The sequence below is a fragment of the Thioalkalivibrio sp. ALJ24 genome, assembly GCF_000377785.1.
GTDB lineage: Bacteria > Pseudomonadota > Gammaproteobacteria > Ectothiorhodospirales > Ectothiorhodospiraceae > Thioalkalivibrio.
The window spans coordinates 55,890-112,614 of record NZ_KB898728.1 but is presented as its reverse complement, the minus strand read 5'-3'; the positions used below and the strand labels follow the sequence as shown (position 1 = coordinate 112,614).

At 67.5% G+C, this 56,725-nt stretch carries 52 protein-coding genes and 1 tRNA gene (2 of these 53 only partly in view); 26 read left to right on the top strand and 27 right to left on the bottom strand.

Annotated elements, in window-relative coordinates:
- The 11 genes from D571_RS0107935 to D571_RS0107880 form a co-directional block, all read left to right on the top strand.
- Positions 1–6, top strand: partial view of a nitric oxide reductase activation protein NorD gene (locus D571_RS0107935; protein ID WP_018936148.1) — the final stretch only. Its footprint begins 2,313 nt before the window's first position; only the last 6 of its 2,319 coding nucleotides appear in the window; its start codon lies off the left edge, out of view; its stop codon occupies positions 4–6.
- Positions 7–68: 62 nt separating this feature from the next.
- A complete protein-coding gene (locus D571_RS0107930; protein WP_026287701.1) occupies positions 69–1,070 on the top strand; it encodes a LysR family transcriptional regulator in 1,002 nt (333 codons plus the stop codon).
- Between the two features lie 105 nt (positions 1,071–1,175).
- Positions 1,176–1,751 carry an SgcJ/EcaC family oxidoreductase gene (locus D571_RS0107925; RefSeq protein WP_018936146.1) on the top strand — a complete coding sequence of 192 codons (576 nt, stop codon included), beginning with the start codon at positions 1,176–1,178 and terminating at the stop codon, positions 1,749–1,751.
- A gap of 69 nt (positions 1,752–1,820) precedes the next feature.
- The gene (locus tag D571_RS0107920) at positions 1,821–2,768 is read left to right on the top strand and encodes a sodium-dependent bicarbonate transport family permease (protein WP_018936145.1); all 948 of its coding nucleotides are present in this window, start codon (positions 1,821–1,823) and stop codon (positions 2,766–2,768) included.
- Positions 2,769–2,771: 3 nt separating this feature from the next.
- On the top strand, positions 2,772–3,062 hold the full coding sequence (locus D571_RS0107915; protein ID WP_018936144.1) for a hypothetical protein: 291 nt from the start codon (positions 2,772–2,774) through the stop codon (positions 3,060–3,062).
- Between the two features lie 13 nt (positions 3,063–3,075).
- On the top strand, positions 3,076–4,077 hold the full coding sequence (locus tag D571_RS0107910) for a phosphotransferase (protein ID WP_018936143.1): 1,002 nt from the start codon (positions 3,076–3,078) through the stop codon (positions 4,075–4,077).
- An 83-nt stretch (positions 4,078–4,160) separates the two neighbouring features.
- Entirely contained in the window at positions 4,161–4,748 is a 588-nt protein-coding gene (locus tag D571_RS0107905; RefSeq protein WP_018936142.1) for a hypothetical protein, read from the top strand.
- Between the two features lie 365 nt (positions 4,749–5,113).
- A complete protein-coding gene (locus D571_RS13645) occupies positions 5,114–6,538 on the top strand; it encodes a diguanylate cyclase domain-containing protein (RefSeq protein WP_232196950.1) in 1,425 nt (474 codons plus the stop codon).
- Positions 6,535–7,875 carry a glycosyltransferase gene (locus D571_RS0107890; protein WP_018936139.1) on the top strand — a complete coding sequence of 447 codons (1,341 nt, stop codon included), beginning with the start codon at positions 6,535–6,537 and terminating at the stop codon, positions 7,873–7,875. Before D571_RS13645 ends, D571_RS0107890 begins: the two co-directional genes overlap by 4 nt.
- Positions 7,875–9,950 carry a TolC family protein gene (locus tag D571_RS0107885; RefSeq protein ID WP_026287699.1) on the top strand — a complete coding sequence of 692 codons (2,076 nt, stop codon included), beginning with the start codon at positions 7,875–7,877 and terminating at the stop codon, positions 9,948–9,950. The genes D571_RS0107890 and D571_RS0107885 overlap by 1 nt, the downstream gene beginning before the upstream one ends.
- Positions 9,934–10,980 (top strand): HlyD family secretion protein, encoded by a 1,047-nt coding sequence (locus tag D571_RS0107880; protein WP_026287698.1) that lies wholly within the window; start codon positions 9,934–9,936, stop codon positions 10,978–10,980. The genes D571_RS0107885 and D571_RS0107880 overlap by 17 nt, the downstream gene beginning before the upstream one ends.
- A 180-nt stretch (positions 10,981–11,160) precedes the next feature.
- On the opposite strand, the gene ettA is transcribed toward D571_RS0107880, so the two are convergent.
- Positions 11,161–12,828: an energy-dependent translational throttle protein EttA gene (gene ettA / locus D571_RS0107875; RefSeq protein WP_018936136.1), complete on the bottom strand. Its 1,668-nt coding sequence runs from the start codon at positions 12,826–12,828 to the stop codon at positions 11,161–11,163.
- 110 nt (positions 12,829–12,938) lie between these two features.
- On the opposite strand from ettA, the gene crcB (D571_RS0107870) reads away from it, so the two are divergent.
- Positions 12,939–13,361, top strand: coding sequence for a fluoride efflux transporter CrcB (gene crcB, locus D571_RS0107870; RefSeq protein ID WP_018936135.1), 423 nt, complete (start codon positions 12,939–12,941; stop codon positions 13,359–13,361).
- Positions 13,358–13,780, top strand: coding sequence for a fluoride efflux transporter CrcB (gene crcB, locus D571_RS0107865; RefSeq protein WP_018936134.1), 423 nt, complete (start codon positions 13,358–13,360; stop codon positions 13,778–13,780). The genes crcB (D571_RS0107870) and crcB (D571_RS0107865) overlap by 4 nt, the downstream gene beginning before the upstream one ends.
- Positions 13,781–13,841: 61 nt before the next feature.
- Here the strand turns inward: crcB (D571_RS0107865) and D571_RS0107860 are convergent, their stop codons facing one another.
- Positions 13,842–14,786 carry an isoaspartyl peptidase/L-asparaginase family protein gene (locus D571_RS0107860; protein WP_018936133.1) on the bottom strand — a complete coding sequence of 315 codons (945 nt, stop codon included), beginning with the start codon at positions 14,784–14,786 and terminating at the stop codon, positions 13,842–13,844.
- A gap of 2 nt (positions 14,787–14,788) precedes the next feature.
- A complete protein-coding gene (locus tag D571_RS0107855; RefSeq protein WP_026287697.1) occupies positions 14,789–16,141 on the bottom strand; it encodes a sialidase family protein in 1,353 nt (450 codons plus the stop codon).
- 143 nt (positions 16,142–16,284) lie between these two features.
- On the opposite strand from D571_RS0107855, the gene D571_RS0107850 reads away from it, so the two are divergent.
- Entirely contained in the window at positions 16,285–17,772 is a 1,488-nt protein-coding gene (locus D571_RS0107850) for an amidase (RefSeq protein WP_018936132.1), read from the top strand.
- Here D571_RS0107850 and D571_RS0107845 read toward each other — a convergent pair.
- A complete protein-coding gene (locus tag D571_RS0107845; protein ID WP_018936131.1) occupies positions 17,721–20,492 on the bottom strand; it encodes a cation-transporting P-type ATPase in 2,772 nt (923 codons plus the stop codon). The two genes, D571_RS0107850 and D571_RS0107845, sit on opposite strands and share 52 nt — an antisense overlap.
- 300 nt (positions 20,493–20,792) lie before the next feature.
- Here D571_RS0107845 and D571_RS0107840 point away from each other — a divergent pair, with 300 nt between their 5' ends.
- A complete protein-coding gene (locus D571_RS0107840; RefSeq protein ID WP_018936130.1) occupies positions 20,793–21,692 on the top strand; it encodes an alpha/beta hydrolase in 900 nt (299 codons plus the stop codon).
- Between the two features lie 24 nt (positions 21,693–21,716).
- On the opposite strand, the gene D571_RS0107835 is transcribed toward D571_RS0107840, so the two are convergent.
- From D571_RS0107835 to D571_RS0107740, 18 genes are all read right to left on the bottom strand, one after another.
- Positions 21,717–23,432, bottom strand: coding sequence for a complex I subunit 5 family protein (locus D571_RS0107835; RefSeq protein ID WP_018936129.1), 1,716 nt, complete (start codon positions 23,430–23,432; stop codon positions 21,717–21,719).
- Positions 23,429–24,967 carry a complex I subunit 5 family protein gene (locus D571_RS0107830; protein WP_018936128.1) on the bottom strand — a complete coding sequence of 513 codons (1,539 nt, stop codon included), beginning with the start codon at positions 24,965–24,967 and terminating at the stop codon, positions 23,429–23,431. The genes D571_RS0107835 and D571_RS0107830 overlap by 4 nt, the downstream gene beginning before the upstream one ends.
- On the bottom strand, positions 24,964–26,460 hold the full coding sequence (locus tag D571_RS0107825) for a complex I subunit 5 family protein (RefSeq protein ID WP_018936127.1): 1,497 nt from the start codon (positions 26,458–26,460) through the stop codon (positions 24,964–24,966). The genes D571_RS0107830 and D571_RS0107825 overlap by 4 nt, the downstream gene beginning before the upstream one ends.
- Complete coding sequence (locus tag D571_RS0107820; protein WP_018936126.1) at positions 26,457–26,804, bottom strand: NADH-quinone oxidoreductase subunit K; 348 nt, start codon at positions 26,802–26,804, stop codon at positions 26,457–26,459. The genes D571_RS0107825 and D571_RS0107820 overlap by 4 nt, the downstream gene beginning before the upstream one ends.
- Positions 26,801–27,856: a hydrogenase subunit MbhD domain-containing protein gene (locus tag D571_RS0107815; RefSeq protein ID WP_018936125.1), complete on the bottom strand. Its 1,056-nt coding sequence runs from the start codon at positions 27,854–27,856 to the stop codon at positions 26,801–26,803. The genes D571_RS0107820 and D571_RS0107815 overlap by 4 nt, the downstream gene beginning before the upstream one ends.
- Positions 27,853–28,149: a monovalent cation/H(+) antiporter subunit G gene (locus D571_RS0107810; protein ID WP_018936124.1), complete on the bottom strand. Its 297-nt coding sequence runs from the start codon at positions 28,147–28,149 to the stop codon at positions 27,853–27,855. The genes D571_RS0107815 and D571_RS0107810 overlap by 4 nt, the downstream gene beginning before the upstream one ends.
- Positions 28,139–28,483, bottom strand: coding sequence for a monovalent cation/H+ antiporter complex subunit F (locus D571_RS0107805; RefSeq protein WP_018936123.1), 345 nt, complete (start codon positions 28,481–28,483; stop codon positions 28,139–28,141). Before D571_RS0107805 ends, D571_RS0107810 begins: the two co-directional genes overlap by 11 nt.
- Positions 28,480–28,947, bottom strand: a complete 468-nt coding sequence (locus tag D571_RS0107800; RefSeq protein ID WP_018936122.1) for a Na+/H+ antiporter subunit E — start codon at positions 28,945–28,947, stop codon at positions 28,480–28,482. The genes D571_RS0107805 and D571_RS0107800 overlap by 4 nt, the downstream gene beginning before the upstream one ends.
- 124 nt (positions 28,948–29,071) lie before the next feature.
- Positions 29,072–29,656 (bottom strand): invasion associated locus B family protein, encoded by a 585-nt coding sequence (locus D571_RS0107795; protein WP_018936121.1) that lies wholly within the window; start codon positions 29,654–29,656, stop codon positions 29,072–29,074.
- Positions 29,657–29,771: 115 nt separating this feature from the next.
- Positions 29,772–30,887: a response regulator gene (locus tag D571_RS0107790; protein WP_018936120.1), complete on the bottom strand. Its 1,116-nt coding sequence runs from the start codon at positions 30,885–30,887 to the stop codon at positions 29,772–29,774.
- The gene (locus D571_RS0107785; RefSeq protein ID WP_018936119.1) at positions 30,865–32,709 is read right to left on the bottom strand and encodes a PAS domain-containing sensor histidine kinase; all 1,845 of its coding nucleotides are present in this window, start codon (positions 32,707–32,709) and stop codon (positions 30,865–30,867) included. The genes D571_RS0107790 and D571_RS0107785 overlap by 23 nt, the downstream gene beginning before the upstream one ends.
- The gene (locus D571_RS0107780) at positions 32,706–33,209 is read right to left on the bottom strand and encodes a molybdopterin-dependent oxidoreductase (RefSeq protein WP_026287696.1); all 504 of its coding nucleotides are present in this window, start codon (positions 33,207–33,209) and stop codon (positions 32,706–32,708) included. The genes D571_RS0107785 and D571_RS0107780 overlap by 4 nt, the downstream gene beginning before the upstream one ends.
- Before the next feature lie 221 nt (positions 33,210–33,430).
- Complete coding sequence (locus D571_RS14080; RefSeq protein WP_198003797.1) at positions 33,431–36,853, bottom strand: autotransporter domain-containing protein; 3,423 nt, start codon at positions 36,851–36,853, stop codon at positions 33,431–33,433.
- A 258-nt stretch (positions 36,854–37,111) separates the two neighbouring features.
- On the bottom strand, positions 37,112–38,656 hold the full coding sequence (locus D571_RS0107760; protein WP_018936114.1) for a glycosyltransferase family 39 protein: 1,545 nt from the start codon (positions 38,654–38,656) through the stop codon (positions 37,112–37,114).
- Positions 38,653–39,414 carry an SDR family oxidoreductase gene (locus tag D571_RS0107755; protein WP_018936113.1) on the bottom strand — a complete coding sequence of 254 codons (762 nt, stop codon included), beginning with the start codon at positions 39,412–39,414 and terminating at the stop codon, positions 38,653–38,655. Before D571_RS0107755 ends, D571_RS0107760 begins: the two co-directional genes overlap by 4 nt.
- Positions 39,411–40,706, bottom strand: a complete 1,296-nt coding sequence (locus tag D571_RS0107750) for an FAD-binding oxidoreductase (protein ID WP_018936112.1) — start codon at positions 40,704–40,706, stop codon at positions 39,411–39,413. Before D571_RS0107750 ends, D571_RS0107755 begins: the two co-directional genes overlap by 4 nt.
- Positions 40,703–41,692, bottom strand: a complete 990-nt coding sequence (locus D571_RS0107745; protein WP_026287695.1) for a lysylphosphatidylglycerol synthase transmembrane domain-containing protein — start codon at positions 41,690–41,692, stop codon at positions 40,703–40,705. The genes D571_RS0107750 and D571_RS0107745 overlap by 4 nt, the downstream gene beginning before the upstream one ends.
- Positions 41,689–42,600 carry a decaprenyl-phosphate phosphoribosyltransferase gene (locus D571_RS0107740; protein WP_018936110.1) on the bottom strand — a complete coding sequence of 304 codons (912 nt, stop codon included), beginning with the start codon at positions 42,598–42,600 and terminating at the stop codon, positions 41,689–41,691. The genes D571_RS0107745 and D571_RS0107740 overlap by 4 nt, the downstream gene beginning before the upstream one ends.
- A gap of 169 nt (positions 42,601–42,769) precedes the next feature.
- Here D571_RS0107740 and D571_RS0107735 point away from each other — a divergent pair, with 169 nt between their 5' ends.
- The 3 genes from D571_RS0107735 (at position 42,770) to D571_RS0107725 (ending at position 44,632) form a co-directional block, all read left to right on the top strand.
- Entirely contained in the window at positions 42,770–43,276 is a 507-nt protein-coding gene (locus D571_RS0107735) for a hypothetical protein (protein WP_018936109.1), read from the top strand.
- A 1-nt stretch (position 43,277) separates the two neighbouring features.
- Entirely contained in the window at positions 43,278–44,171 is an 894-nt protein-coding gene (locus D571_RS0107730) for a DMT family transporter (RefSeq protein WP_018936108.1), read from the top strand.
- Between the two features lie 107 nt (positions 44,172–44,278).
- A complete protein-coding gene (locus D571_RS0107725) occupies positions 44,279–44,632 on the top strand; it encodes a DUF4870 domain-containing protein (RefSeq protein ID WP_018936107.1) in 354 nt (117 codons plus the stop codon).
- A 30-nt stretch (positions 44,633–44,662) separates the two neighbouring features.
- Here D571_RS0107725 and fdxA read toward each other — a convergent pair whose 3' ends face one another.
- From fdxA to D571_RS0107710, 3 genes are all read right to left on the bottom strand, one after another.
- Positions 44,663–44,986: a ferredoxin FdxA gene (gene fdxA / locus D571_RS0107720; RefSeq protein WP_018936106.1), complete on the bottom strand. Its 324-nt coding sequence runs from the start codon at positions 44,984–44,986 to the stop codon at positions 44,663–44,665.
- Between the two features lie 134 nt (positions 44,987–45,120).
- Complete coding sequence (mutS, locus tag D571_RS0107715; RefSeq protein WP_018936105.1) at positions 45,121–47,781, bottom strand: DNA mismatch repair protein MutS; 2,661 nt, start codon at positions 47,779–47,781, stop codon at positions 45,121–45,123.
- A gap of 79 nt (positions 47,782–47,860) precedes the next feature.
- Positions 47,861–48,598: a hypothetical protein gene (locus D571_RS0107710; RefSeq protein ID WP_018936104.1), complete on the bottom strand. Its 738-nt coding sequence runs from the start codon at positions 48,596–48,598 to the stop codon at positions 47,861–47,863.
- A 127-nt stretch (positions 48,599–48,725) separates the two neighbouring features.
- On the opposite strand from D571_RS0107710, the gene D571_RS0107705 reads away from it, so the two are divergent.
- The 8 genes from D571_RS0107705 to D571_RS0107670 all read left to right on the top strand — a co-directional run bounded on the left by D571_RS0107705 (position 48,726) and on the right by D571_RS0107670 (position 55,765).
- Positions 48,726–49,052, top strand: a complete 327-nt coding sequence (locus tag D571_RS0107705) for a PilZ domain-containing protein (RefSeq protein WP_018936103.1) — start codon at positions 48,726–48,728, stop codon at positions 49,050–49,052.
- The gene (locus D571_RS0107700; RefSeq protein ID WP_018936102.1) at positions 49,049–49,558 is read left to right on the top strand and encodes a CinA family protein; all 510 of its coding nucleotides are present in this window, start codon (positions 49,049–49,051) and stop codon (positions 49,556–49,558) included. Before D571_RS0107705 ends, D571_RS0107700 begins: the two co-directional genes overlap by 4 nt.
- Before the next feature lie 100 nt (positions 49,559–49,658).
- Positions 49,659–50,708: a recombinase RecA gene (gene recA, locus D571_RS0107695; protein WP_018936101.1), complete on the top strand. Its 1,050-nt coding sequence runs from the start codon at positions 49,659–49,661 to the stop codon at positions 50,706–50,708.
- Positions 50,689–51,189: a regulatory protein RecX gene (locus D571_RS0107690; RefSeq protein ID WP_018936100.1), complete on the top strand. Its 501-nt coding sequence runs from the start codon at positions 50,689–50,691 to the stop codon at positions 51,187–51,189. Before recA ends, D571_RS0107690 begins: the two co-directional genes overlap by 20 nt.
- 138 nt (positions 51,190–51,327) lie before the next feature.
- The gene (alaS, locus tag D571_RS0107685) at positions 51,328–53,943 is read left to right on the top strand and encodes an alanine--tRNA ligase (RefSeq protein ID WP_018936099.1); all 2,616 of its coding nucleotides are present in this window, start codon (positions 51,328–51,330) and stop codon (positions 53,941–53,943) included.
- Between the two features lie 91 nt (positions 53,944–54,034).
- Positions 54,035–55,285 (top strand): aspartate kinase, encoded by a 1,251-nt coding sequence (locus tag D571_RS0107680; protein WP_018936098.1) that lies wholly within the window; start codon positions 54,035–54,037, stop codon positions 55,283–55,285.
- 62 nt (positions 55,286–55,347) lie between these two features.
- Positions 55,348–55,551 carry a carbon storage regulator CsrA gene (gene csrA / locus D571_RS0107675; protein ID WP_018936097.1) on the top strand — a complete coding sequence of 68 codons (204 nt, stop codon included), beginning with the start codon at positions 55,348–55,350 and terminating at the stop codon, positions 55,549–55,551.
- A gap of 123 nt (positions 55,552–55,674) precedes the next feature.
- Positions 55,675–55,765: transfer RNA gene (locus tag D571_RS0107670), tRNA-Ser, on the top strand.
- A 131-nt stretch (positions 55,766–55,896) separates the two neighbouring features.
- On the opposite strand, the gene D571_RS0107665 is transcribed toward D571_RS0107670, so the two are convergent.
- Complete coding sequence (locus D571_RS0107665) at positions 55,897–56,613, bottom strand: flagellar brake protein (RefSeq protein ID WP_018936096.1); 717 nt, start codon at positions 56,611–56,613, stop codon at positions 55,897–55,899.
- Between the two features lie 69 nt (positions 56,614–56,682).
- Positions 56,683–56,725, bottom strand: partial view of a flagella synthesis protein FlgN gene (locus D571_RS0107660; protein WP_018936095.1) — the 3' portion only. It continues 437 nt past the right edge of the window; only the last 43 of its 480 coding nucleotides appear in the window; its start codon lies off the right edge, out of view — the gene reads right to left on this strand; it ends in the stop codon at positions 56,683–56,685.

Genomic DNA, 56,725 nt, shown 5'->3' with positions numbered 1-56,725 from the left:
CGCTAGCGCGCGGGAGAACGAAGGTGAGCCAGAACCAGCCGCCGCGCGATTCGGCCCTGCCGCAGGTGATGCTCAAGTCGGAGCTGCCGGCGCATCTGATCCGGCATGCGACCCTGCGCCAGCTCCAGGTTTTCGAGGCGATCGTGCGTCTGGGCAGCTTTACCCGCGCCGCGGAGGAGCTGCACCTGACCCAGCCGACGGTGTCCATCCAGATCAAGAAGCTGTCCTCCGCGCTGGGGCTGCCGCTGTTCGAATATGTCGGGCGCCGGGCGTCGCCCACCGAGGTCGGACTCCTGCTGTATGACACCTGCCGCGAGATGCTCGGGGCGCTGACCAACCTGGAGATGAAGCTGGCCGAGATGCACGGCCTCAAGCGCGGCCGGCTGCGGCTGGCGGTAATCACCACCGCGCAGTACTTCGCCCCCAGCATCCTCGGCCAGTTCGCGCGGCGCTATCCCGACGTGGAGCTGTCGCTGGAGGTCTCCAACTTCGACCGGGTACTGGACCGCCTGGCCAGTAACGACGACGACCTGTACATCATCGGCCATGTGCCCGAGCATCTGACCGACGTTGCGGTGTACCCCTTTGCGCCCAACCCGCTGGTGGTGATGGCCAGTCGCGATCATCCGCTGGCGGGGCGCCGGAATATCCCGCTGCAGGAACTGGAACAGGAGAACTTCCTGATGCGCGAGCCGGGGTCGGGCATCCGCGAGGCGACCCTCAAGGTGTTCCAGGAACACGGGATCAACCCGCGGGTGCGCATGGAACTGGGCTCCAACGAGGCGATCAAGCAGGCGGTGATCGGCGGGCTCGGCATCTCGGTGCTGTCCCTGCATACCCTGAGTGCGGAGGGTGCGGAGGGACCGGTGGCGTTGCTGGACGTGGAGCATTTCCCGATCCATCGCCAGTGGCACATCGTGCATCCCCGGCAGAAGGTCCTGTCGGTGGTGGCCCAGACCTTTCTCGACTTTGCCATCGAGGACGAGGCGCGCCTGCGCAACCAGATCGAGGACATGCTGGCCGCGTTCAAGGCGCAGGCCGACGCCGGTCATGGACCGTCTTCCGGATGAACGGCGCCGGCTGACAGTCCCGGCTGACAGGCTATGGGGGGCGGTTTACAATCGCTCGCAAACAGCAACCACAGGGCCGCCCGTGGCGCCCGCGGAGAAGATCGCGTGAACAATCCTACTGACGCCCGACCGCGCATCAGCGGCACCCGGTTCATCGACGCCGATAGCGAGCCGCGCGCCCGCTTCAGCCTGAGCGCCTCGTATCGGGATCAGCGCCACCCGGTGACCGGTACCGGCGGCGACCCGGACTTCGGTGCCATCGATACCCCGGCCAACGAGAGCTGCGTGGTCTGCGCGCCGGCGACCCGGCGGCTGGCGGAAGAGCTTTTCGACCGCTGGAACGCGGCCCTTCAGACCGGCGACGCCGAGCGGGTTACCGAGTGCTATGCCGACGATGCGGTGCTGCTGCCGACGGTGTCCAACGTGCCGCGCACCACGCGTGACGAGATCCGTGACTACTTCCGTCACTTCCTCGAAAAGCAACCGGTGGGCTCCATCAACCAGCGTAACGTGAAGTTCGGCTGCAACAAGCTGACCGACGCCGGCACCTACACCTTCCGCGTGCGCGACGGCGGCGAGGTCAAGGAAGTGCCGGCGCGCTATACCTTTGTCTACGAAAACCGGGATGGCGAGTGGAAGATCGTGCATCACCACTCCTCGATGATGCCCGGCGGCGACTGAACAAGACCGACAGTCCCGTGCCCCGCGAGAGCCGGTGCGGGGCGACGTTTCTGACTGGAGGCAAGGACCATGGTTTCCGAACCGGTCGTTCTGTTCTTCCTGCTCGGCGCGATCGCCGGGCTGGCCAAATCCGATCTGAAGATCCCGATGGCAGTGTACGAGGCACTGTCCATCTTCCTCCTGCTGGCCATCGGCCTGCACGGCGGCGTCAAGCTGGCCGAATCCGAGCTGGTGCCCCTGCTGCTGCCCGGACTGGCCGTGCTGGTGGTGGCGGCGTTCATCCCGCTGATCGCCTTCCCGGTGCTGCGCTGGGTCGGCCGCATGACGCGCGCCGATTCGGCCTCCATCGCCGGTCACTATGGTTCCGTCAGCGTGGTGACCTTCTCGGTCGCGGTGGCCTACCTGGCCCAGCGCGGGCTGGACTACGAGGGACACATGATCGTGTTCCTGGTGCTGCTGGAGATCCCCGCGATCGTGATCGGTATCCTGCTGGCCAAGGCGGGTACCGGTGGCGGTACCCGCTGGGGTAAGACCCTGCACGAGGTTTTCTTCGGCAAGAGCGTGTTCCTGCTGATCGGCGGTCTGTTGATCGGCTACCTGGCCGGTCCCGAGAACATCGAGCCGCTCGAGCCGATGTTCTGGGATCTGTTCAAGGGGGTTCTGGCCCTGTTCCTGCTGGAGATGGGTCTGGTGGCTTCCAGCCGCATCGCCGAGGTCCGCAGCTACGGGCTGTTCCTGGTCGCCTTCGCGATCGTGATGCCGGTCGTGGCCGCACTGCTGGGCATTGTGCTGGGCTGGGGGCTTGGCATGTCGCTGGGCGGCACGCTGCTGCTGGCCACCCTGTACGCGAGTGCCTCGTACATCGCGGCGCCCGCGGCCATGCGCATCGCGGTGCCGGAGGCCAACCCGGCACTGTCGATCGGGGCCTCGCTGGGGGTGACGTTCCCGTTCAACATCTTCGTCGGCGTACCCCTTTACTTCTGGTTGGCCGAACAACTCTACGCAGTCGGAGGATAGGGCATGGAAGGCGAACCGATGCGCCTGATGGTGATCGTCACCGAGGCGATCCTGGAAGACATGCTGGTCGACGAGATCCGTCGGCTGGGCGCCAACGGCTACACCGTGATCGATGCCCGCGGCTGGGGCGAGCACGGCAAGCGGCGCGGCAACTGGCGTCAGGGCGGCAACATCCGCATCGAGGTCCTGGGCAACGAAGAGCTCTGCACCCGCATTGCCGCGCACATGCGCGATACCTACCAGAAGGATTACGGGCTGCTGATCTACACCACCGACGCGCTGCTGCATAACTGAGGCGGCTGCGGCCATGGGTGCGCGGGATGACGAAGAGCTGGCCGCTCGAGTGCGCGACGCGACCGGCGCCCGCGCGGCGTACCCGGAGGAGCGGGTGCAGGGGCTATGGAGCGGCTACGGCGAGATCCGGCGTTATCGCCTGGAGGATGCACCGTTCCCCTCGGTGATGGTGAAGGACGTTCGCTACCCGGCGGCCGTCAGCCATCCGCGCGGCTGGGGTGGCGGGGTTTCCGACCGGCGCAAGCGGCGATCCTACGAGGTGGAGCGGGCCTGGTACGCGGATTTCTCCCCGCGGCTCGATCCGTCGCGCTGTCGTGTCCCGCGCTGTTTCGCCGCGGACGGTGACGATCACGGCGGCTGGATGATCCTGGAGGACCTGGATGCGGCCGGTTTCCCGGACCGCCGCGAGCGCCTGGACTTTGCTGGCACGGTCCTCTGCCTGCGCTGGCTGGCCGAGCTGCATGCCGCGTTCCTTGGCACCGCACCCGACGGGCTGTGGCCGGTCGGCAGTTACTGGCACCTGGCGACCCGCCAGGAAGAATGGGCGGCCATCGAGGACCCGGCCATCCGCCGGACGGCCGCGGAGCTCGATCGCCGCCTGAACGCGGCCCGCTTTCACACCCTGATCCATGGCGACGCCAAGGTCGCGAACTTCTGTTTTGCCGCTGACGGGGGCGCCGTGGCGGCGGTGGATTTCCAGTACGTCGGCGGCGGCTGCGGGATGAAGGATGTCGCCTATTTCATCGGCTCCTGCCTCGACGAACACGAACAGGAACATCGCGAGGCCGACCTGCTGGACGCCTATTTCGATGCCCTGCGCGGTGCGCTGCGCGATCACCACCCGGGAGTGGACGCGGGCGCGCTGGAGGCCGAATGGCGGGATCTTTTCCCGCTGGCGCAGGCCGACTTCTACCGCTTTCTGGTCGGCTGGAGCCCGGGGCACTGGAAGATCCATGACTACAGCCGCCGGGTCGCGCTGGAGGTCGTACGGCGGCTGGATCCGGGGTCGGCCTGAGCCGTTCGCGGATGACCGCCGCGCGATGACAGCCCGCGCTCGAGTCTTCATCATGGGGCCGCCCGAACGGAGACTGCCCCACGATGATCCCGCTGTGGTTCAAGCTGAGCTGGCTCGCCTTTCTCGCCGTGCTGGTGCCCGTCTACCTGCAGGAATACGGGCCGCTGAATTTCCTCTGGCTGTCCTCCATCGCGCTGGTGGCCGGCTGCCTGGCCGCCTGGCTGGAAAACCGCCGTCTCGCCTCCATGCTGCTGGTCGCCGTGCTGCTGCCGGAGCTCGTCTGGGTCCTCGACCTGGTGGTCAGCCTGCTGCTGCTCGGCAACCCGGTCATCGGCGCCGTGCACTACATGTACAACCCCGATATCCCGCTGCACGTGCGCCTGCTCTCGCTCTACCACCTGCCGTTGCCGTTCGCGCTGCTGTGGATGGTCTGGCGCCTGGGTTACGACGCGCAGGCATGGGTGTGGTGGCTGCCGATTGGCTGGGGCGTTCTGCTGGCCAGCTACGCGGTCGCGGAGGAAGGGAGAAATCTGAACTGGGTGCTGGGCCCGCACGGCCAGCCGCAGGAATGGGTCGCACCCGAGCTGTGGCTGGCGTTCGTGGTGCTGTTCTGCACGGTGATGTGGTGGCTCACCCACCGCCTGGTGCGGTGGCTGCACCGCCGGCGCTGAAACGAAAAAGGCCCGGCAATGCCGGGCCTTCGGGGGGAGGGCAGGCTCAGACCGCCAGGCGCCTGTATTCAACTCGCTGTGCGGATTGGAGAAGCGGACCAAGTACCGGCGCATGTTGAGTCATAGCCGGATTCCTGTTTTCGGTTCAATTTCGTGTGGCGAAGGCCTGGTTTCGAGAACGGCGCCTGAATCCGGGTATCTCGTTGCATCAAGAAGGGCAGCGGTGGCGTCGAGGTGCGTTTTCGATCAAGATGAGTGGTTTTACGTTGTCGGGCCGCATTTGCCGGGAAGGCGCTGACAGCGGAGGCGCCTCCAGTGATGCGGTTGCCTTTGACTATGTCTAGATTGGAGAACTGGTAAATCGCATGACCGATACGGTCGCACAATACGGGGATGTTTCTCCGCACTTGGTGGTATTGACTCGGCAGGCAGGGTTGGCCGAACGGCTCGCAGTCGATCTGGCCGCCACGGCGTTTCCTGGTCTGGAGGACTTTGACGCCTCACAGGGCGAGTGGGGGCCCGTAACGGCGTTTGTGGTCGACGCCGATTCCTTGAACGATGCTGCTGAGATCGTTCGGGCCTTGCGGCAGCGTGATGACACCCGGATGCGTCTTGTCTGGCTGCACGGGGAGGCAGAGGCCGAAGCGCGAGCCCTGGTCGATGGTGCGTTCAATTCCGTTGACAATCCCCGTGAGCGGATTGTCGAGTGCGCGGACCGCCTCGAGGCGGTCAATGGAGGGCGTGCGCCGCGCAGCCAGGACGAGATACTGCTGGCTCTCCTGTGGAGTCATCCGGGGCTTAATCTGGTGCCGGTGCGCGACTGGCGTGCCCAGCAGCTGTATCGCTACCCGTTGCTGGAGGCGCTCATTGAAGAGGACATCCCGGAATTCTGGTTGCGTGGCCTTCGACAGCGACGCCTGGTGGAAGGGTTGGAACTGCTGGATCGCGTGCGGCTTTGCCCGGGCTGCAGACACGGGCATCTGAGCTTTGTGGATGTATGTCCGGAGTGTGATGCCCTGGACATTCGGACGGAGCCGGGCCTGCACTGCTTTTCCTGTGGGCACGTGGGACCTCAGCGTCTGTTTCAGGACGGGGGCATGCTGCGCTGCCCCAATTGCACGGCTGTGTTGCGTCACATCGGGGAGGACTATGATCGCCCGTTGGAGAATCACGTGTGCGGAAGTTGCCAGCACATGTTCATGGAGGGACGTGTCCTGGCGCGGTGTCTGGGCTGTGGTCAGGAACATGATCCTGACGATCTCGAACCACTGGCCATTTACCGCTATCGCCTGTCCGAGGCGGGCCGGTTGCTGGCGCGTACCGGCGAACTGGGGGACCTGTACGGCGCCTTCGACGAGATCAACTACGTCAATCCCGAACACTTCGAGTACTTTCTCGACTGGTCCCTGAAACTTCGGAGAAGGCACGAAGAAATACGGTTCGGACTGATCCTGCTGCACATGGGCGGGATGCCCAAGGTGATTGATGCGCTGGGATACGGGCGTGGCGTGGCTCTGGTGGACTCATTCGCCGAGCGCACCAAGGCGCTGGTTCGTTCCACGGACCTGATGACGCGCACGGGCGAAGATCGGATCTGGCTGTTACTCCCTCAGACCACCGCGAGTGGCGTGGACGTGCTGGCGGGGCGGCTGTCGGAGCTGCTGGAGGACATCGTGAGCGATTCGGGTATAACGCGCCTCGGCAGTGTTTACCATGAGTCCTCCACGGGGATGGCCGAAGCCGAAGACGCGGCAGCCGTGATGGCCCGCCTGGTGTCGCGTTCGCAATGATCGACGCGGTACTCGGTTTCCTGGCCCATGTGGCGGCTGCATTGACCGGGCTGTTCGTGGATTCGGACGCCCTGGTTCTCGCCTACATGTTCATTCCGTTCGTACTGTTTCTGGAGCTGCCCCTGAATCTGCTGATCTGGCTTGGAGTCCTGCGCTATTACACGCGCCAGATCTATGCCGTGCCGACCCGGTATCCGTATACACCGCGCATCACCTGCATCGTGACTTGTTATGCCGAGGGGCAGGCGGTCCATGGAACCATTCGTTCGCTGCTGGAGCAGGTCTACCCGGGACAGATCGAGATCATCGCGGTAGTGGACGGAGCGGACCAGAATCGTGAAACCATGCAGGCTTTGAGAGCCCTGGAACCCCTTGTCCAGCAGTATGCGAGCCGACATCTGGTCATTGTGCCCAAGGTGCCCCGGGGTGGCCGGGTCTCGTCTCTGAATGCCGGGCTGAACCTGGCCCGTGGAGAGATCGTGATGGCCGTGGATGCCGATACATCCTTTGACAACACGATGGTCCTGCAGGCGGCCGGTCATTTCCGTGACCCGAACGTGATCGCGGTGGCGGGGTCCTTGCGCGTGCGCAACTGGCGGCAAAGCATGGTGACACGGTTCCAGGCGCTGGAATACATGATCACCATTCACCTGGCAAAGGTGGGTCTGGGTGAGTTTCGCAGTATCAATAATATATCAGGAGCGTTCGGTGTTTTTCGCACCGAGATGGTCCGCAAGATCGGCGGTTGGACCACGGGCTCCGCCGAAGACCTCGACCTGACACTGCGCCTGAAACAGTATTTCGGCCGTCACCCGGAGTTCTACATCCCCTTCGAGCCACGCGCGATTGGGCACACCGACGTTCCGAGCACGGTTGGGGGGTTGCTTAAGCAACGTCTACGCTGGGACGGTGATCTGTTCTACATGTACGTGCGCAAACATCGCCATGCGTTCTCGCCCCGCCAGATGGGCTGGTGGAACCTGGTTATCGGTATCTGGTTCGGGATGCTGTTCCAGATGGTGATGCCGATACTGATCGTGCTGTACACGCTTTGGCTGGTCGTGGTCGCGGATCCGAGTGTAGTAGCAGCCACCTTCGTTGTGATCATGGGCCTTTACGCCGTCTTGACCGCTTTGCTGTACATCACGGCCCTGGTGTTCATCTCGGAACGGCGTAGAACGGATGTGCGGCTGGCGTGGCTGATTCCGGTATTTCCCTTCTATGCACTTGGCATCAGGGTCTGGTCCTTGGTGGCGATCGTCAACGAATGGTGGCGCCAGTCGAACCAGGAATCGTCGATGGCCCCATGGTGGGTACTGCGAAAGGGCAAGCGTTAATGGTGATCCGAAGCTTGGCAATGTCGGGCCTGTTATTGGCAGGGCTGTTGCCGGTGGCGGCCGCCGCGGACAACCTCCCGCAGTTGCTGGATGCGGCGGAGCAGGCTCCGTCTCTTCTGGCGGACCAGGCGGAGTTCGAGCGGGCCGAAGCGCTGCGTGAGCGTCGGCATCAGGAAGCAGGCTGGGAACTGTTCGGGAACGTCGGGGCGGGTACCTACCGTGAGCCCGTGGTGGAAGATGTCAATCGGCGCTACCGGGGTGGGAGCGGGTCAATCGGCGTGCGGCGTCCTCTGCTGGGCACGGACGAAGAGCAGCGTCGAGCACAGTGGCAGGCACGGGGTGAGGCTGGTGCCGCCCGTTACCGCTACGAGGAAGCGTTGCAGTCCCTTCGCCGTGATATCGCTGAAGCCTATGCAGAGTTATGGCATGCGCGTCAGCAACAGCGCCTGAGCCAGGCGATGCTGGCGGTGGCTCCGGACCTGGACCGGGCCCTCGGTGAACGTCGTGACGCGCACCTGATGCGCGAGGATGAAGTCGCCGCTTTGAAACGCATGCTGGATGGTGCACGCCTCGATGCGGACGAGGCGGCGATGGATGAACGCGAGGCCCGTGTCGAGCTGGAGGCCCTGTTGGGGCGTCCTGTTCGCCTGGACGCGACACCGGCATGGTTTGACCCGGACAGGACATCCTGCCCGGCGCCCGACTTCGAGACCGCCCCCGAGGTGCTGGCACTGGAGGAAGAATTGCGTGCGGCGGAGAAGCGTGAATCCCTGACACGCTTCCATGCGCTTCAGTCGGATGTGCAGCTGCGCTACAACTCGACCTACGAGGATGATGTCAGTCGCCTAGGTAGCGGGCTGGAAATCGTATGGTCGGTCGCGGTCCCGCTGCGCGCGCTTGGCGGCGAAAATGCCCTGCGAAGTGAGGTACGGGCAGAGCAGCAACAACTGCGCCACGAGCGGGCTTCGGCCACCGACGCGGTTGTCCAGCGTCGCGAACTGGCACGGGAGCGTCTGGATATCCAACAGCGGCGCCTGCATGCGCGTGAGCGCGACATGGAAAAAGCCGCGCAGGCTCTGAAAGTCGTGCAGGACCGCGCGCAAAGCGGTACCGCGGGTTCATGGGACGAGGTCCTGTCCGCGCGCGAGGGCTTCTATCAGGCCGCTCGCGGCTGGCTGGATGCGGCATTCGGCGTGTGGCGAGCCCAGATTGGTTGCGACCGGCTGGCCAGCGATCGGCCTCAGCCGGTCAGTCGGATGAAACACGCAAGCGGGGTACTTGAGGACGGTTTGACGAGCGAGTCTATGCTGCCGGGGCCCATGCGGGTTTACCTGTGGGATAGCGAGCCGGTGATTCAGGCACGCGATCCTGATTTCTGGCCGATACTGGATCGGGCCGGGGTGGACCATGTGTGGCTTTCCCTGGATGCGGACCAGATTGCCCGTTATGCGGAACGTCCCGATGCTCTCGAGGCCCTGATGGATCACGCGCGTGACCGGGGTGTCGAGGTCGGGCTACTGCTCGGCGAGCCAACCTGGGTTTTCCCAGAAACGCGACAGGATCTGCTGGACATCATCCGCAAACTCGAGGAGATCGAGTTTGCCGACCTGCATCTGGATATCGAGATCGACCAGCTCGATACGGATTCTTATGGACGCGAACGCTTGCTCGATTACTGGCTGGAGACGGTGGAGGCCGCCGTGGAGATCGCCCCGTGGCCGGTTGGCCTGAGCGCGCATCCGCGTGACTTTGGACAACCGGATCGCTGTCTCGTCTGCGAATTCGAGAAAGTGGGCGTGGACGAGGTGGCATTGATGATGTACGTCACGGAGGCGGACGCTATTACGCAAAGGCTCGAACCGGTGCTGGACCGGGACTCCGCGGTGACGATTACGCTGGCCCAGAGTGTCGAGTCGTCCCTCCCGGCCAAAAACAGCTGGTTCCATTATGGCTGGGACCCCATGATCCGGGACCTTCGCGCCGCCATGGATGTCCTCGGTGAGCGGCGCCTGCCCGTCGCCATCCAGAGCTACTCCGATCTCAAGGACATGTGGGCCGATGAAGATTCGCTTTGATTCCAGTAGCCGCAGGCAGGCGAACCAGGACAGCGGACTCAGAGTGCGCTACGGGCCCGCTCGCCGTGTTGCGTTCCGTTTGCGCTGGTACCTGATCCTGTTGCTGGTCGCCAGTCCGGTCCTGTATTTCCTTTACGCGCTCGCGGATGACGCCCTGTCGACCGAGGTGCCTGCGCTGGTCTGGTATCCGCAGCATCAGCTGCTGGCGCAGGTACCAGGATTTATCGAATCCTTCGAGGTAGAAACCTGGGATCGTATAGAGAAGGGCGATGAAGTGGTACGCCAGCAAAGTCCGGAGCTGGAGCGTCGTGATCGTCAGATCGAGGATGACCTGGAACGGCTGCGCACACGTGCGGAGCTGACCGGACAGGAACAGAAAGCCGACCTGGAACGCCGCATCGAGCTCCTGCGCGACAGCCTGCGAGAATTTCGCGCGCAGGAGCAGCGCCTGGAAGAGCTGTTCGAACGTGGCTCCGCCAATCGGGGAGAGGTTTTGCCGGTGCGTTCGGAACGGGTCCGGGTCGAAGAACGTCTCGCCGAGCTTGAAGGCGACCTGAAACGTGTTCCCCGGGGTAGTTCGGTGGAATCGTGGCCCGAAAGCCTGCAATTGCGCCATGACGACCTGTTGAGCGATCAGGCGGAGGTTCGTCAGGAGCGTCGTCAGCTGGTCAAGACGGCCGATCTGGACGGAGTGGTGACGGAATTGCTGGCAGAGCCCGGTCAGTTCGTTGCGGTCGGCACGCCCCTTTTGCGTTACAGCGGCACGCGTCTGCGCGTCGTGGCCTATGTCGAGCCCCGACATCTGGAGCGTCGAATCGAGCGTGGGCGTGAGGTGAAACTGATCCTGCCGGACGGAGAACGTCAGAGAGCCACAGTGACCGCCACCGTCGGAGCGGCTGACCGACTGCCGGCCGCCTTTCGAACCGGGCTTGGGAGGGACGAAAGTGCTGTTCCTGTGATCGTCGAGCCAGCCAAGGACTTGCCCGAGGTCTGGCGGGTGGACCGCCTGCCTCTCCGCGTGAAATTCTAGAAAAGCGCTGAATAAAGCCATCCTGACTTTCCCGGCGCGGGGGGCGGCATCGCTTTTCAGGCCCTTGCACTGGCAAGGGGGGTGCGGCTTGTCTGTTGGAATCCCGTGGCCTTGATTGGGTCGATTCCCGCAGCACGTCCATGTGCCGCAGGGAAAGCCCGTGCGATCAGGGGTCTGCGGTCAGTCCGCCAGGCGCTTGTACTTCACCCGATGCGGCTGGTCGGCCGCGGCGCCCAGGCGCTGGTGGCGGTCTTCCTCGTATTCCTGATAGTTGCCTTCGAAGAACACCACGTTGCCGTCTTCCTCGAACGCGAGGATGTGCGTGGCGATGCGGTCGAGGAACCAGCGATCGTGCGAGATCACGATGGCGGAGCCGGGAAAGTCCAGCAGCGCCTCTTCCAGAGCGCGCAGGGTCTCGACGTCGAGGTCGTTGGTCGGTTCGTCCAGCAGCAGGAAGTTGCCGCCGCTCTGCAGCAGCTTGGCCAGATGCACGCGGTTGCGTTCCCCGCCGGAGAGCTCCTTCATGCGTTTCTGCTGGTCCTGGCCCTTGAAGTTGAAGCGCCCGACATAGGCACGCGAGGGCATCTCGAAGTTGCCGACCTGGATGATGTCCTGACCGCCGGAGATCTCTTCCCACACGGTCTTTTCGTCCTCCAGCGCATCGCGTGACTGGTCCACGTAGGCCAGCTGTACGGTCTCGCCGACGTCGATCGTGCCCTCGTCGGGCTGTTCCTGGCCCGAGATCATGCGGAAAAGGGTGGTCTTGCCCACGCCGTTCGGGCCGATCACGCCGATCAGCGCACCGCGCGGCACGTTGAAAGACAGCCCCTGGTAGAGCACGCGATCGCCGTAGTGCTTGGACAGGTTGTCCACTTCCAGCACCTTGTCGCCCAGACGTGGACCCGGCGGGATGTAGATCTCCTTGGTCTCGGAACGCTTCTGGTAGTCGCTGGAGGCGATCTCCTCGAAGCGCTTCAGGCGGGCCTTGCTCTTGGCGCCGCGGCCCTTGGGATTGGAACGCACCCACTCGAGCTCGGCTTCCATCGCCTTCTGCCGCGCGGCCTCGGCCTTTTCTTCCTGCTTCAGGCGTTTTTCCTTCTGCTCCAGCCACTGCGAGTAGTTGCCCTGGAACGGGATGCCCTGGCCACGGTCCAGCTCGAGGATCCAGCCGGCGACGTTGTCGAGGAAGTAGCGATCATGGGTGACCGCGACCACGGTGCCCTGGAACTCCTGCAGGAAGCGCTCCAGCCAGGCCACGGACTCGGCGTCCAGGTGGTTGGTCGGCTCGTCGAGGATCAGCATGTCCGGGCTGGACAGCAGCAGCCGGCACAGCGCCACGCGGCGGCGCTCGCCGCCGGAAAGGTTGTTCACGTCGGCGTCCCACGGCGGCAGGCGCAAGGCGTCGGCCGCGACCTCCAGCTTGCGGTCCAGGTTGTGACCGTCGGCCGCCTCGATCTTCGCTTCCAGCTCGGCCTGCTTGGCGGCCAGGGCGTCGAAGTCGGCATCCGGTTCGGCATAGGCCGCGTACACCTGATCCAGTTCGGTCAGGGCCTCCTTCACCGAGGCGACCCCGTCTTCCACGTTGCCGCGCACGTCCTTTTCCGGATCGAGGTGCGGTTCCTGCGGCAGGTAGCCGATCTCGATGCCCGGCTGCGGCCGCGCCTCGCCGACGATCTCGGTGTCCACGCCCGCCATGATGCGCAGCAGGGTGGACTTGCCGGCCCCGTTGTAGCCCAGCACGCCAATCTTGGCGCCGGGGAAGAAGTTCAGGTTGATGTCCTTGAGGATGTACTTCTTCGGCGGGACGATCTTGCCCACGCCGTTCATCGTGTAGATGTACTGCGCCATGATGCTCCTGCGAAGCGTTTGTCGGGGTAATCAGGGCGTGCACTTTACCATTCCGGCCGGCGGGAAGCTTGGTGGTCTGCCTGCGGGAGGGGCGGTGGCTCGACAGCGCAATGACCGGACCCGAAAATGGCGCGATGATCACGTGGTGGCAGGGCCTGTTGCTGGTAGGGGCGGGGGGTGCGCTGGGCGGACTGGCGCGCTTCTGGCTCGTGCAGTGGATCGACAACCGTACGGGGGGAGGCCGGTTCCCCTGGGGGACGCTGGCGGTGAACGTCTCCGGTGCGCTTCTGATCGGCCTGGCGCTGGGCTGGGTGTCCGGACCGGCGCTGACCTCCTGGCTCTGGTTGTTGCTGGTGGTGGGGGTGCTCGGGAGCTTCACCACGGTCTCGTCGTTCAGCCTGCAGGTGGTGGGCGTGGCGGAGCGTGACGGCCTGCGCCCGGCGGTGCTCTACATCCTGCTGACGCTGGCCGGTGGGCTGACGCTGGTTTCCCTGGGTTATGGTCTGGCTCGCGCGGCGGGCGGGGCGGCATGACGGGGTATGACGTCCGGCTGTCCGCGTTCGTCGCGCTGGGGGCCGCGCTGGGCAGCATGGCGCGTTACAGCCTGTCGTGGACCGGGCTTCACCTGGTGGGCACCGGGTTTCCCTGGGATACGCTCGCGGTGAACATCGCCGGGTCCTGGCTGATCGGGCTGTATGCGGTGATCAGTGCGCCGGAGGGCTGTCGCCGGGCCGACCCGGTGACCCGGCAGTTCGTGCTGGCCGGATTCTGCGGCGGGTTCACCACGTTCTCGGTGTTCAGTCTGGAGAGCCTGTGGCTGATGCAGTCGGGCGACCCGGGTCGTGCCTCGCTTTACGTGGCCGTGTCGCTGGTGCTGTGGATCGCGGGGGTCTGGCTGGGCAGCCGCATGGGGCGGCGCCGGAACGCGGCCGCGGAACGGCGGGAACGCTGAGCCCCGGTGGGTGAAGCCCGTTCGGCGGGCGATCCCGTTCGGGGCCCGCGGCGTGCTCCGGTCAACGGGCAGGCGGGAGAGGCGGGGGCTCGATGCCGGTACGGGTCGGGCCTCCGTGTTCGATCCAGCCGTGGAGCATGCGCGGGGTGGTGGTGCCGGCCGCGCAGCGCCCGGCATGGTCGATCGCGATGGCCCCGCCGTAGCCGCCGATCCGTTCGTGCAGGTGCCGCAGGCTCGTGGTCAGGGCCTCGTGGGCGTCCAGACCGAGGTAGCGGATGCGGTCGGCCAGGTCCCTGGCGAAGACGCCGCGCAGGAAATCCTCGCCGTGCCCGGTGGCGGAGATGGCGGCGGTAGCATCGTCCGCGTACACGCCCGCGCCGGGGATGGGCGAGTCGCCGACCCGGCCCGGGCGCTGGCCGGTCATCCCACCGGTGGAGGTGGCCGCGGCCAGATGGCCGTGGCGATCGCGCGCGACCGCGCCGATGGTCCCGGGCGCGGGCTCGTCATGATCCAGCGTGACCCGGCCCCGGCGCAGGGCGCGTTCCAGCTGTTCCCGCCGCTGCGGGGTGATCAGGGACTCTTCGTCCACCTGCGGCATCCCGATCTCGCGGGCGAAGACGGCGGCGCCGTCCGCGACCAGCAGCACGTGTTCCCCGTCTTCGAGGAGCGCCCGCGCCAGGCGGACCGGGTTGGCGATGCCGCGAACCGCCGCGACGGCCCCCGCAGCGAGAGCCGCGCCATCCATGATCGCGGCGTCCAGTTCCACCGTGGCGTCGCGGGTCAGGGCGGCGCCGGTGCCGGCGTTGAACAGGGGCTCGTCCTCGAGCCGCGCCGCGCAGTATTCCACGGTGTCCAGGGCGCGTTCGCCCCGCGACAGACGCGCCCGGCCGGCCTCCAGGATTGCGTGCAGCGCGGCGTGATACGCCTCGGCAGCCGCCGCGTCCTGCGCCTCGCGCAGCTCGCCGGCGCCGCCGTGGATCATCAGCGAGTAGGCCCCGGATGTCATCGCTACTCCTCGAGCTGGCCGCGAATCAGCAGGATGTCGCTGTGCTGGCCGGGCATGAAGCGGCTCTGAGCCACCGCGATCTCGCCGTGGCGGTTGACCGCCAGACGTCGCTTCAGCTGGCCCTGCAGGCCGCCGCTGTAGGGCGTGTCCAGCGTGCCGGGCACCGGTTCAACGGGGCCGAAGGCCGCGGATTCCCGGGGCGCGTGGGTGAACGCCAGACCCCGGGGGCGATCCGTCGGATGGGGGTAGCGCTGCCACACCAGATACAGGCGCCGGTCGTCCTGCGCCAGTGTGGGAAAGCTGCCGGGCCAGTCGTCGGCGTCCAGGCGGGACGGTGGCGCGAAGTCCAGCGTGTCGGCCTCCACCCGGCTGACATGCAGCCGGCGATGGTGGGGCTGGCGATAATCCTCCAGGTCGTTGGCCGGGATCGTCCCGAAGGCCAGGTGAACCACGCCGTCCGTGTCCACCACCAGCGACGGGGCGTCCGCATGGCCGGGGTGTTCCAGCGCGGTGGCCGGTGCGGAAAAGCCGTCGTCCGCATCGTCCGAGAAGGCGATGCGGATGTCCGCCTGCGGGCGGTCGCCCTCCGCCCAGGCCAGCAGCACGCGACCGGACGGCGCCTGCGCGAGCGCCGGGGCGCGTGCCGGCGCGTCGCCATCCGGGTTCACGGTGACCGGATCGGTAAACGCGTCGCCCGAGTCCGTGGAGCGGGCGACGCGCAGCGGCCCCCGGTACTCGGTCCAGGCGGCAATCACCTCGCCGTCGACCCCGAGTAGCAGGTCCAGGCTGCCGTTGTCCCAGCGGTGCGCGGTGATGCGGCCCTTGCCGGCCCCGTCGCGCGAGCGGGACAGGTTGCGGTGGTCCTCGAAGCTGCGGCCGCCATCGTGCGATCGGGCGTACAGGATCTCGCCGCCGTGATCGCCCCCGGTGAACAGGATCTCCTGCCACAGCAGATGCACGGTGAAGCCGTCGGGGTCCTCCGGATCCGGCTCGATCGCGACCCGCGGCAGCCAGGAGAAGGTGTCTGGCTCCCCGCCGATGCGCGTCGGCCGGTCGAAGACCGCATGGCCCTCGCGGTCATAACGCTGCAGGAACAGGGCCTGTTCCGCCTGGTCGGCCCAGACGACCACCACCTCACCATGGTCGTTGATGGCTACCGAGGCGTCATCGACATAGCGGAAATCCGAATCGTTCATCCGCCAGGGGCCACGCCAGGCCTCGCCGCGCGCGACCTCGACGGGCTCCTCCCAGACCACCGCTTCCGGAACGTCGTCCGCGGGTGCCGGCAGCCCCCACAGGGCCAGGGCCAGTATGCAGAGGGGTCCCAGGGTCTGTCGGTAGCGGGCGTGCAGCATGTGACCTCCGGTGACCGTTGTTCCGGATCGACTCCCGTAAGACCACGTACGGCCGGGTCAGGATCCGTGCCCATGTACCGGCGGGCTGCCGGGGACAGCGGATACCCGTAACATCGGGGCCGGTTGCGGGCCGGGAGCCGCGTATGGATTTCGAAGAATATCGGCGAATGGATGCGATGGCCATGGCGGCGGCCGTCGCCGACGGGCAGACCACGGCAGGGGAACTGCTGGGGTGCGCTTTCGCGCGCACGGATGCCGTGAACCCGAAACTCAACGCGGTGATCGCCCGGCGTGATGCCGGGGCCCGCGAGGAGGCAGCCGGTCCGCCGGCGGGGCCGTTCGCCGGCGTGCCGTTTCTGGTGAAGGATCTGTTTCAGGAGCTGGCCGGGGAGGGTTGCAACCGAGGCTGTCGAGCGCTGCGGGATGCCGGCACGAGTGCGGACGCCGAGGCCGAGATCACCCGCCGCTGGCGGGCGGCGGGTCTGGTGGTGTTCGGTCGCACGAATACTGCGGAGTTCGGTGCCCGGTCGGTGACCGAGCCCGAGGCCCATGGCCCGGCCCGCAACCCGTGGAATCCGGTGCTCTCTCCCGGCGGTTCCAGCGGAGGGGCGGCCGCGGCCGTGGCGGCCGGCATCGTCCCCGTGGCCGGTGCCAACGATGGCGGCGGTTCGATCCGCATCCCCGCCTCGCATTGCGGGCTGTTCGGGTTCAAGCCGGGGCGGGGGCGTACCCCGGTGGGTCCGGCGTTTTCCGAGTGGATGCACGGTGCCGCAGGGCATCACGTGATCTCCCGCAGCGTACGCGACAGTGCGGCACTGCTGGATGCCGCGCTCGGGGCGGAGGCCGCCACGCCGGTGGTCGCGCCCCCACCCGCGCGGCCGTTTTCCGAAGCGGTGGCCGCCGCACCCGGTTCCTTGCGCATCGGGTATGCGACCGGTTCGCCGATCGGGACGCAGGTGCATCCTGAGTGCCGTGCGGCCGTTGAGGGGGCGGCTCGGCTGCTTGAAGGGCTGGGCCACCACGTCGAGGAAGCGGAACCGGCGATCGACGGTCAGCAGCTGGCGCGCGACTGGCTGACCCTGTGGTTCGCCCAGGTGGCCGCGATGGTGGAGCGGGTGCGCCAGCATACCGGCGCGGGTGCTGCGGGTTTCGAGCTCGAGACCCGGGTGATGGCGGCGCTGGGGCGGTCGCTGTCCGCGGCGGATTACGTTGCCGCGCATGAGCGCTGGAACCGTTACCGCCACGCGATGCACGACTTCCACCGGCAATACGACCTGTACCTGACGCCCACGGTCGCACGACCGCCGCCCCGCATCGGGGAGACCGCACTGCCCGGGTGGCAGCGAACCGCCCTGGAGCTCGTGCTGCGGTCGAGGACGCTCCCGCGGCTGCGGGCCTCCGGGCTGATCGAGCGTCTGGTCCGTGACGAGCTGGGACGGGTCCCTTTCACCCAGCTGGCCAATCTGACCGGTGCCCCGGCGATGTCGGTGCCCCTGCACTGGACCCCGCACAACCTGCCCGTGGGCGTACAGTTCGTCGCCCCGGTGACCGGCGAGGCCGGTCTGTTCAGCCTTGCCGGTCAGCTCGAGATGGCGTCGCCCTGGTTCGACCGCGTGCCGGCCTTGCCCTGACCGTCGGGGTCAAAGCCGCCGCGGCGCAGAAGGGCCTTCTCGGTCTCGACCAGCGCGAACAGGATCAGGCCGAAGGCAAGGATGCGCAGCCACTCTTCGAGGCCGATGGCGGTCGTGCCGAACAGGAATTGCAGCGGCGGGGCGTAGGTGAACAGGCCCTGCAGCAGGATCAGGATCGCGATCGCGACCAGGGCGGCGCGGCCGTTGAGAATGCTGGTTCGCGTGAGGGCAGGTCCAAGTTTGGAGCGGCTGCTGAGCATGAAGAAGATCTGTCCCATCACCAGCGTGTTGATGGCGACCGTCCGGGCGAAATCGAGATCCATTCCCTGTTGCTGCAGCCACAGGAAATGGCCGAAGGTCCCGCCCACCAGCAGGGTCGATACGAACCCGATCCGCCAGAGCAGGAAACCGGACAGGATCGGGGCCCTGGCCGGGCGTGGCGGGCGTTGCATTGCGCCGGGTTCGGTTGGTTCGAAGGCCAATGCGAGGGCCAGCGTGACCGCACTGACCATGTTGACCCAGAGGACCTGAACCGGGGTCAGGGGGAGGGTCTGACCCAGCAGGATCGCAGCGACGATCGTGAAGGACAGACCACCATTGTTGGGAAGCAGGAAAGTGATCGCTTTCTTCAGGTTGTCGTAGACGGTTCGGCCTTCCTCCACGGCGTTCGCGATGGAGGCGAAGTTGTCGTCGGCCAGCACCATCTCCGAGGCCTCACGTGCGGCCTCGGTACCATTCCGGCCCATTGCGATACCGATGTCGGCCCGTTTGAGGGCCGGGGCATCGTTCACGCCGTCGCCGGTCATCGCGACCACATCGCCATGGCTCTGGATTGCGCCCACCAGGCGCAGTTTGTGCTCGGGGGTCGTGCGGGCGAAGACGTCAACGTGGGGAACCATGGCCTCGAGCTCGGCGTCCGACATCCGTTCCAGCTTATGGCCGGTGACCACGTCGCCCTCGGTCCGGATGCCGAGTTCTCCGGCGATCGCGCGGGCGGTCACGCCGTGATCGCCGGTGATCATCTTGACGCGGATGCCGGCCTCCCGGCAGCGGGCGACCGCCTCGATGGCCTCTTCCCGCGGCGGGTCGATGATGCCGCAGACGGCAACCAGGGTGAGCCCGCCGTCCTCAATGTCGCTGAACCGGAGTTCGTGGCGGTTTTCCTCCATCCGCCGGGTCGCCACGGCCAGAAGACGCTGGCCGCGGGCCGCTACGCGGTCCATCCACTCCTGCCAGCGCTCGGCGTCCAGGGGCTCCTCGCCATCAGACGTACGCTGGTGAGTGCAGACGGCCAGCACGCGTTCCGGTGCGCCTTTGAGGAAGATGAATGACCCGCCTTTCTCCTCCTGGTCGTGGTGCAGGGTCGCCATGAACTTGTAGGCCGATTCGAACGGGATTACGTCGTCGCGACTGATTTTCTTCTTTACCAGTTCCGGTTCCAGCCCGCCCTTCATCGCTGCAGCCATGAGCGCACCCTCGGTGGGGTCGCCCTCCATGACCCACGCACCGTTTTGTGCATAGAGTTCCGCGTCGTTGCACAGCACGATCCCGCGGAGGACCTCCCTCAGAAGCGGGTCGCCGTCCGCGTCGGTTTCCGCGCCGTCCCGGGTGATGCCGCCGTGCGGCTCGTAACCGACTCCGTCAAGCGTGTATTCCGCCTTCGTGGTGATGATGCTCTTCACCGTCATTTCGTTACGGGTGAGCGTGCCGGTCTTGTCCGAGCAGATGGTGGTGACCGACCCCAGGGTTTCCACCGCGGGCAGGCGGCGGATGATCGCGTGGCGTGCCGCCATGCGCTGAACGCCGATCGCCAGGGTGATGGTCATGATCGCGGGGAGACCCTCGGGTATCGCCGCTACGGCGAGGCTGGCCGCCGCGAGGAAGGTCTCGACCAGCTCGTAGTCGCGCACCCAGTAACCGAAGGCGAAGGTGGCCGCGGCCAGGGTCACGATGACCACCGACAGCACCCGGCCGAACTGGGCGATCTGGCGCAGCAGCGGCGTGGTCAGGGTCTTGACCTCACCGATCATGGTGGAGATCCGGCCGAGTTCGGTATGCGCCCCCGTGGCGACCACCACACCGCGGCCCTGGCCGGATGCCACCAGGGTGCCGGAATAGGCCATGGAGTGGCGATCACCCAGGTCCGCTTCGGCCTCCACCGGATCGCTGTGCTTGTCACTGGCCACGGACTCGCCGGTAAGCGTGGCCTCATCGATGCGCATGTTGTGCGCGTTCAGCAGCCGCAGATCGGCCGGAACCCGGTCGCCCGCCTGCAGATAGACGATGTCGCCCGGCACGACCTCCTCGGCCGGCAGGCTGCGGCGCTGGCCATCACGGAGGACCTGAGCGCGCGGCGAAAGCATCTGGCGGATCGCGTCCAGGGCCTTCTCCGCCTTGCCTTCCTGGATGTAGCCGATGATGCCGTTGATCAGCACCACGGCGAGGATGACCCCGGTATCCAGCCAGTGACCGAGTAGCGCGGTGACCGCTGCGGCCACGATCAGGATGTAGATCAGGATGTTGTGGAACTGCAGCAGTAAACGCTTGACCGGTCCGTCCTGCTCCGGTTCCGGGAGGCGGTTGGGACCGTGGCTCTCCAGGCGTTCGGCGGCCTCGTCCCGCGACAGCCCGCGGTCCGGGTGGCTGTCCAATTCGCCGGCGACATCCCGTGAGTCGCGGGCGTGCCAGTTCGAGGTGGACTGCTCCGGCCGGTCTGCCAATGCGCTTCCCCTTCATGGTCCGCCACTGCATCGGCTTTCATCATGCCGCGAAGGGTGGGTGGTGTCACTCGTGCCGGGCTTCGCACATCGGCAGGACCGACACGCGATGGAAGGCGTCGTGCTCGTGATCCCCGTGGCAAAACGCTTGCGGCCCGGCGATGCTGACTCCGCGCAGGCGCGGACACCGTCAAACCAGGCCTCATGTGGGCTGCATGCCGCCCGGCAGATGCGGAATATTCACGGGCCTTGCAGGGTCTCAGCCAGAGAGCCCGACCAAGTCCTTCAACGCGGAGAACCCCCATGCACAAGACCCTTCCCACTCTGACGGCGATGGCCGTGGCCCTGGGCGTCAGTCTGCCGGCCACCGCGGCCGAACGCGTCACCCTCGAACACGACGGCCTGAACCTGGTCGGGCATCTCGCCGAAGGCAGTGGCGCCGCTCCGGAGGACGGCGTGGTGCTGATGCTCCACGGCACCCTGGCCCACGGTCGCATGGAAGTCATGACCGCGGTGCAGGACCTGCTGGCCGAACAGCACGGCCTCAACACCCTGTCGATCAACCTCAGCTTCGGCATCGACGAGCGCGAGGGCATGTTCGAGTGCGACGCCCCGGTGACCCATGGTCCCGAGGAACACATGGACGAACTGAGGGCCTGGCAGGACTGGCTGGCCGACCAGGGTTACGGACCGGTCACCCTGATGGGGCACTCCCGCGGCGGCAATCAGATCGCCCGCTACCTGACCGAACGGGAACCGGACAACATCGCCGGTCTGACCCTTCTGGCGCCGGCCACCTTCGACGCCGATGAAAACGCCGAACAGTTCCTCGAGCAGACGGGCACCTCGCTGGACGAGGCCCTGCAGGCCGCGCGCGAGAAGGCCGGGACGAACGGGGGCATGCTGGAGGATCACCGCTTCCTGCAGTGCGAAGCGCTGGAGGTCGCGCCACGGGCATTCATCGGCTACTACGAGCCCGGCCCGAAGCACGACACCCCCAGCGTGATCGACGGCATCGGGACCGATACCCAGGTCATCATCGGCGATGAAGATGACGTGGTGCCGGAGCTGCCCGAACGCATGGACGCGCTGGAAGACGACGACCGGATCCGGGTAGATACGGTTCTCGGTGCCGGGCATTTCTTCCGCGACTTCTTCGCCGATGACGCCGCCGACCTGATCGCCGAATTCGTTCGCCGCTGAGGGGGCGGCCACGTGCGGCGCGGGTCAGGGCATCAACGCCATCGCCGCATACAGGCCCAGCAACGACAGGCCGAACAGGACGGCCAGGCGTCCCCAGCGGGTCATGTGACGTTCGGCCCATTCCAGGTCGTGTCGGGCGACCCGTTGTGCGCGTCGCAGCCGGGCCCGCAGGCGCGGGTGCAGCCGGATTTCGCGCAGCGGACTCACCCGGGCGTAAAGGCCCTGCGTGGCATGGATGAGCGTATTGGCGAGGACGGCCACGTCCCCTTCCGGCAGACGGTGTGCCATCCATTCGCGCAGCATCACGCCCCCCAGCGCGCCCAGGACCAGGCCCGCCAGGATGGGCCACAGCAGGGAAAGGTCCGCGAGTCCGGGTAGCGGCACACCCGGTGCCGCCAGGGCCGTCAGTGCCGCCATCGCGGGCAGGACCAGGGACATCGCCGCAATCAGGGCCCAGGGCAGCCAGCGCCCCGTCGGAACGGGTGCCGCCGCCGGTGCCAGATCCCTGCGCAGGCGCCAGAGGAAACGCAGTACCAGCAGGGTGGTCCCGATGGCAGCCAGCGTCAGCAGGGTGTAGACCGGCCCCGTGCTGTCCGTCGTCAGAGGGGCCTTCAGGAGATCCTTGGCCAGCGCCCCGCTTGTGAAAGGCAGGCCGGCCAGCGACAGGCCCGGCAGGACGATCAGCCCAAGCACCACGTACCGATGGGCAGGAGAGTGCGGCAGCCGCCCGGCTATATCCACCGCGAGGAACAGCGCCCCCTTGGCCAGCCCGTGGTGCAGGGCATACAACGCCACCGCGAACAGCAGTGGTTCGCGCATCGCGGGCAGCAGCAGCGCGAGCCCGACCCCGGTGGTCATCAGGCCCATCTGGCTGATGGAGGAGTAGGCCAGGATGGTCTTGGGCCGGGCCTGCAAAAGTCCTGCCAGTGCACCCAGGAACGCCGCCGCCAGACCCAGACCGACCAGCACCTCGCCGAGCACCGCGTGGCCGGCGGCATCCAGCGGCAGCAGGCGCATCCAGCCCAGCAGCCCGGCCTTGATCATGGCGCCCGACAGCACGGCGCTGGCCGGTATCGGTGCGGCCGGATGGGCCAGCGGCAGCCAGAAGTGCAACCCGAGCATGCCGGCCTTGATGCCCAGGCCCAGCACCAGCAGCACCATGGCCCCGCCCTCGGGTCGCGCCGCGGCGATGGCCGCCAGCGTGGTCTCCCCGCCCGCCTGGTGAATGGCGAGCATCAGTCCGGCGAACAGCGCGACCTCGCCCAGCACCGACAGCACCAGATACAGCCGTGCCGCCATCCAGGCCTCGGCAGTGCGCTTGTGCACCACCAGTCCCCAAGCCGACAGGCTCATCAGCGAGAAGAACAGGTAGAACGACGCAGCGTCCTGCGCGAGGACCAGGCCCAGGTTGCCGGCCATCGACAGCAGAAAGAACACGAAGAAGCGCCGCCGCGCGGGGTCCTCGCCGCGCTCGTGCAGTGCGTGCACTCCGGCGGCCAGCCACAGTCCGGCGGTCAGGGCGAGGAACACCCGCCCGATCGGGTCCAGCCCGAGCTCCACCCCGGTCAGCAGCCACGGCAGCGAGGCCTGCTTGCCCTCCGGGCCCAGCGCGGCCAGCAGCAGGGCAGGCAACGCGGCCCAGGGCACCAGACGCAGCGGCGCGCGGCCCGGCCGCAACGACAGCGCCGCGGCCAGCAGCAGCGGAAGCAGCGGCACCCCGAGCAGGATGAACGCGTTCATGGGGACACCCCCGTGCCGTTGTCCATGTCACCGCCCGGCACCAGTACGTAGCCGCGTTCCACGATCAGCTCCACCCACCCCAGCGGGCTCAGTTCCAGTCCGGCCAGCAGACCCGGCAGCAGCGCCAGCACCGCCACGAACAGGGTCGGGAACAGCAGCATCCAGTGACTCTCGAAGCGCGTCTTGTGCGCCGGCGGTCGGGTCACCTCCGGTTCGGCCATCCAGCCGGCGATGATGGGCGGCAGGAAGTAGGCCGCGTTGAGCAGGCTGCTCATTGCCAGTATGCCCAGGATCCATGCCGCCTCGCCCTCCAGGGCGCCGAGGCCCAGATACCACTTGGAGATGAATCCGGCCAGCGGCGGCAACCCGATCATGCCCAGCCCGCCGACCGTGAACGCCGCCATGGTCAGCGGCATGCGCCGGCCGACCCCGCGCATCTCGCGGATCTCGTGGATGCCCAGGGTCTCGGCGAAGTTGCCGGCACAGAAGAACAGCGTGATCTTGGTCAGGCCCTGATGCACCAGATGCACCAGTCCCCCGATCACGCCCAGCGGCCCGGCCATCGCCACGCCCAGCGCGATGTAGGAGACCTGGCTGACGGTGGAGAACGCCAGCCGCTGCTTGATGTCCTGCGCCCGCAGCGCCTGGATGGAACCGTAGACGATGGTCAGTGCGGCCAGCACCAGCAGCACGTCGGTCAGGCGCAGGTCCGCGGCCAGCTCCAGACCGAACACGTCGTTCAGGGTGCGCACGATGCCGAACGCCCCCGCCTTGACCACCGCCACCGCGTGCAGCAGCGCACTGACCGGGGCCGGCGCCACCATCGCCTGTGGCAGCCAGGAATGCAGGGGGATCAGCGCCGCCTTGACCGCGAAACCGGCGATCAGAGCCAGGCCGATGATCTGCAGGAGGCCGTGCAGCTCGTCCGGCAGGTGCAGGAGGTAGCCGCCCGACGCAAACGGCTGGGAACCGGCGAGCAGGTTCAGCGCGATCACCGCGGCCAGCAGAACCAGCCCGCTGGTGACGGTGTAGGCGAGGTACAGTCGACCCGCGCGCAGGGCCTCCGGTGTGCCGCGATGGACCACCAGCGGCCAGGTCGCCAGGGTGAGGATCTCGTAGAAGATCACGAACGTGATCAGATTGCCCGACAGCGCGATGCCTACCGTCGCGCTTACGCACAGCGAAAAGAAGCCGAAGAAGCGGCTGCGCCGGGGGGAGCCCTCCAGATAGCCGATCGCGTACAGGGTGGTAACGAACCACAGGATCGAGGACAGGGTCGCGAACAGCAGCGACAGGGCGTCGGCCGCCAGTACGAAGTCCACGCCCGGTAGCAGGGTCAGCCCGAACTCGAAGGTTTCGCCCCGCTGGACGCCCAGGAGCAGCACCCCAACCAGCACGAGCTTGATCCCGGCCGCGCTCAGGTTCAGCAGCGTGCGCAGCCCGTGGCGTTCTTCCGGCAGGAAGAAGATCAGCAGTCCCGGCACCAGCGAACTGGCGAGGATCGCGATCAGCAGCAGGCCACCGTCGGCGTTCATGCAGCCACCGTCGTGTGTTCCAGAAGCCCGGTCAGCGAAGCGCCGGCCAGGCCCATGGCCGCCGCGCCCACGGCCAGTGCCAGCGGCATCCATTCCATCCCGGCGGAGACGTGGCCCCCGGGGTTGCGCTCTCCGGCGGCGAAGGCCGGAGCCACCATGCGCAGGATATAGGCGGTGGCCAGCAGGGAACCCAGCGCGACCATGACCACCCACAGCGCGGTCCAGACCTGCATGATGGTGGTGGTGTCCGCAGCGGCCAGCAGACCGGCCTCCAGAAGCAGGTATTTGGCCAGGAAGCCGCCGGTCAGTGGCAGGCCCATCAGCGAGATCCCGCCGAGGCCGAGAGCGAACACCGTGCGCCCGCGCGCCCGCAATACCGGCCCAAGGGCGTTCATGCGGTCGTGGCCGGCGGCCTTCTGGACCGTCCCGGCGGCCATCAGCACCGCGGCCTTCGCCAGACCGTGGGCGAAGGCAAAGAACACCACCACCGGCCAGGCCGCCGGATGCAGGATCAGGATCGGGAAGGCGAGCGTGATGTAGCCCATCTGTGCCACGGTTGAATAGGCTGCGACGATCTTGAGCCTGGGGGCGCGTAACGCCTGCAGCGATCCCCAGACCAGGGCCGCGCTGCCCAGCAGCCCCAGCAGTACGGCCAGCGCGGGTGTGCCCAGCGGCGCAAAGATCAGCAGCCACAGCCGCAGGATCAGGTAGAACATCGCCGCCACCACCATGCCCGACAGCATGCCGCTGACCGGCGCCGGCGCGCTGGCATGCGCGGTGGCCAGCCACACGTGCAGCGGGAACACCGCCGCCTTCATCAGCAGCCCGCCCAGCATCAGTGCGGCGGCCATGCGCACCGTGGGGCCGTCATCGGCCAGCTCGCCCAGCAGTTGCAGATCCAGCACGCCGAACTCGCCATACAGCAGTGCGGCTCCCAGCAGGAAGGACAGCGAGCCGAGCAGGTTGATCAGCAGATAGCGCATCGCCCCGGTCACCGCGTCGGTATCGCCGGTGAGGGCCACCAGCGCCACGGCGGACAGGCTGGCAATCTCCAGGGTGATGAACAGGTTGAAGGCGTCGCCCGACAGCACCAGCAGGTTGAGCCCGCCCCACAGCCACAGCCACAAGGGCCAGAACTGGCGCTCCCCCGCGGCCGTGTGGATGTAGCCTCGGGCATACAGGCTGCCGGCCAGGGCCACCAGCGCGTTCAGCAGCAGCATCGCCAGCGCCAGCCCGTCGAGGTGCAGGGTGACCCCCAGGGGTGCCTCCCAGCCGCCCAGTCCGACCCGCACCGCGGGGGCGTCCATTCCCGGCGCGGCATCGAGGAACAGGCCGACGGCCGCCAGCAGCCCGAGGATCGCCAGCGGCAGTCCGAGCAGCCCGATGCGCCGGGCCTGCCATGGCCAGGCGGAGGCGAGCAGCGGCAGCCCCAGCGAGACCGCCGCCAGGGCCCCGGTCGCGAAGATCAGGGTGTCGGGCGAGGCGGTACTCACCGGTCGTCGGGGTGCGAGTCGCGGTGGGTTTGCAGTGGTCCGGGCAGCAGCACTGCATAGCCCGTCAGCCGTGCCAGATGCACGGTGAGGGCGAGGGCGAACGCGGTCGCGCTCACCGCCACCACGATGCCGGTCAGGGTGAGCGCCTGGGCCACCGGATCCGGCGGGGCGTTGCCCCGCGCGGCGATGCCCAGGAACACCATGAACACCCCGGAGCCCATGATGTTCACCGCCAGGATGCGCAGGATCAGGTGACGCCGGCGGATCAGCCCGTGCAGGCCCAGCGCGAACAGGGCGGCGCCGCCGAATGGATACAGGGTTCCGGGATCCAGGGATTCGATCATGTGTCCTCCCGCGGGGAACGCCCGCCGATGAACAGGGCGACCAGGGTCAGCGCGATGGACAATGTCGCGCCGGTCTCGATGATCAGGATCAGCGGGTAGGCCAGTTCGCTCGGCCAGGTCAGCAGCGCGGGTCCGGCGAACAGCCCCCACAGCCCGATGGCCAGGAACAGCAGGGCACCGGCCGTCACGCCGATGCGCAGCAGGCGCGGATCCGGGTCGGGCAGCTCGTGCGGGCGGGCCAGGCTCACCAGGATGCCGGCCGCGCCCAGCACCGCACCCGCCTGGAAGGCCCCGCCCGGTGCATGGCTCCCGGCCCACAACAGGTAGACGCCGGTGACGATGGCGACCGGCAGCAGCAGGCGCACCGCCCCCGGCAGGACCGGGCCCGGTGTCGGGCGGGCGGGCAGCGCGTCATGGCGCCCCAGCGACCAGGCTCCCAGCCCGGCCAGCAGGACCATGGCCAGTTCCAGAAGGGTGTCCCAGGAGCGGAAGTTCAGCAGCACGGCTGTGATCCCGTGGTCCACGCCGGAGACATCCATGTGTTCGGCCACCGTGGGTTGCAGGCCGGGGTCGTGTTCCTGCGTGGCCAGGGTCGCCATCAGCAGCCCGGCCAGGCCGACGGTCACCACCAGCGTGATCCATCGCCCGCGCGCCGGGGCCGGGGCGCAGCTCAGCGCGGCGTTGCCCGCATCCGCTGCCCGTGACGCCGCGTCGCCGGTCGGCGCGGCGCCGGGAGCGTCGGCATCGCTTGCCACCGGATCCGGTGGCGGGGCCGGGTCGTGGTCGGTGTCCGTACGGGGCCGGTTCATGATGTGCTTCAGCCGCTCCAGCGTGACCAGCAGCAGCGCCCCGGTGATGCCGGCCCCGATGGCGGCCTCCGCCAGGGCGATGTCCGGGGCCTCGAGGCGGACCCAGGCGATCGCCAGCAGCAGGCCGAAGGTGATGAAAAGCACCACCGCGCGAAACAGGTCGGTGCTGGCCAGGCAGCGCCAGGCCACCCCCAGCAGCCCGGCCAGCAGGACGAAGTCGAATGTCAGCAGTGCCGCGTTCATTCGCGCCGCTCGAACTCGCCGTGGGTCCAGGTGCGCTGGGCGACCATGTGCGCCGCGGTGGCCCCGGCGGCCAGAACCAGTACCCAGATCAGCGCCAGTTTGAAGATCATCGCCGGGCCTTCGGCCTGCAGCATCAACCCCAGCACGACCAGGCCCAGGCCGAGATTGTCGGCCTTGGTGAGCGCATGCAGGCGGGTATAGACATCGGGAAAACGCAGCAGCCCCAGGGTGCCGGCCGCGAAGAATGCGAGCCCCGCGAGCACCAGCACGGTGGTCAGCAGATCAGCGATCATGGGTGTCCTCCGGCGGATTATGTGGCGGATCGTGCGGCTGTTCTTCCACCGGGTTTTCGTGCATTGGCGTGCCCGCCGGTTCCGGCAGCCCGTGCTGGCGCACGAACGCGACGGCCGCCACCACCGCCAGCAGCGCGAACACCAGCGCCACGTCCACCAGCGCCGGCTGGTCCAGGGCAAAGCCGAGCAGCAGCAGGATGCCGACCCCCGAGGTGCCGAACAGCTGGGCCGTCAGCATGCGGTCGCCGGAGCCCGGACCGCGCAGCACGCGGATCAGCCCGAACAGGATCGTCAGCAGCAGGAACCCGGCGGCGGCGACCAGCAGCAGGTTCATCGTCTGGTCTCCCGGGCGTCGAGGTCGAGGCCGTAAAGCCGGGCGATGCGCCGCTCGAGTTCCGTCAGGGTAGCGGCGTTGTCTCCGCGCAGATCCAGCACGTGCAGCGTCATGCGGCGCCCCTCCAGGCGCACCGCCAGGGTCCCCGGCAGCAGACTGAGCATGGCCATGAACAGGGTCAGCGGCGGCCCGTGCGGCAGTCGTACGACGTACGACTCGAAACCGGGTTGCAGCGGCAGGCGAGGGGTTGCCGCACGCCAGGCGACATCGATCCCGCCGAGTACGGAATTGCGCAGGAAGAAGCCCGCCAGCGCCGGCAGCGCGGCCGGATGAAGGCCCATGGCGCGCCCCGCGGGCAGCGCGAGCACCGCGCCTCCGGTCATGGCGATGGCGAGCCAGGCGAACGGGTGCGCCAGGGCCTCGGTCCCGGCCAGAATGGCCCACAGCACGCCAGCGGCAAACATGGCCAGCAGCGCGCGCAGCCAGGCCGGCCGGCGGGCCCGCCGGACAGGCGAGTTCGTAGGGGTTTCGGGTGTGCGGTTCACGCCGCCATTGTAACGGCGTGAACACCGGCTGCCAGACGTCCCCTCAGAGTTCGTTGCTGGCGGCGGTGAAGCCCATCAGGGACACGTCGAAGACCAGTACCTGTTCCGACTGCAGGGGGCGGAAGCCGACGTTCAGCTCCCTCCCGCCACGCATCTCCTGGAACATCTCGTTGGTCAGCTCGGTCGCCGCCACGCATCCCTGCTGGATGCAGGTGACAAAGCCCGCATTGCGTTCCTCGCCCTCGTCCACCTGCATCACGATGCCCGGACGCAGATCGACGCCCAGCGGCAGCAGCAGCTCCATGACGTAGCGCTCGCCCTCGCGCCGGATGGTGGTCCGCAGATAGGGCCCCTGCTCGCCCTGGTTCTCCACCTGGAGGGTCTGCTGCATCTGGCAGAACTCGCTGCCGTCATCCAGTTCCCAGCACAGGCTTTCCCAGTCCTGATGGGTGGTGACCTCGGGCTCCTGCTGCACCGGCTGCGGGGTCGGGGCGGGCTGTTGGGCCTGTCCGGGGGCCGGCTGTTGTGCCTGTTGCCCGCTCGCCATCGCCGGCAGCAGTGCCAGCGCAAACAGCACCCCGACGGGGCGCAGAACGGCGGAGATCGAAGGGCTCGGTTCACGCTTCATGTGGTGGCTCCTGGTCCTGTAATCGTTAAATGCAAAGCTTAGCGTCTGGCCGCGCCGGGCGCTGGGCCGGACGTGAGTCGACGTCATTCCCGGGTGGGAGGTTGGGCGGGCGGGCTCATTCGACGGCGAGGGTCATGGAACCGGCCAGCACCAGGGCGACCAGCTCGGCCTGGCGGTGGGTGTTGGTCTTCTGGAACAGATTGCGCAGGTGGAAGGTGACGGTGGTGCTGGCGACCTCCAGCTGTCGGGCGATGTCGGCCGTGCGCCAGCCGTCGGCGAGCGCGAGGGCGATGCGCGCCTCGGTGGGGGTCAGGTCGAACAGGCGGGCCAGAACGTCCTCGGGCAGACGGGCGCGGCGTTCGGGATCCGACAGCAGGATCACCGCTGCGGGGTTGTCGCCTTCTTCGGCGTCGCCGTCGGCCCCGGCCAGGGGGTAGATCATCGCCAGCAGGTCGCGCTGATGACCGTTCCGCGGCAGGCGCATGCACTCGATCGCCTCGCCCGATCCCGAAGGTTCGTCATGGATGCGGCGAAGGGCTTCCCGCAGGCGGCGGTCGTCTTCGGCATGAGCCGGTTCCGGCGGGCGCCCCTCGTCCAGGGTCATCGCGTCGCTGGCCATGCGCCGCGCTGCGCGGTTGGCCAGCAGTACGCGGTTGTCGTGCCCGAGCAGCACCACGCCGGGGGCCACCGGGTCGAGGGCGCGCGCGGCGAATTCGAGGCTGCGCCGGCCGTGATTGTCCTCCTGGTTCGGGCTGTTCCGGCCCCGGCCGATCTCGCCGAGCGTTTGGCGCAGCTCGGCGAACTCGTCCTCGCTTTTCTGCCGCATGCGCCGGACCTGGCGCAGCCGCGCCTCCACGGTCGCCAGAAGGAGGTCGAAATCGACCGGCTTGACCAGATAGTCGTCGGCGCCGGCACGCTTGCCGTCGACGACCTCGCGCGGGTCGGACAGTGCGGTCAGGAACACGAACGGGGTGTCGGCCAGTTCCGGGCCACGTTCGCGAATCTCGGCCAGCAGTTCGTAGCCGTTGCGCCCCGGCATGTTGATGTCGCACAGGATCAGATCGGGGTGCACGGTGTCGATCTGTTCCAGCGCTTCGTCCCCGTGTGCCGCTTCGATCGCGACGTAGCCGGCCTCGCTCAGTTCATCGCAGATGTCGCGACGCAGCAGGGTCTCGTCCTCCGCGCACAGGATGCGCGCGGGCAGGGCTTCATTCGGTGCGGCGTCGTTCATCCGGATCCATTCCTCGCGGGAGTTCGACTATGAATGTAGAGCCTTCACCCTCACGGGAGCGAACGCTCAGGTCGCCCCCCTGGATGCGCGCCAGTTGCCGGGCGATGCCCAGACCGAGCCCGATCCCGGTGTGACGCGCCGCGTTGCGTGCGCGGAAGAAGCGGTCGAACAGCCGGGCCTGGTCTTCCTCGGGGATGCCGATCCCGTGGTCGGTGACGCGGCAGATGACCCGTTCGGGCTCGCCGGCAAGCTCGACCTCGATGGGCGCGGTCTCGGGCGAGTATTTTCCCGCATTGGACAGCAGGTTGGCGAGGATCTGCTCGACCAGCGCACGGTCGCAACGGGCCATGATCGGACCTTCCGGCGTTACGCTCAGGTGCACGGGGTTGTCGGGCGTGATCTGACGCTGGGTCTCGATGGCCTGTTCCACCAGCGGGCGCAGGTCGCAGGGCGTGGTCGCGGCGGCGACATGGCCGCCTTCCAGACGCGCGGAGGTGAGGGCGTTCTCGATCAGCCGGGTCATGTGGGCGACAGTGTCGCGCAGCTGGCGATAGCGGGTCCGGCGCGTCTCGCCGTCCATGGCCTCGCCGCGGCGGAGCAGGCGCTGCAGTCCCGAATCGATGATCGCCAGCGGGGTGCGGAACTGGTGCGAGGCCATCGCCGCAAAGCTGCGGTAGAACTCGCTGACACCTCGTTCGCGCTCCAGCGAATGCTCGAGGCTGCGCGCGGCATCCTTGTAGCTGGTGATGTCGGCCAGGCGCAGCACCTGACCACCGTCATCGGTGCGCCGCAGGGTCATCTGGACCCAGCCGCGACCGGGAACCTCCAGGTCGTACTGCGCGCCGTCGTCCGCGGTGATGTCCGCCGGATCGCCGTGTTCGGTGTCCGGCCGGGTGACGGCGCGAATGCTCTCGAGCAGGGCGTCCAGCGTCTGCCCCTCGTCCAGGGCCCCGTCGGGCAGCGGCAGCAGGCTGGAGAACTGCGGGTTGACCAGGATCAGACGGTCATCGGGGTCGAACGCGGCAAAGCCGTCCGGTGCGGTGTCGATGGCGTCCACCACGCGCCGACGTTCGGCTTCCAGGTCGCGGGTGCGGTTGCGGACCTCGATCTCCAGGCGGTCCCGGTGGGCCGCCAGCGCCTCCTGTGCATGGCGTCGCTGGCGCAGCGCCACCATCAGCAGGGTCGTCAGGATGATGCCGCTGGCGAGGATCCCGATCATCATCACGATCGCCTGGATCAGGCTGGCGCGGTGGTCGTCCAGGCGGTCGCCGGTGCTCTCCCATTCCTCGATCATCACCGCATTGGCGATACGGTTCAGTGACGTCATCAGGGGCTTGAGTTCGGCGTAGACCGCGTCGGCCGCCTCCGCATCGTCGGGAGCGACGTCTTCCAGCAGGGGTTCGATGCGCTCGAGGCGTTCGAAACCGCGGTCCAGCTCGTCTTCCAGTCCGATTCCCCGGACATAGCGCCGTTGCGGACCGTCGTCCAGCAGGACCAGACGGCTGGTGAGCACGTCGTAACGCAGCTGCGGGCGGGCGGCGGCATCCCCGAGGGTGCGGCGATGGACTTCCTCGTCCAGGCGGTGGCTGGCAACCTGCGCCTGGGTGATCACCCAGAGCATGTTTTCGTCCACGTTGCTGCGCATGTCCTGCTCCACGTCGTGCAGACGCATCAGCGACACGGTCAGCAGGGTTGCGAACGCGAGCACCGCAAGCACGGGGAGGACCCAGGTGGAGACCCGGCGCACACTGGGCAGGGCAGGGGCGGCCGAGGCGGTGGCGGCCGCGGGGTCGTGCGTTCGTTCGACGGGGCGTGCCGTCATCGCACCTCCAGATGCTCCAGCTGCCAGACCCAGCGGTAGTCGTAACGGATGTCGTCCAGCTCCGCGTGATCGTCGCGCGGGTAGACGATCCACAGCGGACCCTTGTCGCGCGGGGTCAGGGCCTCGCCATCCTGGGTGTGGGCGACGATCACGTCATAATCGTGGAAGTCCTCCATGGGGATGTCGACGATGTAGTCGTTCAGGGCCGTGGCGACCACCTCTGCGCCCTCCGCGCCCAGGGCCTCCAGCAGGTCACGCATCAAAAAGCCCTCGAACCGGTTGACCCCGTCGGTGACCACCGTGGAGGTCTCCAGTTCGCGCTGTGGCAGCCGGTCCAGCATCGCCCGGTCCAGCAGGGCCCGGTCGCCGTCATTGGCGTGTTCGATGGCCCCTTCGACGCGCAGGATGACCTCACCCTCCGGATCGTCCATCGGGTCGAAGCCGGCTTCGGAATCGCCGGATTCGGCGGCGACGGGAGCGAGGGTCAGGAACAGGAGCATGGTCACCAGGGCGGATGTGAAGCGCGCGGGTGCGCGGAACGGATACGTTCGGGCGACGGACATGAATAACCTCCGGACGGATGGGACCCACCAGTTCGGCGGCAGTGTCGCGCGAAAGCCTTCTGCATGGAAGCAGCTGACATCCAACGGCCGTTCCATCATGCCGGAGCCCGGATGGCACGGCCCCCTCCGTTCGGAGGGGGACGTGGCGTGTGGGGGCCTTACCAGTTGCGACGGAAGGTCAGGCCGATGGCATGGAGATCGTCGGAGGAAGCGATTTCGCCCTGGTAGCCGACATTGAGGAAGGAATCCTCGTTGAGGCGGGCATCCAGCCCGGCGGCGACCCGGACACGATCACGGCTGAGGCGGGGGCCGTCGATGGTGAAACGCGAAGAGCTGTCGGCTGCGAAGGCCGTGTCCATGGCACTGGAGCGGTCGCCGTGCTCATGCACCCAGGAGGCCTCGGCGTAGGGCGCGACCCAGCCGCCGGTGGTCTCGAACGCCTGATCGAAGCGCACGCCGGCCTGGCTTCGCAGCGAGTACTCGCTTTCGCGGTTCACATCCAGGTTGGCGGCCCCGGCGCCGGATTCCGAGAATCCGCTGCGGCGCAGATACTCATAGTCCAGTCCGCCAAACGGAGTCAGCCGTGCCGTGTCGCCGATCTCGAAGGTGTAGCCACCCTCGGCCCGCATACCCACGCCGCGCGCGGAGTAATCGGCTTCGGCCGTCCGCCCGACCGTATCGACGAAGCGTTCGGTATCGGTGCTGTGATAGGCCATGCCGACGCTGCCGCGGGCATACAGGGCATCGCGCTGCCAGCCGCCGTAGGCGGCAAAATGGATGGAATCGACGTCGATGTCGCCCCCGGCGGTGTCGCCGCGGTTGCGGGTGTATCCCATGGCCGCACCGAGATGGAGTTCTTCGGAAACCGGGGCATCAAAGCCGATCGTGAGGCCGCTGAAGCGGTAGTCGGCGCCGCTGGCGTTGGTGGTGTCGTCGATGTCACCACGACCGCCCTCGGCGTTGACCCACCAACCGCGGGATACGTCCGCGGCCTCGTCGAGCAGCCCACGAGGTTGCCCGGCGGAGGCGAGCTGGAGACCGGCGAGCTGCTTCAGGCTGGCGGTTTCGCGTGGCGCCTGCGCGCCCCCGGGCCCGGGCATCCGGCCGGTGAGGCCGGCACGGAAACGCTGGGCGCCGCGCAGCCCGATCTGCTGGGTATGGGTATGGTCCACACCCGAAAGATCGTCCAGCGCTGCCCGGGCGTTGTCCTCGTCCATCATCACGACCGCGCCGGTGATATCGCTCAGGGCCTCACCGTCCACCTGCTCGTCCAGCGTGCCGGCCATCGCCCGCTGGTTGGGGGTTTGGGCGACATTGGCAAGGTCGGCGACTTGCGTGAGGGTCAGGAATACAGCGTCCTCGCCATATTCCAGGGAAGTGGACAGGAAGGCGAAATCGTCGGTCACTTCGCCGAACTCGCCGTCCACCCCACCGTCTTCTGCGCTGAGGATGGTGTAAGTTGTTTCTGGCGCAAAGGTTGACCCGTCATCGGTACCGTTTTCCGACGTGACGTGGAGGGAGGCTTGCTCCTCAATGTCGATGTTGCCCCCAACCGAGACGTGATCGTTATTTACACCGGCCTCGTCGCCACCGTCATTAACCTCGACGCGGTAGATAGAGCCATCTTCCAGAGTGAGATCGCCGTCACCTTCTACCGCGAGGCTGCCGATCGAGTTCCCCGGGGCGAGTGTTCCCTGCACGGAAACGTCCCCTTGTACCACGCCATCACCGGCAAGGACGCCTCCCGAACCCACTTCGACGCCACCACCGCTGCGCAGCTCACCATTGACCACCACGGTGCCTGACGAACCATCATTTTCCGCGAGGGAGGTGGTTCCATCCACATCGAGTTTGCCGCCTTTGTCAATATGCAGCATGCCAGAGCCTTGCCCGCCTCCAATTGCGCTCGACCGTCCCCCGCCTACGTTCAAGCGTCCGACGTCGTCGACGGTTGCACCGTCACCGATGAGCAACTCGCCAGTGCCGCGTTTGCCGACCGTAATACCACCAAAGCGATCCAGACTGGACTCGTTGCCTTCCAAGACCACGGAGGCCGATGAGGAGTGTTCTTGAGCTATGGTAAGTGTTCGGTTGCCGTTTATGCTGCCGTCAAAAACGCGCCCGCCGTCTTCGATCCTGAGCGTGGCTTGTCCCTCCTCCCCCACGACCGCGTCTCTAACAATCCTCCAGCGGCTGTTGTCACCGGTCACTATAACAGTGCCTTGGGAGCTTGAATCCCCTGCGCCGATACGAGCGCCAGTTGCTGCTGATGTTGTGGTATTAACGTATCCGCCATCCCGGATCTCGAGCTTTCCAATGCCTCCCTCATTGAGTCCGACAGTAAGGGTCGCGCGAGTGTCGAGCTCGGAGTCGTTCCCTCTGACTAGAATTCTGGCCGCGTCCGGGGTGTCCAGTCGGTTGCTGATGGTGGTGGTGCGACTGATGACTTTTCCGCCATCCAGTATCTCCAGGTCGGCTTGACCGCGCAGGTTCGCGCTGGAAGATGTTTCCAACCGGGAATCTTCACCGGAGACTACGACCCTGGCCGAGGATCCCTCCTCTTCCAGGTCCGCGAGGCCGAGTAACGATTCGATTTTCATCGTGGCACCTTCAAGGACGTGAAGCTCGCCATCACCGGCCACACCAATTTCGGCGCTGCCGCCAATATCGACTTCGGAATCCTCACCCTCGATGCGAATCACACCCGATGCATTCGAGTCGGTGGCAACCTCCAGGTCACCGTCTACCGCGACCTCGCCGCCGGAATCCACTAAGAGCTCGCCACCGCCGTCCCGGCCGATCGTCAGGTTTTCAGATAGGCTCCACGTCGCACTATCTTTGACTTCGATCGTTCCACTGCCGTCCGATTCATAGCCTGCATAGGCATTCGCATGTGAGACTGTGGCCTCGTCATCCATGCTGAGTTTTCCGGGTCCGCGGTAGCCTACCTTGATGGCGTCGCCCTCAAGCGTTGCGGCGGAAACCTGGACCTTACCCTCAAAAGAAGTTTGTCTGTCAGCAACCCTAAGGCTTGAATCGTGTTTTAGCGTGCCCCCGTCAAGCACCTTGACGTTGCTGGTGCTATCTTCAGATCCTACTGCAATCCTCTTCTCCCCCTTATGATGCCAGTTGCCCGCACCCGTAATGATCATTTCGCCGGGGTCGTTCATGTCTCCAATGTTTACCCCCTGACGAAGTTCACCATCACGCGTGACCAGTTCTCCGGCCACCTCCATCGATGCCGAGGAACGGACGGACAGCTGCTTATCCACTCGAAACTCGCCGCCTTCACTAATTGATAGCTCCTCCCCACGAACAAAAGCGTCGTCCACCTGGAGTTCACTCTCTTGCTTTATCTCGAGTGTCCCCCCTGAAAAGGTGAGCCTTTGCGCCTCCGCCTTTTCCTCATCATCGATCTCTACTGCGCCACCGGGAATTATGGCTTCGGTGTTGCTGTCCGGGACAGTGACAGTACCCGAGTCCGACTCCCAGTTTCCTTTAGTAAACCAGCTACGATCCCCCGCTGTCCCGTTCCAGGTGGCGGTTTTGTCGTCTGCCCAGACGACGCCGCTCGCGATCATCAGGACCGCTGGTGCAATTACGCCTGCTGTGAGCGACTGCCGAGGCAATGGGCGCGGACGCTGGAAAGTGGTATGCATGGCGCGACAGATGGGTTGACGACGGAAAGAGCGCATCTGGATCCTCCTCGCGAGATTTAGGGCTTTGACGTTGGTTCGAGGGAAGCCCGGGGGTGTGCGCTCGAGAATGCCAAAGGCGCTCACAGGAGGCCCCCTTCATTCGGAGGGGGCGTCCAACATTTGCCTCGGGTGAGTGAGGGGTTAGGGGGTGCCTGAGGTCCCGTAACGCTCGCGGAAGGCGCAGCGGCCCTCGGGGAGCCAGGCGGGGATGTCGTAGTAGCGTTCGAGGACCGGGCGCAGGACGTCCTCGTGGTAGGTGGCGTAGTCGAAGCCGTGGCCTTCGGCGACCTGCCAGGGGATGCCGCCGGCCTCGCCGGTGCGGATCTCGACGCGGTCGAAGAACGGTTCCAGGTCTTCGCGGTCAACCTCGCCACGGCGCGGGATAAACACAAAGTTCTCGCCGTCGAGGGCACGGAAATCGGTGATCAGATCGTCCTGGCGGCCGTAGTGCGAGCCTTCGCCGAAGACGCCGAAGTAGTGCCCGGAGTAATGGCTCAGCATGGCCGAGCGCGAGTAGCTGCGGGTGAAGAAATGCCAGTCTTCCTCGGACCGGTCCGCGTCGGCGTAGGGCTCGGTCAGCGCGGCGACCTCCTCGGGTGCGAGGTAGAACACCGCACTGGCGTGGTCGCCGTGGCCGCGCAGCCAGTCCACCGGCAGGGTGGCGATGGCCAGCAGCAACAGCGCGTGCAGCAGGGCCAGCAGGCCGGACAGCCAGACCGAGATCCGCAGGGCGCGGGTGATCAGGAACAGCGCAGGCACCAGCAGCAGCGGGGCGAACACCGCCAGCCAGTGAAGCCCGATCCCGGCGAACGGCGAGAGCAGGGCGAACAGGCCCAGCGGGATCAGCCCGGCGGAGACGAACACCCCGAGGCGGTGTTCGCGCACGCCCTGCACCACGGCCGGGCGCTGGCGCGCGAGGAACCACAGCAGCCAGGGCGTGAACAGGTACACCAGCAGGGCGGCATAGGTCAGGGTGCCGCCGGGGGCGAAGCCGTCCCCGCCGTGGCGGTTCACCACGTTGAACATCACGTTGTACCAGCAGTTGTCCCAGTTCCAGTACAGGTTGAGGGCCACCGCCGGCAGTACGCCGAGGATGATCAGCAGCAGGCCGCGCCAGTGCTCGCGGGCGAACAGCACGATGTGCAGGCCGATGGCCACGCCCAGCAGCACCGCGAAGTATTTCGACAGGAACGCCAGCCCCAGCGCGACGCCGCCGAGGAAGAAGGCCGGGGCTGCCACGCCCGGGCGCGGTTCCCGCAGCGCGTACCACACCAGTCCGGTGGCCAGCAGGCCGAACAGGATCAGCGGGGTGTCGGTGGCCACCAGCACGGCGATGAACAGCAGCGGCATGAACAGCGCCAGCAGCGAGACCAGGCGCGCGCGCACCGGGTCGTGCCGGTGCCACAGGGCGAGGATCAGCAGGGCAGGGGCCACGGACACCAGGATGCCCGGGATGCGGATCACCAGCGGGTGTTCGGACACTGCGGTGACCGCGCTCAGCCACCAGCCGATCATCGGCGGGTGGTCGTAGTAGCCGAGATCCGGGTGGGCGGCCCAGACCAGGAAATAGGCCTCGTCGCCGGTGATCGGCAGCAGCGCGGCGATCAGCGCCTTCAGCGCGATCACCGCGAGCAGCACCGCCGGGTAGTGGCGGGCGGGCCAGGGGGCGTCGGCGGGCAGGCTCACAGCCGCAGATGCCGGAACAGCGGGTCGGGGATGGCGCGGATGATCGTCATGATCACCCGCCAGAACCACGGCAGATAGGCCACCGCGCGGCCCCGGCGCAGCGCGCGCAGGATGCCGCGGGCCACGGTGTCGGGCGAGGCCCACAGTGGTCCCGAGCGGTCGAAGCCCTCGGTCATCGGTGTGCTCACGAAGCCCGGCTTGAGGGTGACCACGTCGACCCCGGTGGGTGCGAGGCGATGGCGCAGGCCCTGCAGATAGGTGGCCAGCATGCCCTTGGCGGTGCCGTAGACGTAGTTGCTCTGGCGGCCGCGGTCGCCGGCGACCGAACCGATGGCGCCGATCACGCCATGGCCCTGCGCCTCGAAGTCGGGGGCGATGCGGGTGAGCAGGGCGACGGCGCTGGTGCCGTTGATGCGCAGCGCCTCCTCGGTGGCCTCCACCGAGTTATGGCAGGTGACGGGATCGGGCAGGCTGCCCCAGGCCAGCAGCGCGGCATCCACCTCGCCCAGGTGCTCGCGGGCGGCGGTCCAGGCGTCGGCTTGGGTGGCCGGGTCGGCGGGATCGGCGGCCAGGCCGCGGATGCGCTCGCCCGCCGGGTCGTTGCCGCGCACCCGCAGGTCGGCCAGCAGGCTTTCCAGCCGTTCGGCGTTGCGCGCCACGCAGAACAGGTGCGCGCCATCGGCGGCCAGGCGACGGGCCACGGCGGTGGCGATGGCGGAGGTCGCGCCGAAGATCACGACGTGGTTGAGCGGATTCATGCGGTCACCCGGCGCCAGAAGCTGGAGGAGAATTGAGGGTCGGTCAACTTAGCGAACTCGATCCATTCGGGAAACCCGGCACGGAACATCGCGCCGGACATGCGGGCGTCCTTGGCCGGGTAGAGCGCCCCGTGCGCCTCGCGCACCACGCGATCCAGGCGATCGAACAGCGCATGGGTCGCCGCCCCGCGATCGGGGAAATCCAGCGCCAGGGTGGTGCCCGGGCGCGGGAAGGACAGCATCCCGGCCGGCGGCTGGCGGCCGAAGGTCTTGAGCACGGCGAGGAACGAGCCCTGGCCGCTGCGCGCGATCTGGCGCAGCAGCTCGGCGACGGCGTCGCGCGCGGTGCGTTCGGGGAGCACGCACTGGTACTGGTAGAAGCCCCGGCGGCCGTAGATGCGGTTCCAGTCGCGGATCCCGTCCAGCGGGAACAGCCAGCCGCGATGATGCGCCGGATGCGGACTGCGGCGCAGCGGCTGGCGGAAGTACAGCTCGTTGAACGCGCGCAGACCGGGGCCGTTGACCAGCGAGAACGGCGGGTCCACCGGCACCCGCCGCCGGGGTTCGCGGAAGCGGGCGCGCGGGGGCGGGGCGATCGCGTGGCGCCCGGCGGAATAGATCCCGCGTCCGGCGGGCTGGCGGTGCCCGTCCGCCAGGCAGTCGATCCAGGCGACGGTGTAGGGCCATTCGCGGCGCGCGCGGGCATCCAGGGCCCAGAAATCATCCAGACTGTGGAAGCGTTCCGACCACACCGACATCCAGGCCGAGGACACCGGCACGAGCTGCAGGGTCACGGTCTCGATCAGCCCGGTCAGGCCCAGCCCGCCGACGGTGGCGGCGAACCAGCGCGGGTTGTGCTCGGGGCTGGCCTCGACCCGTCCGGCATCGCTGCGGTGCAGGGTCAGACGCTTTACGTGCGCACCGAAGCTGCCGGCGACGTGATGGTTCTTGCCGTGCACGTCGTTGGCCACCGCGCCGCCCAGGGTCACGAAGCGGGTCCCCGGGACCACCGGCGGGAACCAGCCGCGCGGCACGCTCAGTTCCAGCAGTTCGTCCAGCGTGACCCCGGCCTCGGCGGTGAGGATGCCGGTCGCGGGGTCGAACTCGACGAAGCGGTCCAGCCCGCGGGTATGCAGCAGATGGCCGCCGGCGTTGAGGCAGCAGTCGCCGTAGGAGCGCCCCATGCCGTGGGCCAGCAGCGGCCCGTCCGGCAGCCGGTCCGGACGGAACGCCGGCGCGCTGTGCGCGGCGTGTTCCACCCGCGGGATGCGGTTCCAGCCGCTGGTCGTCATGCCGGCCCCTTGTCGCGCTGGGATTCCGGGGCTGCGTCGGTGCGTGCGTCGGGGTGGCTGCCGAGCGCGAACAGGCCCAGCATGACCGCGAACCACAGGGTGGTCAGGCGGATCAGCGTGGTCGCCGCCACCGCATCCGCCGCCGGCATGTCGTGCAGCAGGAGCAGGCCGATCATCACCGCCTCGGTGCCGCCCAGCCCGCCGGGCAGGAAGCTCAGCGCCCCGGCCAGCATGGCCAGGGCGAACACGAAGGCGGCGAACGCGAATCCGGCCTCGAAGCTCATCGCGTTGAGGATCCACCAGAAGGCCAGCGCCTCGGCGCTCCAGGCCACCACGCTCAGGACGGTGGCGCCGGCGAGCAGGTTTGGGGTGTGGCAGCGCCGCGCCTGCAGCAGGATGGTGGCGGTGTGATGCAGGCCGCGCCACAGCCGCCGGCCGGGGCGGTCCGCATGGCGTTGCAGGGCCTCCAGCGGTCGGCGTTGCGACAGCACCAGCAGGGCCGCGGCCACGGCCGCGACGCCGGCCAGGATCAGCGATTCGCCGTGGGCCACCAGGGTCAGGCCCAGCATTGACAGCAGCACGACGGCGACCAGATCCGACAGGCGTTCGCTGACGAACGCCGCGAAGCTGTCGGGATAGGGGACGCCCCGACGCTTGAGCAGCACCCCGCGCAGGGCCTCGCCGGCCTTGCCCGGTGTGGTGGTCAGGGCAAAGCCGGCGAGGTAGATGTGCAGGCTGGCGGGCGCGGCGATGCGATGCGCCAGCGCCCGCAGATACAGCTGCCAGCGGGCGAACCGCAGGCTGTAGTTCACCAGCGACAGGGACAGGGCCAGCAGCAGGCCGAACGGGCCGACCTGCACCAGCGCGTGCCACACCTCTTCCGCACCGGCCCAGATGGCGATGCCCAGATACGCCGCGGCGGCCACGATCACCGACAGGATCAGCCCGCGCAGGCGCCAGCCGGTCAATACCGGCTTCCCGCTCACGACAGCACCGCGAGGGTCACGCCCAGCCAGGCCACCACCGTCACCAGCAGATGGGCATCGGTGAACAGGTCGCGCGAGGTGTCGCCGCCGCGCCCGCGGAAATGCAGCAGGAACAGGTAGCGGAAGATCCCGTAGATCACGAACGGCAGGGTGTAGATCAGCTCATCGGTGCCGTGCAGGGCGATGACCTCCGGGCTGACGGTGTACAGCCCGTAGGCGATCACCGTGCAGGCCGCGCTGATCGCGATGAACTGGTCCAGCAATGCGGTCGAGTAGTCGTCGAGCACGCGCCGGGTGTCGCCCCGGGATTCAGGTGATTCCGCTGCGGGATCCGTCGCGGGTATCGGACCTGCGGTCGCGGCGGCCCCCTCCAGCTCCGAGCGGCGCTTGGCGAAGCCCAGAAACAGGGTCAGCATCAGGCCACACAGCAGCAGCCACTGCGAGGGTTCGATGCCCAGGCCCAGGGTTCCGGCGAGGATCCGCAGCATGAAGCCGCCGGCGATGCTGAAGACATCCAGGATCACGACATGCTTCAGCGCCACCGAATAGGCGATGTTCAGCACCAGATAGCCCGCCAGCAGCCCGGTGACCCAGGCGCTGACCAGCAGCCCCAGGGCCAGCGCCAGCACCACCAGCACGCTCAGGATGACCCGTGCGGCCGGGATGCCGATGGCCCCGCTGGCCAGCGGCCGATGGCGCTTGGTCGGGTGCCGGCGGTCGGCTTCGACGTCGAGGATGTCGTTGAGTACGTACACCGCGCTGGCCATCGCGCAGAAGGCGAGGAAGGCGAGCGTGGCCGCCAGCAGGGTCTCGCCCTCCCAGGCATGCGCGAACACCGGTCCCAGGAACACGAACCCGTTCTTGATGTACTGATGCGGGCGCAGCAGCTTGACCAGGGAATGGATCATGGGTGCCTGCGGTAGGGGCCGACGAACCGGGCTGGCAGTCTAAGGAAACGCCGAAAAATGTGCACGTTCGCGCTCATGCGGGGCGTGGCCGGTTTCGCAGTGTGCGCGTTCCTGATCGGTTACCATCCCGCGGAGATTTATGCCGAATTCGTTGTCACGGGAGTCCCTGATGAAAGTACCGTCCGTCTTCAAGAAGACCGCTGTCCTGTCCGCTGGTCTGGCCCTTTTCCTGGCCACGGGGCCCGCGGTCGCCGATCTCACCGAGGGTGAGGCCTTCCCCGAAGTGACCCTGAGCGATCAGCACGGGGAATCGCTGGAACTGCCCGGCGATGCCCGCGTGGTGCTGATGACCGTGGAGATGGCCCCGGCCGACATCACCAATGATGTCCTCGCCGACATGGGTCCGGAGGCGATCGAGGAGGCCGGTATCCGCTACGTGGCCGACACCCACGGAATGCCTCCGTTCGTGCTGGAGAACGTGGTCATGCCGCGCATGCAGGAGCGTGCCTATACCATCGGAGTGACCGAGGGGCCCGAAGACATGGGCTTCATGCCGCACCGGCGCGACCACGTGAGCGTGGTGTTCCTGGACGGCGAAGGCACGGTGACCGGTACCGGTTCCGCCAGCAGCGAGGCCGCCCTGCGCGAACTCCTGGAGGACGCCGGCACCGACTGACATGGCCTTTCTGCTGGGGCTGCTGACCGCGCTGGGCTACGGCGCGGGGGATTTCCTTGGCGGTCTGGCCTCGCGGCGAGCCCCGGCTCTGGTGGTAGCCTGCTACTCGCAGCTGCTGGTGACCGCCCCGTTGCTGGGGGTGGCGCTGCTGCTGGCCGGTCTGCCGGGGGCGTCAGCCCTGGGGTGGGGTGGTGCCTCCGGGGTCGCGATGGCACTGGGGCTGCTGGCCTACTACCGCGGACTGGCCGAGGGTTCGATGGGGCTGGTCGCGGCCGTGACTGGCGTGCTCTCGGCGCTGGTGCCGCTGGCCGCGGGCCTGGCACTGGGGGAGCGCCCGGGCTGGCTGGCCCTGACCGGCATCGTGTCGATCGTGGTGGCCATCGCGCTGGTCTCGGGTGGGGCACGTGAGGCCAGCCCGCGCGATCTGGACGCCCCGGTACGTGGAGGGGATGCCCACGGCCACCGCGGCCCGCATCCTCTGCTCGGGGTGTTCGACGGCATGATCGCCGGGGTCGCGTTCGGGGCGGTGTTCGTGTTCCTGGATCAGGCGGCCGAGGGTTCGGCCCTGTGGCCGGTGGTAATGGCCGGCGGCGTCGGCGGCCTGGTGCTGCTGGGCGTGATGCTGTGGCATCGCCCCGATCGACACATGGCGCGCAGCACGCTGGTGCTGATCGCGCTGGCGGGGCTGCTGCAGGGGCTGGCGACCCTCGCCTTCGTGGTGGCGGTGCGCATCGGGTTGCTGTCGGTGATCGCGGTAGCCGGGGCGCTGTCGCCGGCGCCAACCGCGCTGCTGGCCCGGTTCTTTCAGGCCGAGCGCATGAGCCGGCTGCAGCTGGCGGGCTTTGGCTTCGCCCTGGTCGGGATCGTGCTGATCGTGCTGGGCGGGGCGGGGTGAACCCGGCGGGCAGGCGTCGTCAGGCGCCGTATTCGCGTGCAAGCACGTTCCCACAATGGTATGAAGCCGGGCCAGCAGGGTTCAGGAACGAAACAGGAGAGAGAGGCATGGACACGGAACTGGCGAATCAACCCCGCACCGACCGCACCTTCGTTACAGTGATTTACGTGCTGTATTTCGTCGGCTTCTTTATCGCCGTTACGGCCCTGGTCGGGGTGATCATGGCGCACGTGAAGCGCAGCGATGCGGACGCGATCAGCGAGACCCATCTCCAGTATCAGATCCGTACCTTCTGGATCGGTCTGCTGATCGCCGTGGTGGCGACCCTGACCGCGGCGATCGGCATCGGAATGATCGTGGCGCTGCTGTTCGTGGTTTGGGTGCTGGTGCGCTGCATCAAGGGCGTAATCCGCAACAGCGACGACCGGGCCATCGAGGACCCGGCCACCTGGCTGTGGTAAGCCCCGCGGCGCGGGGCTTCGGGCGGGGCCTCAGCGCTCCAGGTACTGTAGCTTGCCCTCGACGCCGTCCCATTCCTCGGCGTCCTCCGGCGGATCCTTGCGCTGGGTGATCACCGGCCAGGTGCGCGCCAGTTCGGCGTTGAGTTCGATCATGTGCACCTGATCCTCGGGCACGTCGTCCTCGGGGACGATCGCCTCGGCCGGACATTCCGGCTCGCACAGGGTGCAGTCGATGCATTCGTCGGGGTCGATCGTGAGGAAGTTGGGGCCCTCGTGGAAGCAGTCCACCGGGCAGACTTCGACGCAATCGGTGTACTTGCACCGGATGCAGTTCTCCAGAACGATGAAAGCCATTGCGCTTCTCCATTGTGTCGTGTTGCGACGCCACGGCTCCTTCGTGCCGTCGGCCGGTCGTGCGCAGGCATTGTAACCGCTCGCTTCGCGCCTTCGTGAATCCCGGGCAAAGCGGCCGTAATTGGCGCCGGGGTTCAGTCGCGCGCCTGCCCCGCGAGGGTGGACTTCAGCCGGTAGAGCGTGTCCAGCGCCTCGCGCGGACTCAGGTCGTCGGGGTCCAGGTCGGCCAGTGCGCGGATCACTTCGGGGGTGGTGTCGGCGGACACGTCGCCGGCCGGGTCCGGCGCCGCGGGCTGCGGGACGGGCCCCGCTGCGGGTTCCGGCGGGAACAGTCCGAGCTGTGGCGAGCCGGTGTCGTGCGCGCGGGTCTCCAGTTCCGCCAGGTGGGTGCGGGCGCGTCGCAGGACATCGGCCGGGACCCCGGCCAGCGCGGCGACCTGCAGGCCGTAGCTCTGGTTGGCGGGGCCCTCGCGCACCTGGTGCAGGAACACGATATCGTGGCCGTGTTCCACCGCGTCGGTGTGGATGTTGGCCACTGCGGGTTCGCCTTCCGCCAGCGCGGTCAGCTCGAAGTAGTGCGTGGCGAACAGTGTCAGCGCGCGGTTCTCCCGCGCGAGGTGTTCGGCACAGGCCAGTGCCAGCGCGAGGCCGTCGAAGGTGGAAGTGCCGCGCCCGATCTCGTCCATCAGTACCAGGCTGCGCTCGCCGGCGTTGTGCAGGATGCTGGCGGCCTCGGTCATCTCCACCATGAAGGTCGAGCGCCCCGAGGTCAGATCGTCGGAGGCGCCGATGCGGGTGAAGATGCGGTCCACCGGCCCGATGCTGGCGTTCGCCGCGGGCACGAAACTGCCCATGCAGGCCAGCAGCACGATCAGTGCGGTCTGGCGCATGTAGGTGGACTTGCCGCCCATATTGGGGCCGGTGATGACCAGGAGCCGGCGGCTCTCGGGATCCAGCCGGGTGTCGTTGGCCACGAACGGGGTGTCCAGGCTGGCCTCGACCACCGGGTGGCGGCCCTGCTCGATGTGGATGCCGGTCTCGGGCACCAGTTCCGGGCGGCTCCAGTCGAGCCGCCGGGCTCGTTCGGCCAGGGTGGTCAGCACGTCCAGCCGGGCCACGGCGTCGGCGATCGCCCGCAGGCGGTCGGCGCGGCCATGCAGGCCGGCGAGCAGGTCGTCGAACAGCTGGCGCTCGCGCGCCAGGGCCTGTTCCCTGGCGGACAGGATCTCGTCCTCGAAGCGCTTGAGTTCCTCGGTGGTGTAGCGTTCGGCGTTCTTCAGGGTCTGCCGGCGCATGAAGCGTCCGGGCAGTTCCTCCGAGCGCGAGCGGCCCACCTCGATGTAGTAGCCGTGCACCCGGTTGTAGGCGACCTTGAGGGTGGCGATGCCGGTGGCCTCGCGTTCGCGCGCCTCCAGGTCGCGCAGGAAGCCGTCGGCGTTGTGCTCCAGATCGCGCAGGCGGTCGAGCTCGGGGTCGAAGCCGGGGCGGATCAGGCCGCCGTCGGTGACCCGGATCGGTGGTTCGTCCACCAGTGCGCGGACCAGGGTGTCGGCGAGCTCGGGTTCCGGGGCGAGATCCGCATGCAGCGCGGCGAGGATCCCGGCCTCGATGGCGGCGTCGGCCAGACCGCCGTGCAGGCCGGGCAGGCGCTCCAGCGACGCCTGCAGCGCAACCAGATCGCGTGGCCGGGCAGAGCCCAGACTGATCCGCGAGACGATGCGCTCGACATCGGCCATCCCGGTCAGCGCCTCGCGCAGCGTTTCCTCCGCGCCATGGTCCAGCAGTGTGGCGATGCCCTGCTGGCGTTCCCGCAGCAGGGCGCGGTCGGCCAGTGGCTGATGCAGCCACTGCGACAGCAGTCGGGCCCCCATGGGTGTGCGGCTGGTGTCCAGCAGGTCGAACAGCGAGCCGCGGCGTTCGCCGCTCAGGGTGCGGGTCAGCTCCAGGTTGCGCCGGGTCGCCGGGTCCAGCATCAGCATCTGCCCGCGGTGTTCGCGCCCGAGCCCGGTGATGTGGGCGAGGTTGCCACGGTGGCGGGCCTGGACGTAGGCCAGCAGGGCGCCCGCGGCGGCCAGGCCCAGCACCAGGTCGTCGCAGCCGAAGCCGGCCAGATCGGTGGTGCCGAAATGCCGGGTCAGGGTGCGCTGCGCGGAGACTGCGTCGAAATGCCAGTCGGCGTGCAGGCGCGGCGCCCAGGTCTCGATCCCGGGGATCGCCGGGGCCGGATCGGGGATCAGGCATTCGACCGGGTCGAGACGCGCCAGTTCGGCCTGCAGCTCGTCGGCGTCGGCAACCTCCAGCACCCGGAACCGGCCGCTGGCGAACTCCAGGCTGGCGATGCCGTAGCCCTCGCCGCGGCCGCGCACCGCGGCGCTGGGTGCCGGGCACACCGCGACCATGCGGTTGACCTGGCGCGCCTCCAGCAGGGCGTCCTCGGTGACCGTGCCGGGGGTCACGATGCGCACCACCTCGCGCTTCACCGGGCCCTTGTTCTCGCCTACCTGCCCGGTCTGTTCGCAGATTGCCGCGCTCTCGCCCAGCTTCAGCAGGCGGGCGAGGTAGCTCTCCAGGGTATGCACCGGGATCCCGGCCATCGGGATCGGCTCGCCGGCCGACTCGCCGCGCCGCGTCAGCGTGATGTCCAGCAGCCCGGCGGCCCGCTCGGCGTCGTCGTAGAACAGCTCGTAGAAATCCCCCATGCGATAGAGCAGCAGGGTCTGCGGATAGTCGGACTTGATCCGCAGGTATTGCTGCATCATGGGGGTATGTTTTGACAGGGCGTCCGCGTCGCTCACTGGCCGTTCCTGCTGTTCGGGGGCGTCGGTGGCCGGATTGTAACGGGGCGGGCCGGTGACGTGGCGACTCGGGGATCGGTCAGGCGGTCGCGACCGGGCGTTCTTCGCGGCCCTGGCGCGAGCCGGTGTAGCGCCAGGCCTTGCGGAAGGTGGTGCGCAGCGGGGATTCGAGGTGCGCCCGGGCGCGGGCCGGGGGGATGCCGTGTTCGCGGCAGAACAGGGCCAGGGCCCAGGCGAGTTCGTCGCGTCCCAGGTCGGCGTCGCGGTCGGCCGACGGACCCTTGCAGGCACCACAGCCGTTGACCCGTACGCGAAAGGCGGTGTTGGCGAGGAATACGCCGAAACCCATGCGCGTGGCGACCAGTTCGGCGATGGCATCGGCATTGCCTTCCGCGGCCGGGGCCGGTTCGCGGATGCCCTCGACCCACCACGCGGCCAGTTCCTGCGCGAAGGTGCCGACCAGGGCCTGGCGGTTGCCGATCAGCTGCGGGTCATAGTGGAAGATACGCTGACCGCCGGTGCTGGCCGTGCCCAGTGCGGTGACCGGCTGCGGGGTCAGGCCGCCGGGTTCGGCCAGTCTGGCCGGTTGCCGGTCCATGCCGGTGTGCTGGCGCACACTGGCAAACACCTGTTCGGCCATCCCGTGCGGGGTGTTCGCCTCGCCGGGGAAATGCTCGCGGATGGGCAGGATCAGGTTCGGCGGGTCGAACGGGCGGTCGGCCGCCGGCTGACGGTCGATCCATGCGAAGACTGCGCGGATCCATTCGCGGGTATCGGGGTCCAGGACCGGGTCGGGCTGAAACAGGCTGGCAAGCATGGCGGAGGGACCGGATGGGCTGTCGCCTCATCGTATTCGATCCGGGGGCATGACGGGCAGCCCCTGCAGCAAAAGCGACGGAATGTGTCAGACTTCAGGCTCCCGAAATCCGCAGGGCAGGGTAACGATGTTTGGCGAGGAAGATCGGCGGCGGGATCGCCGCATTCCGCTGGGGGTGACCGGCGAGGCGATCTGGACCGGTTCCGGGCAGTTCACCCGGGTCGAGGTCCGCGATCTGGCGGCCGGGGGGTGTGCGCTGACTACGGGGTTCGAGGTGGATGCCGGCGTCGCGCTCACGTTGACCGTACCCAGCCCGGATCCGCGCATCGAGAATCTGCGCCGGTGGGGCCGGGTGGTGCGCTGCGAGGCGATCGGGACCGGTGCCGACGGACAGCGTCAGTGGCGCCTGGCAGTGGCGTTCGAAGACACGGACGACGGAGGTTCCGGCTCATGACCGAGTTGCGCAGGGCGGACCTGACCGGGCTTTCGGCCCTGGTGTATGACCTGGGCGAGCGCATGACCGTGCAGGGTCGGGTGCTGGCGACGGTGGAATCCTGCACCGGCGGCGGGATCGCCCAGGCCCTGACCGATGTGCCCGGGAGTTCGGCCTGGTTCGAATGCGGCTGGGTGACCTACAGCAACGCGGCCAAGACCCGTCAGGTGGATGTGGATCCGGCGCTGCTGGAGTCCCGCGGTGCAGTCAGCGAGGCGGTGGCGGCGGCCATGGTGACCGGGGGACTGGCCCGCAGCACGGCCGATCTCGCGCTTTCGGTCACCGGCATCGCCGGGCCGGGCGGCGGGACGCCGGACAAACCGGTGGGCACGGTGTGCTTCGGCTGGCAGATCCGCGACGGGGCGGTGCGCACCGAGACTCGGCATTTCGACGGCGAGCGCCACGAAGTGCGCCGCCAGGCCATGCTGCACGCCCTGGCCTCGCTGCTGGAACACGAACTGGGTTGAGGTTCGCCCGACGCGGCCGTTCCCGATCTTGGGTCGCATCCGTGGCTGTGGGATACTGCCGCACCAAACGCCCGAGCACTATCCATTCCGGAGGCAGATCGTGGACGAGAATCGCAAGAAGGCCCTGACGGCCGCACTGGGTCAGATCGAGAAACAGTTCGGCAAGGGTGCCGTGATGCGAATGGGCGACCGCCAGGCGGTGGATGTGCCCTCGATCTCCACCGGTTCGCTGGCGCTGGACGTGGCGCTGGGGATCGGCGGCGTGCCGCGCGGGCGCGTGGTCGAGATCTACGGACCGGAGTCCTCGGGCAAGACGACCCTGACCCTGCAGGTGGTGGCCGAGGCGCAGAAGGCCGGCGGTACCGCCGCGTTTGTGGACGCCGAGCACGCGCTGGATCCGACCTACGCCGAGAAGCTGGGCGTGAACGTCGACGATCTGCTGGTCTCGCAGCCGGACACCGGTGAGCAGGCGCTGGAGATCGCCGACATGCTGGTGCGCTCCGGCGCGGTGGACGTGGTGATCGTCGACTCGGTGGCGGCGCTCACGCCCAAGGCCGAGATCGAGGGCGAGATGGGCGATTCGCACGTCGGTCTGCAGGCGCGCCTGATGTCGCAGGCGCTGCGCAAGCTGACCGCCAACATCAAGCGCTCCAATACGCTCGTGATCTTCATCAACCAGATCCGCATGAAGATCGGTGTGATGTTCGGCAGCCCCGAGACCACCACCGGCGGCAACGCGCTGAAGTTCTACTCCTCCGTGCGCATGGACATCCGCCGCATCGGCGCGATCAAGAAGGGCGACGAGGTGATCGGCAACGAGACCCGCGTGAAGGTCGTGAAGAACAAGATGGCGCCCCCGTTCAAGGAGGCGCATTTCGAGATCCTCTACGGCGAGGGGATCTCGCGCGTGGGCGAGTTGATCGAGATGGGCGTGAAGGAAGGCCTGGTCGACAAGTCCGGTGCCTGGTACAGCTACAACGGCGAACGAATCGGCCAGGGCAAGGAGAACGCCCGCCAGTTCCTGAAGGACAACCCGGACAAGGCCGACGAGATCGAACGCAACTTGCGCGAGCGTTATCTGCCGTCGGCGGCCGGCAAGGGTGCGGACGACGCCGAGGCCGCGGTCGAGGATGCCGAAAGCCCGTCGTAAGGGCGGGGCGCCGGTCGACCCGGCCGATCCCGAGGCGGCCCTGGAGGCCGGACTCAAGCTCCTGGTACGGCGCGAACACGCCGCGCTGGAGCTGGCGCGCAAGCTGGCGGAGCGCGGCTTCGAACGGGACGCGGTGGATGCCGCGCTGGAGCGCGCGCGCGAACTGGACTACCTCAACGAGAGCCGCTACGCCGAATCCATGGCCCGCCACCGCGTCGGCCAGGGCTACGGCGAGCAGCGCATCCGTGCCGAACTCGCGCACAACGGGATCGATGGCGAGACCGTGAGCCTCGCCATCGAGGCGCTGGAGGTCGACTGGGTCGAGCAGGCCCGCGGCCAGCTCGAACGGCATTTCCGCCAGCCCCCCGCGGCCCGCGAGGACGAAGCGCGCATGCTGCGTCACCTGGCCGGTCGCGGTTTCCCCGGCGATGTCGCCCACCGGGCGCTGGCCGTCTGGAAGGAGGCCGAGTCCCCGGACTGATGTGCTCCGGCCTGAGGGGGCTTGATTGCAAGCTAAATCGGGCATCACGGCATGGCCCGAGGCTGCGGGCGGCAATACGCGGGTCCGGAGTCAGCGTGATACGATTCCGCTTTTGACCCCATAGCCGACCGGACACGCATGAAGAGCGCCGATATACGCCGGAAATTTCTCGACTTCTTTGCGCAGCACGATCACGCCGTGGTGCCGTCCAGCCCGCTGGTACCTGCCAATGACCCCACCCTGCTGTTCACCAACGCAGGGATGGTCCAGTTCAAGGATGTGTTCCTGGGGCGCGAGAAGCGCCCGTATACCCGTGCGGTCAGCAGCCAGCGCTGCGTGCGCGCCGGTGGCAAGCACAACGATCTGGAGAACGTGGGCTATACCGCCCGGCATCACACGTTCTTCGAGATGCTGGGCAACTTCTCGTTCGGCGATTATTTCAAGCGCGACGCGATCCACTACGCCTGGGATTTCCTCACCGACGTGCTGGGCCTGCCGCCCGAGCGCCTTTGGGTCACGGTCTACGAGACCGACGAGGACGCCTACAACGTCTGGGCCAACGAGATCCGGGTCCCGGCCGAACGCATCATCCGCATCGGCGACGATCCGGACGGCGGCTCGGACAACTTCTGGCAGATGGGCGACACCGGGCCCTGCGGTCCCTGCACCGAGATCTTCTATGACCACGGTCCCGAGGTTGCGGGTGGCCCGCCGGGGTCGGCGGATGAGGACGGCGACCGCTACATCGAGGTCTGGAACCTGGTGTTCATGCAGTACGACCGTGACGCCGACGGCACACTGAACCCGCTGCCCAGCCCGTCGGTGGATACCGGCATGGGCCTGGAGCGCCTGTCGGCCGTGCTGCAGGGTGTGCATTCCAACTACGAGATCGACCTGTTCCAGGATCTGATCGCCGCGGCGCGGCGGGTGACCGGTGCGCAGGAGGCCGATTCCGCCTCGCTGCGCGTGATCGCCGACCATATCCGGTCGATCGCGTTCCTGATTACGGACGGTGTGCTGCCCTCGAACGAGGGGCGCGGTTACGTGCTGCGGCGCATCATCCGGCGCGCGGCGCGTCACGGCTTCCAGCTCGGCTCCGAGGATGCGTTCCTCTACCGCCTGGTGCGCCCGCTGATCGACACCATGGGCGAGGCCTATCCCGAGCTGGTCAAGGCCGGCGAGCAGGTGGAGAAGGTCCTCGAGAAGGAGGAGCGCAAGTTCCTCGAAACCCTGGACCACGGCATGAAGATCCTCGAGGAGGACCTCAAGGATCTGCAGGGCCGGGTGATCCCGGGCGAGACCATCTTCCTGCTCTACGACACCTACGGCTTCCCGGTGGACCTGACCGGCGACATCGCGCGCGAACGCGACCTGGAACTGGATATGGCCGGTTTCGAGAAGGCGATGGAAAAGCAGCGCGAGCGGGCACGCGCCGCCTCCCGCTTCAGCATGGACACCGGCAACCTGCCGGGTCTGGAAGACCACGCGACCGAATTCTGCGGGTATGAGTACCTGGAGGGCGACGGCCACGTGGTGGCGCTGTTCCGCGAGGGCGAGGCCGTGGATCGCCTGGAGGTCGGCGAAGAGGGCGTCGTGGTGCTCGACCGCACGCCGTTCTATGCCGAGTCCGGTGGCCAGGTGGGCGACATCGGCACCCTGTCGGGTTCCGGCGTGCGTTTTCAGGTGCAGGACACCCGCAAGCAGGCCGCGGCGCATCTGCACGTCGGTCAGGTCCGCGCCGGTACCCTGGAGGTCGGTCAGAGCCTGTCCGGCTCGGTGGAAGGCCCGCGGCGCGAGGCGATCAAGCGTCACCACTCCGCCACGCATCTGCTGCACAAGGCCCTGCGTGACCAGCTGGGCGATCACGTCCAGCAGAAGGGCTCCCTGGTGGACTCCGAGCGCCTGCGGTTCGACTTCACCCACATGGAGCCGCTGACCGCCGAGCAGCTGAAATCCATCGAGGATCAGGTCAACGGCGAGATTCTGGCGAACGAGGCCACCGACACCCGCATCATGGATATCGACTCGGCCATGGAGTCCGGCGCGGTGGCCCTGTTCGGCGAAAAATACGGCGACGAGGTGCGGGTGCTGAAGATCGGAACCTCGGTCGAGCTGTGCGGTGGCACCCACGTGGAGCGCACCGGTGACATCGGGCCGTTCCGGATTACGGTCGAAGGCGGGGTCGCCGCCGGGATCCGCCGGATCGAGGCGGTGGCCGGCGAGGTGGCCCTGCGCTGGATGGACCAGCAGCTGGGGCATCTGGATGCGGTGGCGGACCGTCTGCGGGCCGGCCGCGCCGACGTACCGGACAAGGTGCGCCAGCTGCAGGAACGCAATCGCGAGCTGGAGAAGGAGGTCGAGCGCCTGAAGGGCAAGCTCGCCAGCCAGGCCGGCGACGATCTCTCCAGCCATGCAGTGGAGGTCGACGGGCTCAAGGTTCTGGCGGCCCCGGTGGAGGGCGTGGAGCCCAAGGCCCTGCGCGACATGGTCGATCAGCTCAAGCAGAAGCTCGGCCGCGCCGTGGTGGTGCTGGGCACCGCTACCGACGAGGGCAAGGTCTCGCTGGTGGCCGGGGTTACCAAGGAGGAAACCGGCCGGATCCGTGCCGGCGATGTGGTGGGGCGCGTGGCCGCGCAGGTCGACGGCAAGGGTGGTGGCCGCCCGGACATGGCGATGGCCGGCGGCCAGAGTCCGGAAAAACTTGAGGCCGCGCTGGCCTCGGTGGAGGACACGGTTCGCGACTTGCTCGGCTGACGAATTTCCCGAGCTACTGGACGGGTTTGCTGTGGATGCATCCCGATTTCGTGTTTAATGCGCCGCCTTCGGGCCGGACAGGGATTCTGCAATGGCGTTGCTGGTACTGAAATTTGGCGGCACCTCGGTCGGGACGACCGAGCGCATTCGGGCCGTGGCCGAACGTGCCATGCGGCTGCGCGACGAGGGCCATCAGCTGGTCATCGTGGTGTCCGCGATGAGCGGCGAGACCGATCGACTGCTGGGCCTCGCCGGCGAACTGCATCCGCGTGCCGACGGCCGTGAGCTGGACGTGCTGCTGTCCACCGGCGAGCAGGTGACCATCGCGCTGCTGGCCATGGCGCTGGAGGCTCAGGGTTGTCCGGCGCGTTCCTACACCGGCGCGCAGGTGATGATCCGTACGGACAGCGCCCACAACAAGGCACGGATCCGCAGTATCGATGATGCCCGCGTGCGCGGTGACCTGGAGGCCGGGCGCGTGGTCGTGGTGGCCGGCTTCCAGGGAGTCGACGACGAGGGCGCCATCACTACCCTAGGGCGGGGCGGTTCCGACACCACGGCGGTGGCACTGGCCGCCGCGCTGAAGGCCGACGAATGCCGGATCTACACCGATGTGGACGGGGTCTACACCACCGATCCGCGGCTGGTTCCGCAGGCGCGGCGTCTGGAACGCATCACCTTCGAGGAGATGCTGGAGATGGCGAGCCTGGGTTCCAAGGTGCTGCAGATCCGCGCGGTGGAATTTGCGGGCAAGTACAACGTCCCCTTAAGGGTCCTCTCTTCATTCGAGGAAGGGACCGGGACACTGATCACCACGGAGGAGGATGCAGCGGTGGAACAGGCGCTGGTCGCGGGAATCGCGTTCAACAAGGACGAGGCACAGCTCACGGTGAGTGGCGTGCCGGACCAGCCCGGGGTCGCGCATCGCATACTCGGGCCGGTGGCGGACGCCAACATCGAGGTGGACATGATCGTGCAGAACGTCGGTGAGGACGGACGCACGACCGATTTCACCTTCACCGTGCATCGCAATGACTACGACAAGGCCCTGGAACTGCTGCAGGCGGCCGCCCGGGAGCTTGGCGCGCGCGAGGTCTCGGGCGATGTTCACATCGTGAAGATCTCGGTCGTGGGCGTAGGCATGCGTTCGCATGCCGGCATTGCCAGCCGCATGTTCGGTGCCCTGTCCCGGGAGAACATCAACATCCGGATGATCTCGACCTCGGAGATCAAGGTCTCGGTGGTGGTGGACGAGAAATACCTCGAGCTCGCGGTGCGGGCTCTGCACGACGCCTTTGAACTCGAACAGGAAGCTGCTGGTCTACACGAGTCACAAGGGTGATGACTCAATCAACGGATTCCGGGCGACCGACCTCGTCCGACACAGGTACTGTGGAGAATAGCATGCTCATACTGACGCGTCGGGTGGGGGAAACCCTGATGATCGGCGATGATGTCTCCGTCACCGTCCTGGGTGTGAAGGGCAATCAGGTCCGGATCGGGATCAATGCCCCGCCTGACGTGGCGGTTCATCGCGAGGAGATCTTCCAGCGGATTCAGCACGAAGATCATGAGGATGCCCCGAACAACAGCCGCGGGAACGAGTGACGCGAACGGGCGCGGACGCGAAGTGAGGATTCCGAAGGAACCGGAGCCGAAGGAAAACGCTATCGGGACGCGTTCGGGCTTTCATTCCGCGCCCTGAATCCGTATCCTCTGCACCGCAGTTACGGAGAGTTGGCCGAGTGGCTGAAGGCGCTCCCCTGCTAAGGGAGTATGGGTCAAAAGCCCATCGAGGGTTCGAATCCCTCACTCTCCGCCAGATCCGGAAAAGGGGGCCGCATGGCCCCTTTTTTCTTTTGGTTCCCGCCGTATCGGGGATCGAACGCGAAAGGCCCGTACGATGTCCTCGTACGGGCCTTTCTGGTTCTGGCTGTTCGGCGGTTGCCGGCCTCAGTCCATTTTGCGTCGGCGTTCTTCGCGCTGATAATGCAGCAGGGCCACGTTCAGGGCCCGTTCCAGGCGGGCCGACATCTCGATGATGCTGCAGCCGGCGTACACATGGCCGTCCCGGGGGGAGGGGCGCGTATTGGCCAGCTTGAGGGCGCCCGATACACGTTCCGGGACATCCGGAAGCAGCAGATTGCTGAAGTCCAGCCGCGCGCCGAAGGGAACCTCGTGCAGGGCCTCTTCGGGCAGTTCCAGACACATGCCTTCGGCAGACAGGTCCACGACCGGGACCTCCAGCGGTTCTTCGTGCATCTCGCCCTGGATCTGCAGGGTGGGGCGGACACTCAGTGGAATGTGAACCCGGAAGGTCTCGCGGCGCTGCAGGTACTGCAGTTCGGCCGGATAGGGACACTCGTAGAGATCGCCCGGGGATTCGCTGACAATCTGAAGCACCTGCGTGGTGAAGCGGACGGCCACTCCCCGCAGGGTCGCGAACACGCGCAGGCTCTGACCCGGGCGGATCCGCCGGTGGAGGGAAGGGGGCTGCAGCTGATCGAGATACAGCCGTCGGGCGTCGGGATCGAGGCGGATCAGGGCGGAGGTGTAGAGCGGACCGTGTTCTTCCAGACGGACACTGACCAGCGTCAGCCCATGATCGAGATCGCGCAGGATCTGCGCGATCTGCAGGGGCGTGTCGACCGTGTAATCGGGATCATCCATGGAGCGCGCCGCATCCGGGTGAGAGTGCGCGAATGATACACACGGAAGTGCAGGTCACGCGCGTTCGGTTCAGGCCCGGGTGATGGTCTGGCCGGAGACAAGACGCTGGCGG

Excerpts from the sequence above, each read along its gene's own strand:
- D571_RS0107930 (WP_026287701.1), top strand. The coding sequence starts at position 69 with ATGCTCAAGTCGGAGCTGCCGGCGCATCTGATCCGGCATGCGACCCTG.
- D571_RS0107920 (WP_018936145.1), top strand. The coding sequence starts at position 1,821 with ATGGTTTCCGAACCGGTCGTTCTGTTCTTCCTGCTCGGCGCGATCGCC.
- D571_RS0107915 (WP_018936144.1), top strand. The coding sequence starts at position 2,772 with ATGGAAGGCGAACCGATGCGCCTGATGGTGATCGTCACCGAGGCGATC.
- D571_RS0107910 (WP_018936143.1), top strand. The coding sequence starts at position 3,076 with ATGGGTGCGCGGGATGACGAAGAGCTGGCCGCTCGAGTGCGCGACGCG.
- D571_RS0107905 (WP_018936142.1), top strand. The coding sequence starts at position 4,161 with ATGATCCCGCTGTGGTTCAAGCTGAGCTGGCTCGCCTTTCTCGCCGTG.
- D571_RS13645 (WP_232196950.1), top strand. The coding sequence starts at position 5,114 with ATGACCGATACGGTCGCACAATACGGGGATGTTTCTCCGCACTTGGTG.
- D571_RS0107890 (WP_018936139.1), top strand. The coding sequence starts at position 6,535 with ATGATCGACGCGGTACTCGGTTTCCTGGCCCATGTGGCGGCTGCATTG.
- D571_RS0107885 (WP_026287699.1), top strand. The coding sequence starts at position 7,875 with ATGGTGATCCGAAGCTTGGCAATGTCGGGCCTGTTATTGGCAGGGCTG.
- D571_RS0107880 (WP_026287698.1), top strand. The coding sequence starts at position 9,934 with ATGAAGATTCGCTTTGATTCCAGTAGCCGCAGGCAGGCGAACCAGGAC.
- ettA (WP_018936136.1), bottom strand. The coding sequence starts at position 12,828 with ATGGCGCAGTACATCTACACGATGAACGGCGTGGGCAAGATCGTCCCG.
- crcB (WP_018936135.1), top strand. The coding sequence starts at position 12,939 with ATGACCGGACCCGAAAATGGCGCGATGATCACGTGGTGGCAGGGCCTG.
- crcB (WP_018936134.1), top strand. The coding sequence starts at position 13,358 with ATGACGGGGTATGACGTCCGGCTGTCCGCGTTCGTCGCGCTGGGGGCC.
- D571_RS0107860 (WP_018936133.1), bottom strand. The coding sequence starts at position 14,786 with ATGACATCCGGGGCCTACTCGCTGATGATCCACGGCGGCGCCGGCGAG.
- D571_RS0107855 (WP_026287697.1), bottom strand. The coding sequence starts at position 16,141 with ATGCTGCACGCCCGCTACCGACAGACCCTGGGACCCCTCTGCATACTG.
- D571_RS0107850 (WP_018936132.1), top strand. The coding sequence starts at position 16,285 with ATGGATTTCGAAGAATATCGGCGAATGGATGCGATGGCCATGGCGGCG.
- D571_RS0107840 (WP_018936130.1), top strand. The coding sequence starts at position 20,793 with ATGCACAAGACCCTTCCCACTCTGACGGCGATGGCCGTGGCCCTGGGC.
- D571_RS0107835 (WP_018936129.1), bottom strand. The coding sequence starts at position 23,432 with ATGAACGCGTTCATCCTGCTCGGGGTGCCGCTGCTTCCGCTGCTGCTG.
- D571_RS0107830 (WP_018936128.1), bottom strand. The coding sequence starts at position 24,967 with ATGAACGCCGACGGTGGCCTGCTGCTGATCGCGATCCTCGCCAGTTCG.
- D571_RS0107820 (WP_018936126.1), bottom strand. The coding sequence starts at position 26,804 with ATGATCGAATCCCTGGATCCCGGAACCCTGTATCCATTCGGCGGCGCC.
- D571_RS0107815 (WP_018936125.1), bottom strand. The coding sequence starts at position 27,856 with ATGAACGCGGCACTGCTGACATTCGACTTCGTCCTGCTGGCCGGGCTG.
- D571_RS0107810 (WP_018936124.1), bottom strand. The coding sequence starts at position 28,149 with ATGATCGCTGATCTGCTGACCACCGTGCTGGTGCTCGCGGGGCTCGCA.
- D571_RS0107805 (WP_018936123.1), bottom strand. The coding sequence starts at position 28,483 with ATGAACCTGCTGCTGGTCGCCGCCGCCGGGTTCCTGCTGCTGACGATC.
- D571_RS0107800 (WP_018936122.1), bottom strand. The coding sequence starts at position 28,947 with ATGTTTGCCGCTGGCGTGCTGTGGGCCATTCTGGCCGGGACCGAGGCC.
- D571_RS0107795 (WP_018936121.1), bottom strand. The coding sequence starts at position 29,656 with ATGAAGCGTGAACCGAGCCCTTCGATCTCCGCCGTTCTGCGCCCCGTC.
- D571_RS0107790 (WP_018936120.1), bottom strand. The coding sequence starts at position 30,887 with ATGAACGACGCCGCACCGAATGAAGCCCTGCCCGCGCGCATCCTGTGC.
- D571_RS0107785 (WP_018936119.1), bottom strand. The coding sequence starts at position 32,709 with ATGACGGCACGCCCCGTCGAACGAACGCACGACCCCGCGGCCGCCACC.
- D571_RS0107780 (WP_026287696.1), bottom strand. The coding sequence starts at position 33,209 with ATGCTCCTGTTCCTGACCCTCGCTCCCGTCGCCGCCGAATCCGGCGAT.
- D571_RS14080 (WP_198003797.1), bottom strand. The coding sequence starts at position 36,853 with ATGATCGCGAGCGGCGTCGTCTGGGCAGACGACAAAACCGCCACCTGG.
- D571_RS0107755 (WP_018936113.1), bottom strand. The coding sequence starts at position 39,414 with ATGAATCCGCTCAACCACGTCGTGATCTTCGGCGCGACCTCCGCCATC.
- D571_RS0107750 (WP_018936112.1), bottom strand. The coding sequence starts at position 40,706 with ATGACGACCAGCGGCTGGAACCGCATCCCGCGGGTGGAACACGCCGCG.
- D571_RS0107740 (WP_018936110.1), bottom strand. The coding sequence starts at position 42,600 with ATGATCCATTCCCTGGTCAAGCTGCTGCGCCCGCATCAGTACATCAAG.
- D571_RS0107735 (WP_018936109.1), top strand. The coding sequence starts at position 42,770 with ATGAAAGTACCGTCCGTCTTCAAGAAGACCGCTGTCCTGTCCGCTGGT.
- D571_RS0107730 (WP_018936108.1), top strand. The coding sequence starts at position 43,278 with ATGGCCTTTCTGCTGGGGCTGCTGACCGCGCTGGGCTACGGCGCGGGG.
- D571_RS0107725 (WP_018936107.1), top strand. The coding sequence starts at position 44,279 with ATGGACACGGAACTGGCGAATCAACCCCGCACCGACCGCACCTTCGTT.
- fdxA (WP_018936106.1), bottom strand. The coding sequence starts at position 44,986 with ATGGCTTTCATCGTTCTGGAGAACTGCATCCGGTGCAAGTACACCGAT.
- D571_RS0107710 (WP_018936104.1), bottom strand. The coding sequence starts at position 48,598 with ATGCTTGCCAGCCTGTTTCAGCCCGACCCGGTCCTGGACCCCGATACC.
- D571_RS0107705 (WP_018936103.1), top strand. The coding sequence starts at position 48,726 with ATGTTTGGCGAGGAAGATCGGCGGCGGGATCGCCGCATTCCGCTGGGG.
- D571_RS0107700 (WP_018936102.1), top strand. The coding sequence starts at position 49,049 with ATGACCGAGTTGCGCAGGGCGGACCTGACCGGGCTTTCGGCCCTGGTG.
- D571_RS0107690 (WP_018936100.1), top strand. The coding sequence starts at position 50,689 with ATGCCGAAAGCCCGTCGTAAGGGCGGGGCGCCGGTCGACCCGGCCGAT.
- alaS (WP_018936099.1), top strand. The coding sequence starts at position 51,328 with ATGAAGAGCGCCGATATACGCCGGAAATTTCTCGACTTCTTTGCGCAG.
- D571_RS0107680 (WP_018936098.1), top strand. The coding sequence starts at position 54,035 with ATGGCGTTGCTGGTACTGAAATTTGGCGGCACCTCGGTCGGGACGACC.
- csrA (WP_018936097.1), top strand. The coding sequence starts at position 55,348 with ATGCTCATACTGACGCGTCGGGTGGGGGAAACCCTGATGATCGGCGAT.
- D571_RS0107665 (WP_018936096.1), bottom strand. The coding sequence starts at position 56,613 with ATGGATGATCCCGATTACACGGTCGACACGCCCCTGCAGATCGCGCAG.